The 57085-nt window shown below is 51.6% G+C and carries 58 protein-coding genes (2 of these 58 running past the window's edge); 24 read left to right on the plus strand and 34 right to left on the minus strand.

What is annotated here, in order from left to right; translation table 11 throughout:
• On the minus strand, positions 1–98 hold the 5' end (the start) of the coding sequence (thrS, locus tag OGY06_RS04815; protein ID WP_003832572.1) for a threonine--tRNA ligase. 1831 nt of this gene lie to the left of the window's left edge; the window shows 98 of its 1929 coding nt (coding positions 1–98); it begins with the start codon at positions 96–98; the stop codon falls past the left edge of the window.
• Positions 99–403: 305 nt separating this feature from the next.
• On the opposite strand from thrS, the gene yniD reads away from it, so the two are divergent.
• Positions 404–511 (plus strand): small membrane protein YniD, encoded by a 108-nt coding sequence (gene yniD / locus OGY06_RS04820; RefSeq protein WP_003030590.1) that lies wholly within the window; start codon positions 404–406, stop codon positions 509–511.
• 163 nt (positions 512–674) lie between these two features.
• Here the strand turns inward: yniD and OGY06_RS04825 are convergent, their stop codons facing one another.
• On the minus strand, positions 675–1433 hold the full coding sequence (locus OGY06_RS04825) for a DUF481 domain-containing protein (protein ID WP_003832568.1): 759 nt from the start codon (positions 1431–1433) through the stop codon (positions 675–677).
• A 287-nt stretch (positions 1434–1720) separates the two neighbouring features.
• Between OGY06_RS04825 and pfkB the strand changes: the two genes are divergently transcribed.
• Positions 1721–2650: a 6-phosphofructokinase II gene (pfkB, locus tag OGY06_RS04830; RefSeq protein ID WP_286604849.1), complete on the plus strand. Its 930-nt coding sequence runs from the start codon at positions 1721–1723 to the stop codon at positions 2648–2650.
• A 268-nt stretch (positions 2651–2918) separates the two neighbouring features.
• Positions 2919–3779, plus strand: coding sequence for a fructosamine kinase family protein (locus OGY06_RS04835; protein ID WP_003030598.1), 861 nt, complete (start codon positions 2919–2921; stop codon positions 3777–3779).
• A 64-nt stretch (positions 3780–3843) separates the two neighbouring features.
• On the opposite strand, the gene OGY06_RS04840 is transcribed toward OGY06_RS04835, so the two are convergent.
• The gene (locus tag OGY06_RS04840) at positions 3844–4380 is read right to left on the minus strand and encodes a YniB family protein (RefSeq protein WP_008784573.1); all 537 of its coding nucleotides are present in this window, start codon (positions 4378–4380) and stop codon (positions 3844–3846) included.
• Between the two features lie 166 nt (positions 4381–4546).
• Between OGY06_RS04840 and hxpB the strand changes: the two genes are divergently transcribed.
• The 4 genes from hxpB to tcyP all read left to right on the plus strand — a co-directional run bounded on the left by hxpB (position 4547) and on the right by tcyP (position 8340).
• Positions 4547–5215 (plus strand): hexitol phosphatase HxpB, encoded by a 669-nt coding sequence (gene hxpB, locus OGY06_RS04845; protein ID WP_126956105.1) that lies wholly within the window; start codon positions 4547–4549, stop codon positions 5213–5215.
• Between the two features lie 153 nt (positions 5216–5368).
• A complete protein-coding gene (gene kduD, locus OGY06_RS04850) occupies positions 5369–6130 on the plus strand; it encodes a 2-dehydro-3-deoxy-D-gluconate 5-dehydrogenase KduD (protein WP_286604851.1) in 762 nt (253 codons plus the stop codon).
• An 83-nt stretch (positions 6131–6213) separates the two neighbouring features.
• The gene (locus OGY06_RS04855; protein ID WP_122973937.1) at positions 6214–6813 is read left to right on the plus strand and encodes a metal-dependent hydrolase; all 600 of its coding nucleotides are present in this window, start codon (positions 6214–6216) and stop codon (positions 6811–6813) included.
• Positions 6814–6948: 135 nt separating this feature from the next.
• Entirely contained in the window at positions 6949–8340 is a 1392-nt protein-coding gene (gene tcyP / locus OGY06_RS04860) for a cystine/sulfocysteine:cation symporter (RefSeq protein WP_003832558.1), read from the plus strand.
• A 65-nt stretch (positions 8341–8405) separates the two neighbouring features.
• Here the strand turns inward: tcyP and cedA are convergent, their stop codons facing one another.
• On the minus strand, positions 8406–8669 hold the full coding sequence (gene cedA / locus OGY06_RS04865) for a cell division activator CedA (RefSeq protein ID WP_072025560.1): 264 nt from the start codon (positions 8667–8669) through the stop codon (positions 8406–8408).
• A gap of 192 nt (positions 8670–8861) precedes the next feature.
• Between cedA and katE the strand changes: the two genes are divergently transcribed.
• Positions 8862–11120: a catalase HPII gene (katE, locus tag OGY06_RS04870; RefSeq protein WP_286604853.1), complete on the plus strand. Its 2259-nt coding sequence runs from the start codon at positions 8862–8864 to the stop codon at positions 11118–11120.
• 36 nt (positions 11121–11156) lie between these two features.
• Here katE and chbG read toward each other — a convergent pair whose 3' ends face one another.
• The 7 genes from chbG to osmE form a co-directional block, all read right to left on the minus strand.
• Complete coding sequence (chbG, locus tag OGY06_RS04875) at positions 11157–11915, minus strand: chitin disaccharide deacetylase (RefSeq protein WP_063941492.1); 759 nt, start codon at positions 11913–11915, stop codon at positions 11157–11159.
• 12 nt (positions 11916–11927) lie between these two features.
• Complete coding sequence (locus OGY06_RS04880) at positions 11928–13283, minus strand: 6-phospho-beta-glucosidase (protein WP_032943151.1); 1356 nt, start codon at positions 13281–13283, stop codon at positions 11928–11930.
• A 124-nt stretch (positions 13284–13407) separates the two neighbouring features.
• Positions 13408–14250 carry a transcriptional regulator ChbR gene (gene chbR / locus OGY06_RS04885; RefSeq protein WP_286605208.1) on the minus strand — a complete coding sequence of 281 codons (843 nt, stop codon included), beginning with the start codon at positions 14248–14250 and terminating at the stop codon, positions 13408–13410.
• Between the two features lie 10 nt (positions 14251–14260).
• On the minus strand, positions 14261–14608 hold the full coding sequence (gene chbA / locus OGY06_RS04890; protein ID WP_003832549.1) for a PTS N,N'-diacetylchitobiose transporter subunit IIA: 348 nt from the start codon (positions 14606–14608) through the stop codon (positions 14261–14263).
• Positions 14609–14662: 54 nt separating this feature from the next.
• Positions 14663–16021 (minus strand): PTS N,N'-diacetylchitobiose transporter subunit IIC, encoded by a 1359-nt coding sequence (gene chbC / locus OGY06_RS04895; protein ID WP_200010968.1) that lies wholly within the window; start codon positions 16019–16021, stop codon positions 14663–14665.
• 87 nt (positions 16022–16108) lie between these two features.
• Positions 16109–16429, minus strand: coding sequence for a PTS N,N'-diacetylchitobiose transporter subunit IIB (gene chbB, locus OGY06_RS04900; RefSeq protein WP_003832547.1), 321 nt, complete (start codon positions 16427–16429; stop codon positions 16109–16111).
• A 298-nt stretch (positions 16430–16727) separates the two neighbouring features.
• Complete coding sequence (osmE, locus tag OGY06_RS04905; RefSeq protein WP_003030621.1) at positions 16728–17069, minus strand: osmotically-inducible lipoprotein OsmE; 342 nt, start codon at positions 17067–17069, stop codon at positions 16728–16730.
• 210 nt (positions 17070–17279) lie between these two features.
• Here osmE and nadE point away from each other — a divergent pair, with 210 nt between their 5' ends.
• Positions 17280–18110 carry an NAD(+) synthase gene (gene nadE, locus OGY06_RS04910; RefSeq protein WP_267391772.1) on the plus strand — a complete coding sequence of 277 codons (831 nt, stop codon included), beginning with the start codon at positions 17280–17282 and terminating at the stop codon, positions 18108–18110.
• Between the two features lie 131 nt (positions 18111–18241).
• The gene (cho, locus tag OGY06_RS04915) at positions 18242–19129 is read left to right on the plus strand and encodes an excinuclease Cho (protein WP_286604861.1); all 888 of its coding nucleotides are present in this window, start codon (positions 18242–18244) and stop codon (positions 19127–19129) included.
• Here cho and ves read toward each other — a convergent pair.
• The 7 genes from ves to astC all read right to left on the minus strand — a co-directional run bounded on the left by ves (position 19089) and on the right by astC (position 26877).
• Positions 19089–19664 (minus strand): environmental stress-induced protein Ves, encoded by a 576-nt coding sequence (gene ves / locus OGY06_RS04920; protein WP_003832539.1) that lies wholly within the window; start codon positions 19662–19664, stop codon positions 19089–19091. The genes cho and ves overlap by 41 nt on opposite strands.
• Positions 19665–20017: 353 nt before the next feature.
• On the minus strand, positions 20018–20503 hold the full coding sequence (gene spy, locus OGY06_RS04925) for an ATP-independent periplasmic protein-refolding chaperone Spy (protein WP_149335785.1): 486 nt from the start codon (positions 20501–20503) through the stop codon (positions 20018–20020).
• Positions 20504–20852: 349 nt separating this feature from the next.
• Positions 20853–21818: a succinylglutamate desuccinylase gene (gene astE, locus OGY06_RS04930; RefSeq protein ID WP_063941489.1), complete on the minus strand. Its 966-nt coding sequence runs from the start codon at positions 21816–21818 to the stop codon at positions 20853–20855.
• Positions 21811–23154 carry an N-succinylarginine dihydrolase gene (astB, locus tag OGY06_RS04935; protein WP_286604864.1) on the minus strand — a complete coding sequence of 448 codons (1344 nt, stop codon included), beginning with the start codon at positions 23152–23154 and terminating at the stop codon, positions 21811–21813. The genes astE and astB overlap by 8 nt, the downstream gene beginning before the upstream one ends.
• Positions 23151–24629, minus strand: a complete 1479-nt coding sequence (astD, locus tag OGY06_RS04940) for a succinylglutamate-semialdehyde dehydrogenase (protein ID WP_126318345.1) — start codon at positions 24627–24629, stop codon at positions 23151–23153. Before astD ends, astB begins: the two co-directional genes overlap by 4 nt.
• Complete coding sequence (astA, locus tag OGY06_RS04945) at positions 24626–25660, minus strand: arginine N-succinyltransferase (RefSeq protein ID WP_003832529.1); 1035 nt, start codon at positions 25658–25660, stop codon at positions 24626–24628. Before astA ends, astD begins: the two co-directional genes overlap by 4 nt.
• Positions 25657–26877, minus strand: coding sequence for a succinylornithine/acetylornithine transaminase (astC, locus tag OGY06_RS04950; protein WP_286604866.1), 1221 nt, complete (start codon positions 26875–26877; stop codon positions 25657–25659). The genes astA and astC overlap by 4 nt, the downstream gene beginning before the upstream one ends.
• 443 nt (positions 26878–27320) lie before the next feature.
• Here astC and xthA point away from each other — a divergent pair, with 443 nt between their 5' ends.
• The 7 genes from xthA (at position 27321) to OGY06_RS04985 (ending at position 34452) form a co-directional block, all read left to right on the plus strand.
• On the plus strand, positions 27321–28127 hold the full coding sequence (gene xthA / locus OGY06_RS04955) for an exodeoxyribonuclease III (RefSeq protein WP_003030642.1): 807 nt from the start codon (positions 27321–27323) through the stop codon (positions 28125–28127).
• Positions 28128–28350: 223 nt separating this feature from the next.
• On the plus strand, positions 28351–29007 hold the full coding sequence (locus OGY06_RS04960) for a TVP38/TMEM64 family protein (protein ID WP_170974252.1): 657 nt from the start codon (positions 28351–28353) through the stop codon (positions 29005–29007).
• On the plus strand, positions 29004–29714 hold the full coding sequence (locus tag OGY06_RS04965) for a TVP38/TMEM64 family protein (RefSeq protein ID WP_126956095.1): 711 nt from the start codon (positions 29004–29006) through the stop codon (positions 29712–29714). The genes OGY06_RS04960 and OGY06_RS04965 overlap by 4 nt, the downstream gene beginning before the upstream one ends.
• A gap of 32 nt (positions 29715–29746) precedes the next feature.
• Positions 29747–30916: an ABC transporter substrate-binding protein gene (locus OGY06_RS04970; RefSeq protein WP_003832516.1), complete on the plus strand. Its 1170-nt coding sequence runs from the start codon at positions 29747–29749 to the stop codon at positions 30914–30916.
• Positions 30889–32424 (plus strand): ABC transporter permease family protein, encoded by a 1536-nt coding sequence (locus OGY06_RS04975; protein WP_063941484.1) that lies wholly within the window; start codon positions 30889–30891, stop codon positions 32422–32424. The genes OGY06_RS04970 and OGY06_RS04975 overlap by 28 nt, the downstream gene beginning before the upstream one ends.
• Positions 32424–33056, plus strand: a complete 633-nt coding sequence (locus tag OGY06_RS04980; protein WP_126318357.1) for an ATP-binding cassette domain-containing protein — start codon at positions 32424–32426, stop codon at positions 33054–33056. Before OGY06_RS04975 ends, OGY06_RS04980 begins: the two co-directional genes overlap by 1 nt.
• Before the next feature lie 88 nt (positions 33057–33144).
• Positions 33145–34452: a sulfurtransferase gene (locus OGY06_RS04985; protein WP_063941532.1), complete on the plus strand. Its 1308-nt coding sequence runs from the start codon at positions 33145–33147 to the stop codon at positions 34450–34452.
• 100 nt (positions 34453–34552) lie between these two features.
• Here the strand turns inward: OGY06_RS04985 and OGY06_RS04990 are convergent, their stop codons facing one another.
• The gene (locus OGY06_RS04990) at positions 34553–35176 is read right to left on the minus strand and encodes a CDP-alcohol phosphatidyltransferase family protein (RefSeq protein ID WP_063941483.1); all 624 of its coding nucleotides are present in this window, start codon (positions 35174–35176) and stop codon (positions 34553–34555) included.
• Entirely contained in the window at positions 35169–35738 is a 570-nt protein-coding gene (locus tag OGY06_RS04995; RefSeq protein WP_003832506.1) for a carboxymuconolactone decarboxylase family protein, read from the minus strand. Before OGY06_RS04995 ends, OGY06_RS04990 begins: the two co-directional genes overlap by 8 nt.
• A 79-nt stretch (positions 35739–35817) precedes the next feature.
• Between OGY06_RS04995 and OGY06_RS05000 the strand changes: the two genes are divergently transcribed.
• Positions 35818–36231 carry a pyrimidine (deoxy)nucleoside triphosphate diphosphatase gene (locus OGY06_RS05000; protein ID WP_126956334.1) on the plus strand — a complete coding sequence of 138 codons (414 nt, stop codon included), beginning with the start codon at positions 35818–35820 and terminating at the stop codon, positions 36229–36231.
• On the opposite strand, the gene OGY06_RS05005 is transcribed toward OGY06_RS05000, so the two are convergent.
• Entirely contained in the window at positions 36191–36451 is a 261-nt protein-coding gene (locus tag OGY06_RS05005) for a YnjH family protein (protein WP_170974251.1), read from the minus strand. The two genes, OGY06_RS05000 and OGY06_RS05005, sit on opposite strands and share 41 nt — an antisense overlap.
• 252 nt (positions 36452–36703) lie before the next feature.
• Here OGY06_RS05005 and gdhA point away from each other — a divergent pair, with 252 nt between their 5' ends.
• Positions 36704–38047, plus strand: coding sequence for an NADP-specific glutamate dehydrogenase (gene gdhA / locus OGY06_RS05010; RefSeq protein ID WP_148362077.1), 1344 nt, complete (start codon positions 36704–36706; stop codon positions 38045–38047).
• A gap of 88 nt (positions 38048–38135) precedes the next feature.
• Here gdhA and topB read toward each other — a convergent pair whose 3' ends face one another.
• The 3 genes from topB to OGY06_RS05025 all read right to left on the minus strand — a co-directional run bounded on the left by topB (position 38136) and on the right by OGY06_RS05025 (position 41798).
• Positions 38136–40082 carry a DNA topoisomerase III gene (gene topB / locus OGY06_RS05015; protein ID WP_032934436.1) on the minus strand — a complete coding sequence of 649 codons (1947 nt, stop codon included), beginning with the start codon at positions 40080–40082 and terminating at the stop codon, positions 38136–38138.
• 4 nt (positions 40083–40086) lie between these two features.
• Positions 40087–41130 carry a selenide, water dikinase SelD gene (gene selD, locus OGY06_RS05020; RefSeq protein ID WP_003832497.1) on the minus strand — a complete coding sequence of 348 codons (1044 nt, stop codon included), beginning with the start codon at positions 41128–41130 and terminating at the stop codon, positions 40087–40089.
• A gap of 116 nt (positions 41131–41246) precedes the next feature.
• Positions 41247–41798 (minus strand): NAD(P)H nitroreductase, encoded by a 552-nt coding sequence (locus tag OGY06_RS05025; protein WP_003832496.1) that lies wholly within the window; start codon positions 41796–41798, stop codon positions 41247–41249.
• A 175-nt stretch (positions 41799–41973) separates the two neighbouring features.
• Here OGY06_RS05025 and sppA point away from each other — a divergent pair, with 175 nt between their 5' ends.
• Genes sppA through pncA form a run of 3 tightly spaced genes read left to right on the plus strand, consistent with a single transcriptional unit; the run spans position 41974 to position 45555 of the window.
• Positions 41974–43830: a signal peptide peptidase SppA gene (gene sppA / locus OGY06_RS05030; RefSeq protein ID WP_003832494.1), complete on the plus strand. Its 1857-nt coding sequence runs from the start codon at positions 41974–41976 to the stop codon at positions 43828–43830.
• A 55-nt stretch (positions 43831–43885) separates the two neighbouring features.
• Entirely contained in the window at positions 43886–44902 is a 1017-nt protein-coding gene (gene ansA, locus OGY06_RS05035) for an asparaginase (protein WP_003832492.1), read from the plus strand.
• A 14-nt stretch (positions 44903–44916) separates the two neighbouring features.
• Complete coding sequence (pncA, locus tag OGY06_RS05040) at positions 44917–45555, plus strand: bifunctional nicotinamidase/pyrazinamidase (RefSeq protein ID WP_407210112.1); 639 nt, start codon at positions 44917–44919, stop codon at positions 45553–45555.
• Positions 45556–45592: 37 nt separating this feature from the next.
• On the opposite strand, the gene OGY06_RS05045 is transcribed toward pncA, so the two are convergent.
• The 8 genes from OGY06_RS05045 to OGY06_RS05080 form a co-directional block, all read right to left on the minus strand.
• The gene (locus tag OGY06_RS05045; RefSeq protein WP_257661659.1) at positions 45593–46951 is read right to left on the minus strand and encodes an MFS transporter; all 1359 of its coding nucleotides are present in this window, start codon (positions 46949–46951) and stop codon (positions 45593–45595) included.
• A 140-nt stretch (positions 46952–47091) separates the two neighbouring features.
• Positions 47092–47850: a DeoR/GlpR family DNA-binding transcription regulator gene (locus OGY06_RS05050; RefSeq protein WP_043016634.1), complete on the minus strand. Its 759-nt coding sequence runs from the start codon at positions 47848–47850 to the stop codon at positions 47092–47094.
• A 136-nt stretch (positions 47851–47986) separates the two neighbouring features.
• Entirely contained in the window at positions 47987–48970 is a 984-nt protein-coding gene (ydjG, locus tag OGY06_RS05055; protein ID WP_003832488.1) for an NADH-dependent methylglyoxal reductase, read from the minus strand.
• Between the two features lie 9 nt (positions 48971–48979).
• Entirely contained in the window at positions 48980–49927 is a 948-nt protein-coding gene (locus OGY06_RS05060; RefSeq protein ID WP_126318370.1) for a carbohydrate kinase family protein, read from the minus strand.
• A gap of 4 nt (positions 49928–49931) precedes the next feature.
• Positions 49932–50768, minus strand: a complete 837-nt coding sequence (locus tag OGY06_RS05065) for a ketose-bisphosphate aldolase (RefSeq protein ID WP_286604870.1) — start codon at positions 50766–50768, stop codon at positions 49932–49934.
• Between the two features lie 24 nt (positions 50769–50792).
• A complete protein-coding gene (locus OGY06_RS05070; RefSeq protein WP_003832485.1) occupies positions 50793–51836 on the minus strand; it encodes an NAD(P)-dependent alcohol dehydrogenase in 1044 nt (347 codons plus the stop codon).
• Positions 51837–51853: 17 nt separating this feature from the next.
• Positions 51854–53233: an MFS transporter gene (locus OGY06_RS05075; RefSeq protein WP_286604871.1), complete on the minus strand. Its 1380-nt coding sequence runs from the start codon at positions 53231–53233 to the stop codon at positions 51854–51856.
• Between the two features lie 26 nt (positions 53234–53259).
• Positions 53260–54336 carry a zinc-binding dehydrogenase gene (locus OGY06_RS05080; protein WP_267394101.1) on the minus strand — a complete coding sequence of 359 codons (1077 nt, stop codon included), beginning with the start codon at positions 54334–54336 and terminating at the stop codon, positions 53260–53262.
• Between the two features lie 296 nt (positions 54337–54632).
• On the opposite strand from OGY06_RS05080, the gene chiD reads away from it, so the two are divergent.
• Together chiD and yajD are read left to right on the plus strand one after the other, a co-directional pair.
• Positions 54633–55886, plus strand: coding sequence for a chitinase ChiD (gene chiD / locus OGY06_RS05085; protein WP_126318376.1), 1254 nt, complete (start codon positions 54633–54635; stop codon positions 55884–55886).
• Positions 55887–55978: 92 nt separating this feature from the next.
• The gene (gene yajD, locus OGY06_RS05090) at positions 55979–56323 is read left to right on the plus strand and encodes an HNH nuclease YajD (RefSeq protein ID WP_003832478.1); all 345 of its coding nucleotides are present in this window, start codon (positions 55979–55981) and stop codon (positions 56321–56323) included.
• Between the two features lie 44 nt (positions 56324–56367).
• Here yajD and OGY06_RS05095 read toward each other — a convergent pair whose 3' ends face one another.
• Positions 56368–56643, minus strand: coding sequence for a YeaC family protein (locus tag OGY06_RS05095; RefSeq protein WP_003030693.1), 276 nt, complete (start codon positions 56641–56643; stop codon positions 56368–56370).
• A gap of 42 nt (positions 56644–56685) precedes the next feature.
• A protein-coding gene (gene msrB / locus OGY06_RS05100; protein ID WP_003832475.1) for a peptide-methionine (R)-S-oxide reductase MsrB crosses the window boundary here: on the minus strand, positions 56686–57085 show its 3' portion. It continues 14 nt past the right edge of the window; 400 of the gene's 414 nt are visible here — the last part of the coding sequence; its start codon lies off the right edge, out of view — the gene reads right to left on this strand; the stop codon is at positions 56686–56688.

The raw sequence follows: 57085 nt of genomic DNA on the forward strand, positions 1-57085 counted from the left end.
TTCGCCAGACCTGGACCGATGTCCAGCGCAACATCCATGGGGCTTACAGCGTGGTCGTAATGGCGTTGGCTGCCATCAGGAAGAGTAATAACAGGCATGTTATATCCTTATTTGCAGTGGTGACCCACACGTAAGATCACATACAAAGATTCAATATTTAAAATTATCAAAAAGGTGTGGGCTGATTCCCGCTTCACTCTGCGAAATATGTCACTGGTCGCCTTAAAGACCACACTGGACCTACACCCGCTTTTTGATAACACCGTTTGACAGTGTACACGGCATTACGGGTCGATCAAAGCAACAATCAACGTGCGCTCTATGATGTAAATCAATTCACTGACACCCAACCGTCTTTGTTACACTTGCACAAAGTCATCTAACCTGAGCAGGAAAAAAAACAATGCCCACAAATCGCTTTGCGAAGAAACACTGGAAGATGGTTGTGATTCTGCTCGTTATTTGTGCGGCCATGTTGATGCTGCGCTGGGCTGCGATGATCTGGGGCTAAATGACGCTCACCCACTGTTCCGGTTTCGTTTATTTATCGATTAATCGAATTTGTCTGAAAATAGCGTGTTATGGCCAGGTAAAAAATAAAACGCAAATTAAATATTAAATAACCTTAACTTTAATAGATAAAAACCGGGCCAATTATTTGACCCGATTTGTCATTACATCCGGTAGCCGAGTGAAACAGTAGTACGACGATCGGTATGCTCCGGCGCTGTTGCCGGCGGTTCAGAGTTCCAGGTCACGTTGTAAGCCACCTTTAACCCAAAGTGTTCGTTGATGGCAACGTTGAGGGCTGTTTCAGAGTTGAGTGTGGTATCGTCAGCGCCGAATACCGACACACCCTGAGTAAACTTGGTGTTGTCCGTCATCTGCCATGCATAGGCCCCGGACGCATAGCCCAACGGCTGCGTTTCGGTGGTGCCATCCGTGTGCTCGTCATAGCGCACGCCAGGACCGAATTCGAAACGGAAGCTGTGCACAGGTCCGTTGAGGAACTGGCGACCATAACCCGCGGTCAGCACGTCACGCTCGCGGTAGCCGTTGTAGCGGTCGGTCAACCAGCTTGCCTGTCCAAAGAGATAGTCATAGTCGGTCATGTTGTAACGACTACGGCCACCTACGGCATATTTCTCCGATGAACGCTCATCATTTGAGGAGGTATTGCTGGCATTTCCCCACAGAGACCATGCCGTCGTTTGGCCGTACCAGGTCATGGTGGTATCTGCGGTTAAAGAAGAACTTTTTGTGTTGCCTGACTGGGCGAGATATCCCGCGTTCAGGTTACCTTCAAAGGGTTTTTTCGCGCTGGAAGGGTCATCCATGACAGTAAAAACGGAATCATCGGCTACAGCATGCATTGACGCAAGCAGGCCTCCCGTCAGCAGTAGTGCTGCGGGCACTGTCTTCAAAAGCTTCATTTATTAAGAGTCCGTACAACAAAAAAAGAGACCATTACGGTCTCGGAAACTTTCATATGGATCAATGACAAAAGACCCCTGAAAGGTAACAAATTATAAAAAGACTCGAATAACATAGCAATAAATTCTTATTTCATTTTTTGAATAAGAGCGTTCCTAAACCTTTATTTTATTTATATATCTTTATGACGATAATTTTAAATAAAGATATGAAAAATCATGTTGTTAATTACTTCACTTTCGGGAGGTTAAGTGCCAGACTGAGTTCAGCCTAACAGGAGGTAAAGATGGTACGTATCTATACGTTAACACTTGCGCCCTCTCTCGATAGCGCAACAATCACCCCGCAAATTTACCCGGAAGGTAAGCTTCGTTGTACCTCGCCGGTTTTTGAACCCGGCGGCGGCGGTATCAACGTCGCTCGCGCAATTGCCCATCTTGGCGGAACCGCAACGGCGATTTTCCCCGCGGGGGGTGCAACCGGAGAGCATCTTGTTGCATTGCTCACCGACGAAAATGTTCCCGTATCTACCGTCGAAGCCAAAGACTGGACCCGACAAAATCTTCATGTCCACGTGGAGTCCAGCGGTGAACAATATCGTTTTGTCATGCCAGGCGCTGCGCTGACCGATGACGAGTTCTACCAACTTCAGGATCAGGTGCTGGAAATTGAGTCTGGTGCGCTGCTGGTCATCAGCGGCAGTTTGCCGCCCGGCGTACAGCTTGAGAAGTTGACCCGGCTCATTACCACCGCACAAAAACAGGGGATCCGCTGTATTGTCGACAGCTCAGGCGAAGCACTGACGGCGGCGTTAGCCATCGGCAATATCGAACTGGTCAAACCCAACCTCAAAGAACTGAGTGCGCTGGTAAACCGCGAACTCACTCAACCCGATGATGTGCGCAAGGCCGCGCAGGAAATCGTACAGAGTGGGAAAGCGCACCGCGTTGTGGTCTCGCTTGGGCCGCAAGGGGCGCTGGGCGTAGATCGCGATACCTGCGTTCAGGTGGTTCCGCCACCGGTGAAAAGTCAAAGTACCGTAGGCGCGGGCGACAGTATGGTCGGGGCCATGACGCTTAAACTGGCAGAGAACGCGCCTTTTGAGGATATTGTCCGTTACGGTGTTGCCGCGGGCAGCGCAGCAACGCTGAATCAGGGTACTCGTCTGTGCGCTTTGGACGATACGCAAAAAATATATGCATACCTTGCGCAGTAATGGCACCGTCCCCCTTTTAACAGAAGGGGGATGTTCCGGTAAAACTGTCGGCATGGGTGTTATACGTCTATGCTAAAAAATCACGTGATTACAAAGAAGTGAATCATGTGCAGTCAGGTGTCTCCACAACGGTACGGGGTGAAGAAGAACGACAAACATTAAGTGCCTTTCCAGCGATGACGCGTCCGTGGTGTGCGTCAGTTCGTGTTTTTTAACCGCATTCTTGCGCTAACCTTATGATCTGGCAGACAACATGGGGAGAGACATCATGTGGCAGGCTATCAGTCGTCTTTTAAGCGAGCAATTAGGTGAAGGCGAAATCGAACTGCGTAATGAACTGCCCGGCGGAGAGATCCACGCCGCATGGCATTTACGCTATGCGGGGCGAGATTTTTTCGTCAAATGCGATGAAAGAGAGCTGTTAACCGGCTTTACGGCAGAAGCCGATCAGCTGGAGCTACTTTCCCGCAGTCAAACTGTATCGGTACCGAAAGTCTGGGCAGTAGGCGCAGACAGAGATTACAGCTTTCTGGTGATGGATTTCCTCCCTCCCCGTCCGCTTGATGCACATAACGCATTTATCCTCGGTCAACAGCTTGCGCATTTGCACGAATGGAGCGACCAGCCTCAGTTTGGTCTCGACTTCGATAACGCGCTCTCTACCACGCCGCAGCCAAATACCTGGCAACGTCGCTGGTCAACCTTTTTCGCCGAGCAGCGTATAGGCTGGCAGCTAGAACTCGCCGCTGAAAAAGGCATAGCGTTTGGCAATATTGACGCTATCGTCGAACATGTCCAGCAACGTCTCTCTTCTCATCAGCCGCAGCCGTCTCTCCTGCACGGTGATTTGTGGTCCGGGAACTGCGCCCTCGGTCCTAACGGTCCGTACATCTTTGACCCTGCCTGCTACTGGGGGGACAGAGAGTGTGACCTGGCAATGCTGCCGTTACATACCGATCAGCCGCCGCAAATTTATGACGGTTACCAGTCTGTCTCGCCACTGCCGCTGGACTTTCTCGACAGGCAGCCAATCTACCAGCTCTATACGCTGCTGAATCGGGCAATTCTGTTCGGGGGACAGCATTTAGTTGTGGCGCAGAAAGCGCTGGATAGATTACTGGCGGCTTAACGACGTACCGTGTTGCTTATCAGGCCTGCCGTTTCGCAACGTGGCAGGCCCGATAGAGTGGCACTTACAAAAAGCCCAGCAGTGAGAAGAAGAAGTAGCCGATCACGATAACGATCACCGGCAGAATATAAAGCGGGAAAATTTGTAAGAAGATCGTATGGTGCGGTACCACAATTCGCGACTCAAGTTGCTCGCGGGATAATCCTTCACTGCCCTTTGCCTGTTCCAGAATTAGCTGATCCTCAACGCCTTCGCGTAAGAAACGCGCCTGGCGGCTCATTCTGGCGCCTGAGTCCTGCAACGCCAGGCCGATAAAAATCAGAATGAATATCAGCCAAAAAACGAGATTCAGTCCACTTTGAAAATCAGGCGTTGGTGAGTTATACCAGAACACGTTAAGAAAAGGTGTGTTCACCCGCATCATGTCGATCATCACATGGGCAAAATCGAGCATGACCGCGTTAATCCCTTCCTGCTTTTCGCTGTGCGCGTACATAAACTTCAGTACTGAAACCAGCGTTGAAATCAGCGCGGGAATGAAAACCACCCATCCCACCAGCCTTTTCAAGATGGCAATGCGTCCAGCTTGTTGATACGTCATGAGTTCCCCTTGATTAAGACGTGTCATTTTGGCCTAAGTTTACCCGTTGATTACCGTTTTCGCCTGATCTTTAAAGGCGGTATACTGCTGAATTAGCCGTAATGAACGCTCAGAGTCCGTCCAGGCTGGCTCTAATCCCTTTTATCACCGTAAAGGAGAGGTTGTAATGTCAACCCCGCGTCAAATTCTTGCTGCAATTTTCGATATGGATGGGTTACTGGTCGATTCTGAACCGCTTTGGGATCAGGCTGAACTGGATGTGATAGCAAGTTTAGGCGTTGATATCTCCCGCCGCCATGAACTTCCCGATACCCTTGGCTTACGCATCGACATGGTGGTTGATTTGTGGTTTGCGCAGCAACCCTGGAACGGCCCCTCACGTCAGGAAGTCACCGAGCGCATCATTACCCGGGCCATTGCGTTGGTTGAAGAGACAAAACCGCTGCTGCCAGGCGTTCGTGAAGCTGTAGCACTGTGCAAATCTCAGGGAATCAAAGTAGGACTGGCATCCGCTTCTCCGCTGCATATGCTGGAAAAAGTGCTGACCATGTTTGATCTGCGCGATGACTTCGACGCACTGGCTTCTGCAGAAAAACTGCCTTACAGCAAACCGCACCCACAGGTTTACCTCGATTGTGCGGCAAAACTGGGCATTGACCCGTTAAACTGCGTAGCACTAGAAGACTCAGTGAACGGCATGATTGCCTCGAAAGCTGCTCGTATGCGTTCCATCGTCGTACCAGCGCATGAGAATCAGGACGATCCTCGCTTCGTGCTTGCCGATGTCAAACTAACCTCGCTCACCAAACTTACTGCCGCACATCTGCGCGGCTAATCCTGTAACGGGCAATGATCGTATTGCCCGCTTTTTCATTTTTCATCCTTGCATTTTTAAAACGCCGTTTCATTTTAAATTGTATTTCTGTTTAACCTCTCCTATCCTTGCCCTATAGCGCAAGCGTTAATGACATAAATAGTTGAGGTAAACATGATTCAGGAAGCTTTTCGTCTCGAAGGTAAAGTCGCCATCGTCACTGGATGTGACACCGGCCTCGGGCAGGGTATGGCAGTGGCGCTGGCTGAAGCGGGCTGCGATGTAGTCGGCGTGAATCGTAAAATACCGCATGAAACCTCAGAGAAAATTAACGCCCTCGGTCGACGCTTTATGGCCATTCAGGCCGACCTCAGTCACCAAGATGCCCTCACCAGCATCGTGACAAAAACGGTGTCGGCGTTTGGCCGGGTCGATATTCTGGTCAACAATGCAGGAACTATACGCCGTCAGGATGCGCTGGACTTCAGAGAAAAAGATTGGGATGACGTGATGAATCTGAATCTCAAATCCGTTTTCTTTCTGTCGCAGGCTGTGGCGCGTCAGTTTCTGGTTCAGGGCAATGGCGGAAAAATCATTAACATTGCATCGATGCTCTCTTTTCAGGGCGGTATCCGTGTACCTTCCTATACCGCATCAAAAAGCGGTGTTCTGGGCATCACTCGCCTGCTCGCCAATGAATGGGCGGCCAAAGGAATTAATGTCAATGCTATCGCGCCCGGCTATATGGCGACCAACAACACCCAGCAACTGCGCGCAGACAGCGAGCGCAATAAGGAGATTATCGATCGTATTCCCGCAGGGCGATGGGGCACGCCGGATGATCTAAAAGGTCCGGTCGTGTTCCTCGCAAGTCCCGCCTCTGACTATATTCATGGCTATACGCTGGCCGTGGACGGTGGTTGGCTGGCGCGGTAAAGGCGCACTTGTGACAAAGGGTTACAACGTCACCTCTTCCGCCTACTGTATAAAACCCCTATACTGTATGAATCGACAGTTTATTGGGTTTTATCATGACGGCGGAAGGCCACCTTCTTTTTTCTATTGCCTGTGCGGTATTTGCCAAGAATGCCGAGCTAACGCCCGTTCTTGCGCAGGGTGACTGGTGGCATATTGTTCCTTCAGCCATTTTAACGTGCCTGCTGCCGGATATCGATCATCCCAAATCTCTGCTGGGGCAGCGTCTGAAGTGGATATCAAAACCCATTGCCCGGGCATTTGGTCATCGCGGGTTTACACATAGCCTGCTGGCGGTTTTTGCCCTGCTGGCCACGTTCTACCTGAAAGTCCCGGATACCTGGATAATACCTGCCGATGCCTTACAAGGTATGGTACTCGGCTATCTTAGTCACATTCTGGCCGACATGCTGACCCCAGCAGGCGTTCCCCTGCTTTGGCCCTGCCGCTGGCGTTTTCGTCTGCCTATCCTCGTGCCGCAAAAAGGCAATCAACTGGAGCGGTTTCTGTGCATGGCACTGTTCGCATGGGCAATCTGGATGCCGCAAACCATACAAGAGAACAGCGCGGTACGCTGGTCTTCGCAGATGATTAATACGCTACAAATGCAGTTCAATCGTTTCATAACGCATCAGATTGACTAATAAATCAGCCAAAAAGTCATTTTCGGTATAAACAATTCCATTTGAATATAAGAGGCAAGTCACAGTTCTGCTAATCTTGCGCCAACAGAATCACCTTTAAACGGTGATACGTATAATAAGATCAGGAGAACGGGGATGAACTTTCCATTAATCGCGAACATTATCGTGTTCGTAGTGCTGCTGTTCGTGCTGGCGCAAGCCCGTCACAAACAGTGGAGTCTGGCCAAAAAAGTACTGGTCGGTCTGGTCATGGGTGTCGTGTTCGGCCTTGCCCTGCACACCATTTATGGCTCCGACAGCCAGGTTCTTAAAGATTCCGTACAGTGGTTCAACATTGTCGGCAACGGTTATGTCCAACTGCTGCAGATGATTGTTATGCCGCTGGTATTTGCGTCTATTCTCAGCGCCGTTGCACGTCTGCATAACGCCTCTCAGTTAGGTAAAATCAGCTTCCTGACCATCGGAACGCTGCTGTTTACCACGCTGATTGCCGCGCTGGTAGGGGTTCTGGTGACCAACCTGTTCGGCCTGACCGCCGAAGGTCTGGTGCAAGGTGGTGCCGAAACCGCACGTCTGAACGCGATTGAAACCAACTATGTTGGCAAAGTGGCTGACCTCAGCGTTCCGCAACTGGTGCTGTCGTTTATTCCGAAAAACCCGTTTGCCGATCTGACTGGCGCGAACCCGACGTCGATTATCAGCGTGGTTATCTTCGCCGCATTCCTCGGTGTAGCCGCACTGAAACTGCTGAAAGATGATGCACCAAAAGGCGAGCGCGTTCTGGTCGCTATCGATACCCTGCAAAGCTGGGTGATGAAACTGGTTCGTCTGGTGATGCAGTTGACGCCGTACGGTGTTCTGGCGCTGATGACCAAAGTGGTTGCAGGTTCCAACCTGCAGGACATCATCAAGCTGGGTAGCTTCGTCGTGGCCTCTTATCTCGGTCTGGGCATTATGTTCGTGGTTCACGGGATCCTGCTGGGTATTAACGGCGTTAGCCCGCTGAAATACTTCCGCAAGGTATGGCCAGTGCTGACTTTCGCCTTCACCAGCCGCTCCAGCGCAGCCTCAATTCCGCTGAACGTTGAAGCGCAGACCCGTCGTCTGGGCGTGCCTGAATCCATCGCCTCATTTGCCGCCTCGTTTGGTGCCACGATTGGTCAGAACGGTTGTGCGGGCCTGTACCCGGCAATGCTGGCAGTAATGGTTGCACCGACCGTCGGTATCAACCCACTGGACCCAATGTGGATTGCCACGCTGGTTGGTATCGTGACCGTGAGCTCCGCAGGGGTTGCGGGTGTGGGTGGCGGTGCAACATTTGCCGCGCTGATCGTCCTGCCCGCTATGGGTCTGCCGGTCACGCTGGTTGCGCTGCTGATCTCCGTTGAGCCGCTGATCGATATGGGTCGTACCGCGCTGAACGTAAGCGGTTCCATGACTGCCGGTACGCTGACCAGCCAATGGCTCAAGCAGACTGATAAAACGATTCTGGACAGCGACGATAACGCCGAACTGGCGCATCGCTAAGTCTGTCAGCTAAAAAAAACAAAAAACCGCCGGAGTGTCATGCTCCGGCGGTTTTTTTATATCCATTAATCGCTTAGTTCATTTTCCTGGCGAACCTGATTAGCCCAGCGTTGCGCTGATTCCGGGACCGTAAATGCAGGCGAACGTTGAAACGCCTCCCCCATTAAGACAAAAGCGACATATTTTCCGCGCAGTATCCATACGTCACGAAACGCATCCATTTTAACCGCATGCTCTGGTGGCGCGGGCTCCACGCGGGGAACATAGCTGATAACCGGACGATTTTGTTGGCGAAGAGGTTTCATAATCAGTTGCTTCACTAAAGACAAATTCTAAAAATCAGAAAACCGCTATCTTAGCCGATTTTGCCGCCTTGCGTCCTGCCTTGCGTGCGCTGTTTGCCTGGTTCATCGCGCTTTACGTCATCGGCCTGTACCTGCGCCGCTGAGTGAGTGGTCTATAGTTAAAGCTTTTGACAACAACAACGACCCTTTCAGCAATGAAACCAGGAGACGAGTTTAATGTCACAGAATGATAAGCATCCACTCCATCACTCAGCGCCGGTTCATGATGCCAGCGAATCCCAGCCAGGACTTGACTCACTGGCACCCACAGACGGTTCACATCGGTCAACACCTGAACCCACACCGCCAGGTATGCAGCCCACTACGTCCGGCAGTTTAAAAGCGCCAGATATCAAAAGTGACAAACTCAATGCACTGGACAGTTTTCGTAAAGGAAGCGAAGATTTTGCTCTGACAACTAATCAGGGTGTGCGAATCGCAGACGATCAAAACTCTCTGCGCGCAGGTAATCGCGGGCCAACCCTGCTGGAAGACTTTATCCTGCGGGAAAAGATTACCCATTTTGATCATGAACGCATCCCGGAGCGGATTGTACATGCCCGAGGTTCTGCCGCTCATGGTTACTTTCAGTCCTATGCCAACCTGAGTGCGACGACGAAAGCGGACTTTCTAAGTGATGAAAATAAAATCACCCCGGTTTTTGTCCGATTCTCTACCGTTCAGGGCGGCGCAGGCTCTGCGGATACGGTCAGGGATATACGGGGATTTGCGACCAAGTTTTACACTGAAGAGGGTATTTTCGACCTGGTGGGAAACAATACTCCCATCTTCTTTATTCAGGATGCCCATAAATTCCCGGATTTCGTCCATGCGGTTAAACCGGAGCCGCATTGGGCTATCCCGCAGGGCCAAAGCGCCCATGACACCTTCTGGGATTATGTCTCATTACAGCCTGAAACGTTGCACAACGTCATATGGGCAATGTCCGATCGGGCTATTCCGCGCAGCTATCGCACGATGGAAGGCTTCGGTATTCACACATTTCGGTTGATTAATGCGCAAGGGAAAGCCACCTTTGCCCGTTTCCACTGGAAACCGCTGGCAGGCAAAGCCTCGCTGGTATGGGATGAAGCGCAAAAACTTACCGGTCGGGATCCTGACTTTCATCGCCGCGATCTGTGGGAGGCTATCGAAGCGGGCGATTATCCGGAATATGAACTGGGACTACAGCTGATTCCCGAAGAAGATGAATTTAAGTTCGATTTTGACCTGCTCGACCCGACCAAGCTGATCCCGGAAGAGCTGGTTCCGGTGCAACGCGTCGGTAAAATGGTGCTGAACCGCAATCCTGATAATTTCTTCGCCGAAAATGAACAAGTCGCTTTTCATCCCGGACATATCGTCCCTGGCATCGATTTTACTAACGATCCCCTGCTGCAGGGTCGCTTGTTCTCCTATACCGATACCCAAATCAGTCGCCTGGGCGGGCCCAATTTCCATGAAATCCCGATTAATCGCCCGACCTGTCCGTACCATAATTTCCAGCGTGACGGCATGCATCGAATGGACATCGATACCAATCCAGCCAACTATGAACCGAATTCCATCAATGATAACTGGCCGCGTGAAACGCCGCCGGGGCCAAAACGCGGTGGATTTGAGTCGTATCAGGAACGGATTGAAGGAAACAAAATCCGCGAACGTAGCCCCTCTTTTGGCGAATACTATGCGCACCCTCGCCTGTTCTGGCTAAGTCAGATGCCAATTGAACAGCAGCATATTATCGGCGGATTCAGTTTCGAACTCAGTAAGGTTACGCGCCCCTATATTCGGGAAAGAGTGGTCGAACAGTTAGCTCATATTGATACTGCCCTCGCCGAGGCGGTTGCCGATAATCTCGGTTTTAAGCTAACCAAGGAACAGGCCAGCATTGCGCCACCGCCCAACGTTAACGGTTTGAAAAATGCACCGTCACTCAGTTTATATGCAGGTGCGCAAGGTGAGATTAAGGGCCGCATGGTCGCCATCCTACTTAATGACCAGGTGAAATCGAGCGACCTGCTCGCCATCATGCAAGCCCTACAGGCCAAAGGTGTTCATGCCAAATTGCTCTATTCCCGAATGGGTAAGGTAGTTGCCGATGATGGATCTGCCCTGACGATCGCCGGTACTTTTGCGGGTTCGCCATCCCTGACGGTCGATGCGGTTATCGTTCCATGCGGTAATCTCGCGGACATCATTAAGAACGGTGATGCCCGATATTATTTACTCGAAGCGTATAAGCACTTAAAACCTATCGCCCTGGCCGGCGATGCTCGTCAGTTTAAAGCAACGTTGAATATCAAAAATGAAGGAGAAGAAGGTGTGGTGGAAGCGGACAGTGCAGACGCACAGTTTATGGATACCCTGTTGACGCTGATGACCGCACACCGCGTCTGGTCACGTGCCGGAAAAATAGAAACGATTCCCGCCTAAAAAAATGCGGCGCATTAAGCGCCGCAAACTCAGGAATTACACGTTCAGAAAACTGCCAAGACGATAACCGCGCTCCGCAATTGCATATTTCAGTGACGAAGACGTCAGCACGTCGAGCTCAGTTAAGCGGGGGTAACAGTAGGCACTTTGACGAATAATGTCATCGATAAAGGCCGGATGACACATCACTTCCAGCGAAGACTCTCCCCGGTCGACTGACGCATCCAGCGTCTGTAAAAACAGAGCCTCGGAAATCGCTTCGCCGTAAAACTCGCTGCTGAATCCCTGGGAGGTACGTAACGTTTCCGGAAAATCAGACGCCTGAAACACGCTCTGACGATCGATACGCAATGCAATCCCCTTCTGGGCAGCAAACCCGGCTACGATAGGGAAAATTTGCGGGAACATATGCACATGGTGATGGCTATCCAGATGCGTCGGCTCCCGCCCGAACAGGTCAATAAAACGCTGATACTGCGCGGCCAGTTCCTGAGAAATTTCATCCAGCGGCAAAGTATCCTCCTCTGCCATCTGCCAGATCCATTTCCCCAGTAATCCGTCACGGGTAAGGCCCGGCATTGCCGTCAACGGCCTACCCAGCGTCAGAACAAAATGCATTCCGACGGCGAGTGCAGGTATGTCGCGACTCAGCTGTACCGCATGGTCAATCGCCGCACCGTTAACCAATGCCGTTGTCGAGGTGACAACGCCATTACGACAGGCTTCAACAATGCCGTAGTTTTGTCCTTTACTCAGGCCAAAATCATCCGCATTCACAATCAGTACGCGTTCCATAGCCGACCTCAGTTAGTGTTGTTCGCTTTTGAGTTTCTCAATGCACCCGGCGAAGTTTGGCAACCATTTTTCATGCGCCAGGATTAGCTCACGCGCCAGAATCTCGGCATCGCTGTCAGAATGAACCAGCGGACTCAGGTTTAACGCCAGCAGCACATCATTCAGCTCGCCGCTCAATGCCGCATTGCTCGCCGCAACCTCAAAGCCTTTAATGGTGTAGATAAGGCCAAGCACTTTCTCGTCAAAATGGGTAATACGTGGGTGCGGCGTAGCACCGTTACGTCCCAGCGTGCAGGTCATCTCAACCGCCCAGTCCGCAGGAATGTTATCAACGTGTCCATGATGTGGAATGTTGACGTAGTGCTCGGTCTGTTTGTCGTTGTAGATGGCGTTGATCACTTCACAGGCCGCATCGGAGTAATACGCGCCACCGCGCTGCTCCAGCTCTTTCGGCTTAACGTTTAACTCAGGATTTTTGTAGAGGTCAAACAATTGTTTTTCTACTTTTTGTACTACCTGGGCACGTGCGCCGCCCTTATAGTACTCGCCCATTTCGATCGCCAGCATCTCTTTTGGCTTGAAGTAGTACAGCAAATACGAGCACGGCAGCAGCTTCAGCGAACGAATCAACCCTTCGCTGAACGGCAGGTCGAAAATGTTCTTCACGGTGGAAGCTTTCAGTTGTCCAGAAGCCACGCCGTCCAGCAGTTCATCAAAGCGCGATGTACCGTTCACCAGCACGTCTTTAATAAAGACCATGTGGTTCAGACCGAACAGATCGATGGATAAGTCATCACTCTCTTTCAGCGCCAACACATCGCTAATAAACATTTTCATGCCGACAGGAATATTACACACACCGATGAATTTCTTGAAATTCGTGTGACGATAGACCGCTTCAGTCACCATCCCTGCCGGGTTAGTAAAGTTAATCACCCAGGCATTCGGGCACAGTTCTTCCACATCTTTAATAATATCAAAGATAACCGGAATGGTACGCAGACCTTTGAACAGCCCACCCGCACCGTTGGTTTCCTGTCCCAGATAACCGTGGCTCAGCGGAATGCGTTCATCCTTTTCACGGGCTTTCAGTTGCCCTACGCGCAGTTGGGTGGTAACGAAATCAGCATCTTTCAGTGCTTCACGGCGGTCCAGCGTTTTAAACAACTTCATCGGTACGCCGGCTTTGTCGATCATGCGCTGGCAAAGGTCAAAAATAATGTCCAGCTTCTCTTTTCCACCGTCGACATCAACCAGCCACAACTCAGAAACTGGTAATTCATGATAACGCTTAATAAAGCCTTCAAGTAATTCAGGGGTGTAGCTGCTCCCGCCACCGATAGTGACGACTTTTAATTTCTGGCTCATACTTTCTCCCTTCAGTGTAAAAACACTGACGTGTATTATGCTCAACCCGTTTGTCAGGTATAGCGTGGCTGTCCCGACGCTATTTTGGGCAAGCTATAAAAAATGGGTTATTGGCAAATAATATCTACTGATTAAATTCAGTTAATTTCTTACGGTAGCTATTCGGTGTAAACGACGTCAGCTTTTTAAACGTTTTAATAAACAGGCTTGGACTACTGTAGCCAGACTCGTAAGCAATATCCGTTACAGAATAGTTCGTCATTTCCAGCTGTTTTTTAGCAAAGTTAATGCGGATTTCATTAATAATCTGCATCGGCGTTTTGCTGTAATAACGCTGGGTAGCGCGGGTCAGATACTCCTGGGATTTCGCGGACAGGTGTACCATATTTTCCAGCGCATTCTCGCTAAACTGCCGTTTGTCGTGCATGGTCTCGACGGTGGTTTTAAGCCACTGCGGAATATCATCCAGCGCCTGCTCTTCACGATGATGGCGTAACCGATTTATAATATAGAAGGTGACCACTTCTACAAATTCATCCAGCCCGCTCTCACGAAAGTTCAGTGATGCAATAACCGTTTCAATGTAGGTAAGAAACGAGTTATTTGCCCGGTAGACCTGCGATGCAACGAAACAAAATGGCAGCAGCGGGTGATAGTGCTGTTCAAAAAAACGTTTACTGATGCCGACGTTAAGGATCCTTGTCGCACCAAAATCATAAAAACTCTGGTGGTGCGATCCCAACGGGATAAAGACAAAGTCTCCACGTTCGAGCAGGACGCGTTTACCGTTGATTTCCTGATAATAGCGCCCGGTTAAAACCAGGGTAAATTCATAGTAGTCATGCTGATGCAGCCCGCTGATGCTCTCAGTTTTGTTATAGATGAACACATGGAAATTTTTGCCATTAAACAGCTGCTGTTCATAAACGGTTTTGATTTCCGGTGCGTTAATCTGTAGCTGCATTATGCACTCCTCGCTATTTCAGCTTTTCGTGAAGCTCAATCAGTTCAGTCACCAGCTCACGCGCCAGCATTGATGTCATCAGGTGGTCCTGTGCGTGGACCAGCACCAGGCTAACTTTCATTTTACCTTCGCCCTGATCGCCTTCAATCAATTTCGTTTGCACGAGGTGCGCTTCGTTCAGCGCCAGACGAGACTGGTCCATCATGGTCTTAGCTGACTCGAAATCACCCTGCTTGGCCATTTTGAGTGCGCCGTACGCCAGGCTACGCGCCTGACCGGAGTTGATGATGAGGCCCATCACCACTTCTTCAAGTTCTTCTGCTTCTGACTGCGTGTCGACGATGTTCTCGATATCCAACATACTTTTTTCCTCTGGTTCAGTCCGGCATGACCGTAAAGCCATGCCGGATTAAATTTAGAATTTTAATGCGTTAGCGATATCTTCTTCGCTTTCTTCTTGGTCAATAACGTTCTGCGCTTTGTTGGCTACCACCACGAACGGCAGGTAAACCAGCGTTGCGATACCGAGGTTGAACAGCGCGACCAGCAGAGCAGCGACGCTACCGTTGGTGTTAAAGAACGCGCCCAAACCGGTTGGCATAGTCCACGGTGCAATGTTGGTAATCGGTGGAATAATGCCTGAGTAGTAAGCTGCCAGCGTAATCGCCGCCAGAATCGGTTGCACCAGAATGAACGGGATAAACATCACCGGGTTCATGATGATCGGCAGACCGAACAGGATAGGTTCGTTAATCTGGAACAGACCTGATGGCAGTGCCAGCTTAGCAACCTGACGATAGTCAGGACGACGCGATGCCAGGAAGATAGCGATAATCAGACCCAGCGTTGCCCCACTACCCCCAAGGAAAATATAGGAGTCGAGCATCGGCTTCGCCCAGACGTGGAACGTCTTACCGGCTTCCAGCGCGGCATCTACGGAACCAAACTGTTGGTAGATAGAGATGTTTTCCAGCGCCCATGGCGTCATGATACCGCTGTCCAGCGCAGTCAGCGCCAGTGAACCGTGAATACCGAAGAACCACAGCAGCGGAACAAAAATCACGTAGGCCCAGCCCACCACGCTACCCAACGACGCCAGCGGAGTTGAAATGGAATCCATAATGATCTGGTGGAAGTTCGTACCCCAGGTGTTCAATGCCCAGGCGATGATCCCCATAATGGAGAGGATAAGGAAGCCAGGAATCAGCGCAGAGAAAGAGCGCGATACGGATGTCGGTACGCTATCAGGTAATTTAATGACCCAATTGCGACGAACCACAAAGGTGAACATTTCCGCGACCGCAAGGCCGATAATAATACCGGAAATAATATTGGCACCGCCGAGCCAGTTTGCGCCAACGGCATAGGCTTCACCCACGCTATAAGGCGTTACGGTCATAAACGCGGCGACGGATAATAACCCGGCTGCCAGTGAGTCGACTTTACGTTCTTCTGCCAGCGCCATGCCGATAAAGAACGGTGCCATCAATGACATGATACCCAACGTACCGTTATAGACGTTTCCACCAATGCCTTTCAAGCTATTCAAAGTTTCAATAGTTGAAGCATCAAGTCGAATGCCCATTGAATAAAAAAACGCCCCCTCCCCAAAGCTCAGGAAAACGTTATTGATTAATACAAACATGGCCCCTGCGAGGGTTAACGGCATTAAACGAATAAAACCGTTCTTGATTGCATTAACGTGTGGCTGCTTTCCAATTTTTACAGCAAAAGGAAGGAGTACCTTTTCAAGTGAAGCAATAGCGTTACTCATAGAAAAATACCCTTAAATACCGCAATTAATAATTGCGGTGAATGTTAATGAAATAACTCTTTGACGGGAAAAATTAAAATAAAATAATTAATTTGCTGCGGCTTTTTTAATTGCTGCAACAGCAGCCTTAAGCACGCCTAAACCATCGACTTTGCCATACAGCAGCGAGTCAATCACTTCCACAGGCTTGTTGGGTAACAAACGCTGAATTTCAGGCAACATATAAGCAATTTGTGGACCTAATAACACGACATCGGCGACAGGACCTTTTTCTCCGGCCAGCGTTTCAGGAAATGCTTCAATAATAACCGGTACTTCGTATTTTTCGGCCTGAGCACGCATCTTCGAAACCAACAATGAAGTCGACATGCCCGCAGAACAAAACAGATAAATGTGTTTCTTTTCCATTAAAACGATCCTCATGTGCGATTATCTGTCAACCAGACACTCCGCAAGCCATAACCTGCATCCATGCTCTGGGTAACTTGCGTCAGCTAAATTACTTTTTTAGGTGGCTGAAATGAGTATACGGGATTGCACCGGTCGATGGTATTTCCTTGACCAACTAAATTGTCTCTCCTTGACCTGTCGTTATGACCCCCCTCACATTTCGGGTAAATAATTCGCGGCAATAAATAAGATCGTTCGGCACAAAAAAACCGGCACAATGGCCGGTTCTTCTGAATGCTCAGGCAATAAGCAGTTGTTACTTCTTCGCCGCCTGCGGGTCAGTGTCGTACTCTGCGCAGGTCTGGTAACCGGAGTTAATCACATGTCCGGTGTCGTCTAAAGCAACAAAATAGGTTTCAGCTTTACCATCTCGTTGACCCAGGATGTAGGTCTGGCATGTCCCTCGCGCATGAATCATGCTGACTTCAGAAGAAGGTTTACCGGCAATCTGCGCCACCTGCGCCCGGCTCATCCCTTTCTTCACATCTTTCACCACGGGCTGAACAAATTGGTCTTTAGTACGATCGTAGGCCGTACACCCTGCCAACATAGTCAAAACAGCCGCTGCACTCAGAATTCCTGTTAGGTTCTTGTTCATATTCCGTCCTCTTGTATTTCAGCGTGTTATATAAGCCTGGAGCACAACAACACATTTTTCAAGCAATCAGATGATACTTAGGTCGTTTCGGAAAATTCTATTAAAACAAAATGATGTTAGATCAGGCCTGCATCCCTTGTCGTTTGGGTCCCAACGCGTTAGCTTTAACACATCATTTTTTTGATCATTTCATTTTTCGGAGGGGGTTAAATGACTCTGCAGCAAGAGATAATCCAGGCGCTTGGCGCAAAACCGCAAATTAATGCAGAAGAGGAAATTCGCCGCAGCGTGGATTTCTTGAAATCCTACCTGCAAACGTACCCTTTTCTGAAATCACTGGTATTAGGGATAAGCGGCGGACAGGACTCAACGCTCGCGGGAAAACTTTGCCAGATGGCTATTTCCGAGCTTCGCGAAGAAACGGGGAATGACGCGTTGCAGTTTATTGCCGTACGTCTGCCGTATGGCGTTCAGGCTGATGAACAGGACTGCCAGGATGCCATCGCCTTTATCCAACCTGACCGCGTGCTCACAGTAAATATTAAGGGTGCGGTACTGGCCAGTGAACAGGCCCTGCGTGAAGCGGGTATTGAACTGAGCGATTTTGTCCGTGGCAATGAAAAAGCCCGTGAACGTATGAAGGCCCAGTACAGTATCGCCGGAATGACCAGCGGTGTTGTCGTGGGTACCGATCATGCAGCAGAAGCCATCACCGGATTTTTCACCAAATACGGCGATGGCGGTACTGACATTAACCCTATTTTCCGTCTGAACAAGCGTCAGGGTAAGCAGTTGCTTGCCACGCTGGGTTGCCCGGAGCATTTATATAAGAAAGCGCCAACCGCCGACCTCGAAGACGATCGCCCTTCTCTGCCGGATGAAGCCGCATTAGGCGTCACCTATGACAACATCGACGATTACCTGGAAGGAAAAACGCTGGCTGCCGACGTCGCGAAAAAAATTGAAGGCTGGTATCTGAAGACCGAGCACAAACGTCGCACACCGATTACGGTGTTTGATGACTTCTGGAAAAAAGCGTAATTCTTTTAGTCGCATATTGCCGGATAGCACTGGGATCACCGCTGTCCGGCCCCTCCTCCTGGTCTGATGCCGCTTTTTTAATCGGTTTCAAACTGCTATACTGGATGAATAACCAGCATCCGGAGTGAGAAGTGGTACGGCGTCAATCAGCCCCAAGCCTGACATTTGAGGCAGCGGCAATCTATAAATATCCTGAACACCTGCGTCCATTTTTGAGTGCGCTTCCCACCGCACCAGGCGTCTATCTGTTTCACAGTGAAAGCGACACTATGCCGCTCTACATTGGTAAAAGTGTCAATATTCGCAGCCGCGTGCTGGCACACCTGCTTACCGCGGACGAAGCGGCAATGCTGCGTCAGACCAAACGCATTAGCTGGATTTGTACGGCGGGAGAAATTGGTGCCCTGCTGCTGGAAGCGCGGTTGATCAAAGAACAACAGCCGTTGTTTAACAAACGACTGCGGCGCAATCGTCAGCTTTGCGCCTTGCAGCTTACCGACCGAACTGTTCAGGTTGTCTACGCACGAGATATTGATTTCTCCAATGCACCCAATCTGTTTGGCCTGTTTGCCAATCGTCGCGCAGCGCTACAAGCGTTGCAAAGCCTCGCGGATGAACAACAGCTGTGCTACGGCCTGTTGGGGCTGGAACCCCTGAGTCGCGGGCGCGCCTGTTTTCGCTCCGCGCTTAAACGCTGCGCCGGAGCGTGCTGCGGGAAAGAGAGTCATGAAGCGCATCATTTGCGTCTGTTAGCGGCGCTGGAAAGAGTGAGAGTGATTTGCTGGCCATGGAGCAATGCCATTGCACTGCAGGAAACCGGCGCTGAAATGACACAGTACCATATCATCAACAACTGGCTGTGGCTGGGAGCTGTTTCAACGCTGGATGAAGCGACTACCCTGGCGCGTATGCCAGCAGGGTTTGACCATGATGGCTACAAAATTCTCTGCCGGCCTGTTCTGTCTGGTCAATATGACATTATTGAACTGCATCCGGAGAATGCCCCGGCATCCAGTTAATCTCGCTGAACAGCAATTTTCCCTCGCGTTCCAGCAGTCGTAATGTGTGTTTGCCGTCATGCCAGCTCGCACCCTGGTCGGCCGTCAGCAGTTTATCGCCCAGTTGCCATGCACCACTGATAACAAACACCACGCCGCCGCGTGAACCAAAGGTCGTAAAGGTGCGATCGGCCACTCTGACTTTTGCCTGGCAAACATCTCGTCGGGTCATGATATTAAAATCCATCGACATCTGCCCTTCCGTCAGCTTTGCTTTTACCACCTTGTCACCGGCAAAGGTAAAAGGCTGATGCTGTTTCAGGGTATGCGTAAAGATGTTCGTTTCTTCCAGGGTCACTTCTCCACCTTCCAGCAGAGTAATCACACGTTCTACGCCGGGAAAAAGAGAAAACTCACCGTTTGCTGCAATGGAGGCGATACTCGCCCGCCAGTGAAAATCTCGTGTTGCTGGCGGAAAACAGCAAATCTCACGCGTTTCTCCCGCACCATTCCGCCAGAGGTTAACCGGCATTTTGCGGATATCAAAGTATTCCATCATCCCTCCAGAAAGGAGCAGCATGGCAGCCTGCCGTAAACAGACAGCCATAAATCATCATTATTATGTTCACCCTGCAGATTATTGTTATCGGCAGCAGAGTTGATTTGCCTTAGCGATGAACCCGGCATTTTGCAAAAAAGAATAACGCGCTGATCCAGGTAGAATTTTCGCGGGCTTCAGGAGAATAGCGTGTCGTGCGTCCGGTGCAATAGGCAGAAATGAAAAAACCGCCGATCCTGCCCACATCGTTATACGTGTTGTGGACAAGAGCGGCGGTCTTGAGTTTGGTTTCACACTGTGCGGCAATCAGCGCGACACCGTGTGAATGATTTAGTGTAGACGCTGATCGATTACTCGGCAGCTTCCGGCATTTTACCTTTCTGCGCTGCACGTTCTGTCAGACGCTTCTCAAAATTGGCATTAAACTGCTTTTTCTGTTCCGGGGTCAGAATGTTGTAAATTTTGTTCTGAGTTTCCATATGCGCCAGCATGTTGGCTTTGCGCTGTTCTTCCATGTTCGCAATCTGCGCTTCGGCTTTCGCTTTATCGAAGCTATCGCTGGCGATGATGTCGTGCATTGCACGGCGTTCTTCCAGCGGCGGACGTTTCATCTGATCGCGCTGGCCTTTCATGATTTCGCGGATCTGCTGTTTCTGTGCGTCAGTCAGGTTCAGGTCTTTAAACATCATGTCGTGATGCGGGGCAAATTTGCCGTTGTGATGCATCATCGGTTTAGCATCCGCTGGTGCAGCTGTTGTAGTGTCAGCAGCATGAGCCAGGTTCGCAGCACCCAGCGCCAGAGTAGAGGCAACAAACAGAGCAGTCAGTTTACGCATAATTTCTATCCTTTCTTTCAGTTATTTTTACGACACTCATGCGACTCTTATGCAATGTGATGTCGTGTTGACGAGATTAACTTTACCGGCTTAAGCGTCAATTAATCAGAGCAACGGTAAAACAGTGAAAGTGTAAAAAACAAACTTTCATCAATTATGAAGAAAAAAAGAATAAATTGCGGAGAGTTGCAATAAAAAATTACAACAGGATGATTTTGAACGGATTATGAAGAACTATACCTGAACCCTGTTTATTAAGAAAGCAATTCACCAGGAATAATCCGTAATAAATAAAAACAGCACGCAAAAATAAGCCCTAAAGGATAATCCTGCAGGGCGAATATATTGATCACAACTTTTCGAGCATCAATCCGGCACGTAAACCACAGGCCACGTTAGGGTTGGGAAAGAGAACGTATTCAACATCATGGGTGACGATAAAACGTTCATCTCCGTCCTGCGCCAGCAAGGTGCCTTCTTTAAAGGGGGTAAAGTTTAGCGTCTGGTTATCCATGTGGAGAATGAAATCATTGCTACGACGCGTGATTTGCGACACCACGCGATAACGCAGCGGGGATATTTCTCTCGTCGACACCCGTTCACCCCGCAGCAGTTTCTCCAGTGCGTCTGCCGTTTGTGCAAACTGGGTGAGATCGTTTTGTCCAAACGGCAGCGCTTTACCCAGTTCCAACGTACAGGCCAACGCACCAAAATGTTCCCCGCTAAAATGGGTGAACGTGCCGCCAGGCGTCTGATGGAAAACCAGCGCTTCCAGTCCCGCGTCTCCCAGCCATTCAAGGAAATCCTCGTCCCAGGCAACGTTGCGTTGTGGCAATACGCCAAAGCGCAGATGCTGTGAACCGCGAATCGCGGTGTGCAGATCCAGATGCCAGCGCACAGGCTCCTTTGCGCGCGAATAAAAATCTTCCAGACACAGCTCAAGCCCATGGGCTCGGTGCGTTTCTTCACTTGCGGTAAAAATCTGCCACCGACCGCCAAACATACGATTCAGGTCGCTATGACAATATCGTTTTCCCGCAGCCAGCGCCTGCGGGTTTCCCAGAATCACCAGCAGCCGCCATGTCAGTGTCAGCTCGCCGCTAAACAGCCTGGAAAGCAATGAATCGAGTATCTCTACCGGCGCGGTTTCATTGCCATGGATCCCCGCAGACAGCACCAGAGAATGTTCAACGGGTGCAAGCGGCGTCAGTTCCAGAATTCCGTGACCGATCCACTGCCAGTCAAAACCATGAGTGGTTCCTTGCGTTTTCTCTGGAGTGGCGCCTGCGAGCGTGATCGCCAGAAAGTTATCCATGGCGCATCCCCTCCTGCTGGAAAGGATACACTGAGCCGAGGTTGAGCAATTGCGTCAGCGTATCCAGCGCTTCACGCCCCTCGCGCAACAGCTGTGGGTCGGCAAGGTCGGCAGCGGTAAGACGATCGCGATAGTAACGGTCAACCCAGTTATTCAACGTGTTAAACAGCGTGTCGTTCATGATAACCGCCGGATTCACCGCCTGCTGTTCCTGCGGAGTGAGCACCACTCTCAGGCGCAAGCATGCCGGACCACCGCCGTTGGACATACTTTCACGCAGATCGAATACCCGCAGGTCATCGATCGGATTGTCTTCCTCGAGAAGCCGGTTCAAATACCGCCACACGCCAGCATGCTCCCGACACTCCTGCGGCAGGACCAGCATCATCGAACCGTCACTACGACTCAGCAACTGACTGTTAAACAGATAAGTGGTCACGGCATCCTGCACCGACACTTCCGCTGTCGGGACTTCCAGCGGGGTAAAACCTGCCACCTGGCTGCGCAACTGCTCTAACAATGCCTGCTGTCTGACAAACGCCTGCTGATGACAAAACAGCACCTGGCGATTCGACACCGCAATCACATCGTTATGGAACACGCCAAGATCGATAACGTCCGGATTTTGCTGAGCAAAAATGCGCTGATGTGGGTTGACCTGATTCAGTCGCGCGACCGCCTCGCTGGCCTCACGGGATTGCCTTGCCGGATAGCGCTTCGGTTGGGATGCATTGCCTTCTTCACGACCGTAAACAAACAGCTGTACGCCGGGGTCACCGTAATCTCCACCCAGGCGGTTATGGTTTGCCGCCCCTTCATCGCCAAATAGCGCAACCTGGGGTAACGCACCGTGGACCGCAAAGCTATTCTCATCACGGAAAATCGCCCGTAACAATGCTTCGGTAGTAGGCGCTTCCAGTGAACGGTGGAACTTATTATTCAGATTCGCCACCGTCAGATGCACTTTCCTGTCCAGCGAGTCTGCCGAAGGGCAAACCGTTGCCGCATTCGCTACCCACATAGGCGATGCGGAACTGGCACTGGAGAGCCAGTGAGGCGCCTGACGCGCCACTTTATCCAGCACCTGTTCGTCACTGCCGCTAAAACCCAACTGACGCAGAACCGGAATATAAGGCCGCTCGTGGGGCGGGATCACCGCCTGAGGAAATCCCGCATCCGCCAGCGCTTTCATCTTTAGCAGACCTTGCTTTGCCGCCAGACGCGGGTTCGACACCTGAAAACGATGTTTGGTTGAGGCCTCATTACCAAATGACAATCCAGCATAGTGGTGAGTTAGCCCCACCAGACCATCAAAATTTACCTCACGGGCTTTCATAGCTTATCCTCGCGAGAAAAATCCAGTCCGGGGCTAAGCGCCGTTGGCAGCGTTAAGGCCGGGGATTCCAGACTTGCCATCGGCCAGGCGCAATAATCTGCGGCATACCACGCGCTGGCGCGATGGTTCCCGGAAGCGCCTACACCGCCAAACGGTGCGGTACTCGCAGCGCCGGTTAACGGCTTATTCCAGTTGACGATCCCTGCCCGCGCCTCCAACAGTAGCTGTTCGAACTGGCCGCGATCGGGCGAAACTAACCCACACGACAATCCAAAGCGAGTGTTGTTCGCCATACGAATCGCATCATCAAAGCTGTCATAACGCCAGACGCCGAGCAGCGGACCGAAAACCTCCTCATCAGGTACGTTCCCCGCCCCGGTCAGTTCGATGATTCCAGGGGTCAGCAGTGACGTTCCGGCATTTACCAGACGTGGCGCTAACAGCGTACGGCCGCCCAACGACGCCAGACGCTGCCAGGCATCATAGACGTGTTGCGCTGCTTGTTCGGAAATTAGTCCACCCATAAATGGCTGCGGTTGTGCATCCCAGTTGCCGGGCATTAAACGCTGACTAACCTCCACCAGACGCGTCAGGAACGCATCACCCTGCGCGCCTTTTTTTACGAGCAGGCGGCGGGCACAGGTACAGCGCTGTCCGGCGGTGACAAATGCGGACTGAATGGTCAGATGCACTGCGGCATCAATATCTTCCGGATTCTCAATAATCAGCGGGTTGTTGCCCCCCATCTCCAGGGCAAGGATTTTTTCCGGCTGGCCGGATAACTGCTTATGCAGCTGATAACCGGTATTCGCACTGCCGGTAAACAGCAGGCCATCGAGGTCTTCCAGCGCACTCAGCGCCTGCCCCGTTTCACGTCCGCCCTGCACCAGATTCAGCACGCCCGGCGGCAACCCCGCCTGCTCCCACAGTTTTGTTACTGCTTCACCGGTCCACGGCGTCAACTCGCTGGGTTTGAAAATCAACGTATTGCCTGCCAGCAATGCCGGAACAATATGACCATTGGGTAAATGACCGGGGAAGTTATACGGACCAAAAACCGCCAGCACGCCGTGTGGGCGATGGCGCAACGTTGCCGCACCATCCGGTAGTTCACTGTGCTGCTCACCGGTACGGGCATGGTAAGCTTTGACGGAGATGGCGATTTTATTGATCATCGCCGTCAGTTCAGTCGCGGCTTCCCAATGAGGTTTTCCGGTTTCCTTGGCGATAATCTGAGTTAGCTCGGCTTTATTGCTTTCCAGCAATAAAGCAAACTTTTCAACAATAGTCTGGCGTGCGCTGAAAGGCTGTTTAGCCCAACCGGCAAAGGCTGCGCGTGCGGCCTGGCACGCTTGCGTCACCTGCGTTGCATCTGCATCATTACCGTGCCACAGCACATCACCGCTTACCGGGTTGGTTTTCACCCGACGCTCGCCCAGCCCCGTCACCCAGTCACCGTTTATCCATAGTGTCATGCTGTTTTCTCCTCTGCACAAAGACGTACAAAACGTACATGGTCGCCAGCGTGGCATTTCAGGGCGTCCAGTTGCGCCGCCGTCAGCACCAGACGTTGGGTATCCGGGTCTGCGCGAACCAGCATGACGCGGAAGTTTTGATAGTTTTCATTGGCAACCAGACAGGCCGGATATTCGCCGGTTGCTGGCTGACCTTCCGCCACTTCCACCAGCCTGCTTTTACGAATAGCCCGAACCCGGTCAATATCGCATTCCAGCGTTGGCCCGCCGTCGAAAATATCGACATAGTTGCGGTAGCGAAATCCTTCTTTCTCCAGCACCGCCCGCGCCGGGGCAGTTTGCGGATGCACCTGACCAATCACGCCTTGCGCTTCATCAGACAGAAAATGGGTATAAATAGGATGCTTGGGCATCAGTTCAGCAATAAAGGCTTTCTGTCCTGTCCCGCAGAGAAAATCCGCCCGGCTGAACTCCATTGAGAAAAAGCGTTTACCGAGGCTTTGCCAGAACGGCGAGTAACCGTGCTCATCAATCACGCCGCGCATTTCGGCCACGACTTTCTCATTAAATCGGTCGCGAAAGGCCGCCATAAACATAAAGCGCGATTTTGACAGCAAATAGCCGTTGCCTTCTTTTCGCCAGTCCGGATCGAGAAACAGAGTACAAAGCTCGCTGCTACCTGTGTGATCGTTACTCAGAAACAACGTCGGCAGCGCGTTATAGACATTCAGCTCTTTCGAGGCGTGGACCAGGGTACCAACCCGGTAGTTGTACCAGGGATCGTTAAGCCCTACCGCCACCTCAATGGCGCAAATCCCGGCCACGGTTCCGCTGGTACTGTCTTCAAGCACAAACACATATCCCTGCTCACTTTTTGGCAACTCACCGCGCCAGGTTTGGAGTGAACGTTCGATACGCGCCATCAGCGTAGCTTCATTCGCCGGTAGCGAGGTCAACCCGCCGCCGGTCTTACTGGCAAGCTGCATCAACGCGGTGATATCCGCGCGTTCAATGGGACGAATCACCATCATGATGAACCCCCTGCTTTAATGCGTTCGCAGGCCAGCGCAAAGCGATCCAGTCCGGTGGCGACTTCTTCTTCGCTGACGTTGAGCGCTGGCGCAAAACGCACCACGTTAGCGCCAGCGATCAGTACCATCACCCCGGCAACAGCCGCTTCTTGCGAGATGAGTTTCGCTTTCCCGGCAAATTCCGCGTTCAGCACGCAGCCGATCAGCAGTCCGAGTCCACGAATTTCACTAAACAGTCCAAAACGTTCGTTAATGGCGTTTATACGCTCCACAAACCAGTCGTGGCGCTGTTTTACTCCGTTGAGCACTTCTGGTGTATTCACAATTTCCAGCAATTTACCTGCCACCGCCGTCGCCAGCGGGTTTCCGCCGTACGTTGTACCATGTGTACCAACCGTCATCACACTGGCGCAACGCTCTGTCGCCAGCAGTGCGCCGATGGGGAAACCCCCGCCCAGCGCTTTTGCTGTCGTCAGCAGATTCGGCGTCACGCCGTAGTGCATATAGGCATACAGCTCCCCGGTACGGCCAACGCCGGTCTGAACTTCATCAAAAATCAGCAGCGCATTATGGCGATCGCATAACTCACGTAGCCCCTGCAAAAAGGCTTTTGTTGCCGGTACCACACCGCCTTCACCCTGCACAGGCTCCACGATAACCGCACAAGTAGTGTCATCAATGAGTTGGCTGGCAGAATCGAGATCGTTGTATACGGCATGACGGATATCCGGCGGCAGCGGCGCGAAATCCTGTGAGTAGGCAGGTTGTCCTCCGGCGCTGACGGTAAACAGCGTGCGGCCATGGAAAGCATTTTTAAACGCTACAATCCCGCTCTTCTGGCTGCCAAAACGATCGTGGGCATATTTACGCGCCAGTTTTAGTGCCGCTTCGTTGGCTTCTGCGCCGGAGTTACAGAAGAAAATGCGCTCGGCGAAGGTGGCGTCAATCAGCTTTTTCGCCAGACGCAGTACCGGCTCGTTGGTGTAGCCATTTCCCGTATGCCAGAATTTGCTCGCCTGGTCGTTTAATGCCTCGCGCAATGCCGGGTGGGCGTGACCCAGCGCGTTAACCGCAATGCCTCCCGCGAAATCGATATACTCTTTACCCTGTTGATCCCACAGACGTGAACCTTCACCCCGCACCGGAATAAAAGGGGCCGGAGCATATACGGGCATCATCCATTCATCAAATTTTTCACGCGTAATTGACAGAGACATAGCGACCTCAACGGTAAATAAAAGGTTATTTATATGTTAATAAATATAGTGTTTGCGGTGTAAATGTAGATTGCAGGGTTCGTGCCAGCCAGCGAAAAAGTGCATAAACGGAGGTCGATGACGGAATATCAACAGGTTACAACGTGGCGATATTCACTGCATGTGCATATAAAGTGAATATGTTTGCGCATCAGGCGACCAAACAGAGGAAAAAACGCAGTTTTATTCAGTCGCCAAATATAATTCTGGAATTGTGATCGTATACGAAATTTTTCGGAAATTATTGCTCCATTCCGACGCGCTTCGCGCCAAAACGGTGCAGTTTTTGCTCCATCGTTAACACCATTAGCAATCATTGTTGGAATCAGGTGACAAGAAGCAGTCAGCCTGCAGAAATTCTGCTACCATCCTTGCACTATTCATCTTGCAAAGTGGCAGCGACTATGAAATTTGTCTCTTTTAATATCAACGGCCTGCGTGCCCGTCCCCATCAACTGGCAGCCATTGTCGAAAAACACCAACCGGATGTTATTGGCTTACAGGAGACAAAAGTCCACGACGATATGTTCCCTCTCGAAGAGGTAGCAAAGCTCGGTTACAACGTCTTTTATCACGGCCAGAAAGGTCATTACGGCGTGGCGTTGTTAACGAAAGAAACGCCAATTGCGGTACGTCGTGGCTTCCCGGGCGATGACGAAGAAGCGCAGCGTCGTATCATCATGGCAGAAATTCCGTCCCCTCTGGGCAGCATCACGGTGATCAACGGCTATTTCCCGCAGGGCGAAAGCCGTGACCATGAAACCAAATTCCCGGCCAAAGCCGCGTTTTATCAGAACCTGCAAAACTATCTGGAGACTGAACTGAAGCGCGACAATCCGGTATTGATCATGGGCGATATGAATATTAGCCCAACCGATCTCGATATCGGCATTGGCGAAGAAAACCGTAAACGCTGGCTGCGTACCGGTAAATGTTCCTTCCTGCCGGAGGAGCGTGAGTGGATGGAACGCCTGCTGGGCTGGGGTCTGGTGGATACTTATCGTCACGCAAATCCTGAAAAGAATGACCAGTTCTCGTGGTTCGACTATCGCTCAAAAGGCTTTGACGATAACCGTGGCCTGCGTATCGATCTGCTGCTGGCGAGCAACCCATTGGCGGAACGCTGCGAAGAAACCGGCATCGACTATGAAATTCGCAGCATGGAAAAACCGTCCGACCATGCGCCTGTATGGGCTAAATTCCGCGTCTGACCTTCTGCGTCTTTTTACTCTCCAGGCCCGGTCTGGAGAGTCTGTTTATTCTGTGCAAAATCAATAAAGTGACGGTAATACATTGTTACGGCCGGGAATTTATTATATCTTCGCGCGCGCTTTTCGCTGACGAAAATGCTCCGTTGCACTCGGTTTTACAGGAGAACCCCCATGAAAAAGAAGTTCGCATAAAGCAGAATACCGGCTGCTGATTGTCGCGGTCCTGTTCTGCGTTCTGGCGGGAGTTTTCCATCATTATGGTCTGACCGACCTGATAACCAATTTCCATCATTTACAAGACGTCATCCGCCAAAGCGGTATGTTCGGCTATACGCTTTATATCCTGCTTTTTATTGTTGCTGCGCTGTGTCTGATTCCAGGCAGCATCCTGGTGATCGTCGGCGGTGTGCTGTTTGGCCCCGTGGCTGGGACGCTTATCTCGTTAGTGGCTGCAACCGTGGCCTCAGCGCTGTCGTTTTTGCTGGCTCGCTGGCTTGGACGGGATCTACTACTGAAATACGTTGGGCACACGGCGACGTTTCAGGCTATCGAAAAAGGCATTGCCCATAGCGGAGTAGACTTTCTGATCCTGACCCGGCTCGTGCCGCTGTTCCCCTATAATATTCAAAATTACGCCTATGGGCTGACGGCCATTCCGTTCTGGTCATTTACCGTAATATCGGCACTTACCACCTTACCCGGCATCTTTATCTATACGCTGATGTCGCATGAACTCGCCAGCGAAGGCATTACCCTGGTATTCATCGGTAAGCTCAGCGTGGCAGGGCTGGCGTTATTCGCCCTCGTTCAGGCAGCCAAAGCCTGGGCCCGATATAAGCATATCGATCCGTCAGCCAACCATGAGTGTACAGGTAAATGATAAAACGGAATAAAGCGCGGCTGGCTCGCTATTACCGGGTGGGTTTGATTGCTCTGCTACTGCTCGGGCTAATGGCATGGGCATGGATACCTGGCGTGAGTGATTTTCTCCACGGCGGCCTGGCAGCATTTACCACACTCGATCAGCATGCTCTGGAAAACTTTATTCGTTCTTATGGAACCCAGGCGGCGGTGGTGTCGTTCTTCCTGATGATCTTACAGGCCATCGTTGCACCGCTTCCTGCGTTTGTGATCACGTTTGCCAATGCCTCGCTGTTTGGCGCATTTTGGGGCGGCGTACTATCCTGGAGCAGCGCAATGGCAGGTGCGGCGCTGTGCTTTTTTATTGCCCGCATTTTAGGTCGCGGTGCGGTAGAAAAGCTGACCGGAAAAACGGTGCTGAACAATATGGACGCTTTTTTCGAGCGCTATGGTAAGCACACTATTCTGGTCTGCCGCCTGTTACCTTTTGTGCCGTTCGACCCGGTAAGCTACGCGGCAGGCCTGACCTCAATTCGTTTTCGCCATTTTTTCATCGCCACCGGCATCGGACAGTTACCCGCCACTATCGTCTACTCATGGGCGGGAAGCCTGTTAACCGGCGGCACATTTTGGTTTGTGACGGGTCTGTTTGTCCTGTTTGCCCTAAGCGTGGTGATATCGGTGGCGAGAAGCCTTTATCTTGAGCGCCAACGGAAAAAAAGCTGAGACCTTCCCCCATTTTTAACCATGGAGATATTATGCGTTACTGCTTATTGTGTCTGAGTTTGTTGCTCTGCCCGCTGGCGACGTTTGCCCAGGACGCCAGCTGGCAACAAATCAAAAATGACGCCCGTGGTCAAACGGTGTGGTTCAACGCCTGGGGTGGCGACAATGCAGTTAACCAGTATCTCGACTGGGTTAGCGGCGAGATGAAAACGCACTACGACATTAACCTGAAAATCGTGCGCCTGGCAGACGCTGCCGATGCCGTAAAACGCATCCAGACGGAAGCGGCATCCGGGCGAAAAACCGGCGGCTCTGTCGATTTACTGTGGGTTAACGGCGAAAACTTCCGTACGCTAAAAGAAGCCGGGCTACTACAAACCCAGTGGGCGCAAACGCTGCCTAACTGGCGCTATGTTGATACACAAAAACCGGTGACCGAAGATTTCTCCGTTCAAACAGAGGGGGCTGAATCACCGTGGGGCGGTGCCCAACTCACTTTTATTGCCCGGCGCGATCTTACCGCGCAGCCGCCACAATCTCCGCAGGCACTGTTTAAATTCGCGCAGGCGCACCCTGGCACGGTGACCTATCCACGCCCACCCGACTTTACTGGAACGGCTTTTCTTGAGCAGTTGCTAATTTCGCTCACCACCAAACCACAGGCATTGAAAGTTGCGCCAGATACAGCGACATTCGCCGAAGTTACCGCGCCATTGTGGCAGTATCTTGATACTTTGCATCCTGTACTTTGGCGTGAAGGCAAAGATTTTCCGCCCACGCCAGCACGAATGGATGCACTGCTCAATAGCGGTACCCTGCGTTTATCATTGACCTTTAACCCGGCCCACGCGCAGCAAAAAGTGGCGAGCGGCGAATTGCCTAAAAGCAGTTACAGTTTTGGTTTCTCACAGGGCATGCTCGGCAACGTGCACTTTGTTGCCATTCCGGCGAATGCCCACGCCAGTGCCGGAGCAAAAGTCGTGGCAAACTTCCTGCTTTCTCCTGAAGCACAACTGCGCAAAGCTGACCCGGCTGTCTGGGGAGATCCTTCGGTGCTTGATCCACAAAAATTGCCTGACGAACAGCGTGATGCGCTGCTGGCGCGGATCCCACAGGGGCTCCCTGCCGTGTTGCCAGAACCGCATGCAGCCTGGGTAAACGCTCTGGAACAAGAATGGTTACGCCGCTACGGTACGCATTAATTCTGCTACTCTGGGCCATCATGGCGGCAGTTTATCTGCCGTTGGCGCCAGCGGCATGGTCTCTGATAACACCGGCGCTTAGTACCACACACTGGCTGGCGCTCTTTGCCGATCCTCAACTCCCGCAGGCGTTACTGGCAACACTGGTTTCCGTCGGCCTCGCGGCTGGGGGCGCGCTGATCATCGCGCTGCTGGCGATCCTCGCCTTGTGGCCCGGCGCAGGCTGGGTACGTCTGTATACGCGTCTTCCGTGGCTGCTGGCAATTCCGCACGTTGCCTTCGCCACCAGCGTGCTGTTGGTTTTTGCTGAAGGCGGCATACTTTGGCAATGGCTCCCGTTCCTCAGCCCACAGCCGGACCGCTACGGCATTGGACTTGGCGTAACGCTGGCGGTGAAAGAGAGCGCTTTTTTGTTATGGATTCTCTCGGCCCTACTGAGTGAGAAACAACTTTCTCAGCAGGTTATCGTATTGGATTCGCTTGGTTACAGCCGACTGCAATGCCTGAACTGGCTGGTTCTGCCCGCTATCGGCCCGGCATTAGGTAAAGCTATGCTGGCGATTGTTGCCTGGTCACTCTCCGTTGTTGATGTGGCAATCGTTCTTGGCCCCGGCAATCCGCCAACGCTTGCCGTATTGAGCTGGCAGTGGCTCAGTCAGGGCGACGTAGAACAGCAGGCGAAAGGCGCACTTGCCAGTCTGTTACTGGTGCTGTTGCTCCTTGTTATCGCGCTGGTGGGTTATCTGCTCTGGCGTGCCTGGCGACATACTATTCCGGCAGTAAACGGTGAACGCCAGCATTTTTCATCTATGACAATCGCACGCCCGCTGGTACAGATTTTGCCCGTCAGCGGTGTGGTATGCGCGCTGGTACTGGCGCTTATCGCCAGCTATTCCTCGCTAAACAACGAGGCGCTCAACAATAGCCTGCAACTGGGGCTCCTTTCCAGCGTGCTGGCGCTACTGATACTTTTTGCCTGGCTGGAATGGGGTCCACAAACCGGACACCGCTGGGTCTGGCTACCGCTCATTTTGCCTGCGCTACCGCTGGTAACCGGACAATATCTGCTGGCGTTAGATGCCGAACAAGATGGACTGATGACGACCATTATCTGGGGCCACCTGCTGTGGGTGATGCCATGGATGCTATTTGTGCTTAAACCGGCTTGGCAGCGCATTGACCCACGATTAATTTTGATTGCGCAAACCCTGGGCTGGACGCGGGGGCGGATATTCTGGCTGGTGAAATGCCCGCAGCTGGCGCGCCCGGCATTGATTGCCTTCGCGGTTGGCTTCTCAGTTAGTATCGCCCAGTATATGCCAACGCTGTGGCTAGGTGCCGGACGCTATCCCACGTTCACCACCGAAGCGGTGGCATTAAGCAGCGGCGGTAGCAGTGCGATTCTGGCAACACAAGCGTTGTGGCAACTGCTTTTACCACTGCTCGTTTTCGCACTTGCAGCCTTTCTCGCCGCGTGGATCGGCCGCTTTCGACAAGGACTCCGCTAATGCTTACCGTACGAGGCGTTTCGTTGTACCAGGGCGTGAAAGCGCTGGTGAAAGACGTTAATTTTCAGGTTAACAAAAGTGACATCGTCACAATTATGGGACCTTCCGGCAGCGGGAAATCTTCGCTGTTTTCATGGATGATCGGGGCGTTGTCTCCCCAGTTTCAGGCCTCAGGCGAACTGTGGCTTAATGAACGACGCATCGATACGTTACCTACCGCGCAGCGCCAGATTGGTATTTTGTTCCAGGATGCGCTGCTGTTTGACCATTTCAGCGTTGGGCAGAATTTACTGCTGGCCTTACCCGCCAGCCTGCAAGGTCCCGCCAGACGCCATGAGATTGAATGCGCTCTCGCACGCGCTGACCTGGCAGGTTTTTATTCGCGCGATCCGGCGTCACTCTCCGGCGGACAACGCTCGCGTGTCGCCCTGCTCCGTGCACTACTGGCGCAGCCCCAGGCACTGTTACTCGATGAACCCTTTAGCAGGCTGGATGCGTCGCTACGCGATAACTTTCGCCAATGGGTCTTCACCGAGGTGCGTAAGCTGGGGATCCCGGTGGTACAGGTGACCCATGACGCGCAGGACGTGCCGCCTGCAGGCCGCGTATTTCAGATGGAAAACTGGGCGTGAATGTGGCGATATGCTGCGTTAACGCAAGGTTTTTACGGAACTGGCGGCACAGAATGTCGTCTTCTTTTTTTCAATGTCGGGCTATTCGATGAAACGTGTTTCTCAAATGACCGCGCTGGCACTGGCTTTAGGGCTCGCTTGCGCTTCTTCCTGGGCTGCTGAAACAGCACAGGCGCTCACCCTCAACCAGTTACAGCAAAAGCAAGGCGCGGCGATCGATACCCGTCAGAGCGCTTTTTACAACGGTTGGCCACAATCGCTCAATGGTCCTTCAGGACACGAACCTTCCGCACTGAATCTGTCTGCCGCCTGGCTCGACAAGATGAATGATGAACAACTCAGCGCCTGGGTTAAGTCACATCAACTTAAGACCGACGCTCCGGTGGCGCTGTATGGCCGTGATAACGACATGCAGGCCGTTAAATCCCGTCTGCAAAAAGTTGGCTTTAACCATATCTCAACCCTCAGCGATGCGCTGACAGATCCTGCGCGTCTGCAACGTCTGCCGCACTTCGAACAGTTGGTTTACCCACAGTGGCTGCACGAACTTCAGCAGGGTAAAGACGTGACTGCCAAACCAGCGGGTAACTGGAAAGTGATTGAAGCCGCCTGGGGCGCGCCGAAGTTGTATCTGCTCAGCCACATCCCCGGCGCGGGTTACATTGATACCAATGAAGTTGAAAGCGAACCGCTGTGGAATAAGGTTTCCGATGAGCAGCTTAAAGCGATGCTGGCGAAACACGGTATCCGCCACGACACCACGGTAATTTTATACGGCCGCGATGTCTATGCCGCCGCACGCGTGGCACAAATTATGTTGTACGCAGGCGTGAAAGACGTTCGTCTGCTCGACGGCGGTTGGCAAACCTGGTCCGACTCAGGTTTACCGGTCGAACGCGGCACTCCGCCAACGGTGAAACCAGAACCTGATTTCGGCGTGAAAATCCCTGCCCAGCCGCAGCTGATGCTCGATACGGAACAGGCTCGCGGTCTGCTGCATCGCCAGGATGCGTCTTTAGTAAGCATTCGTTCATGGCCAGAATTTGTCGGTACTACCAGCGGCTACAGCTACATTAAGCCAAAAGGTGAGATCGCAGGCGCACGTTGGGGCCACGCGGGCAGCGACTCCACCCACATGGAAGATTTCCATAACCCGGATGGCACCATGCGCAGCGCGGATGACATCGCCGCGATGTGGAAGCAATGGAATATCCTGCCGAATCAACAGGTCTCTTTCTATTGCGGTACCGGCTGGCGTGCTTCAGAAACGTTTATGTATGCCCGCGCGATGGGCTGGAAAAACGTCTCTGTTTACGATGGTGGCTGGTACGAGTGGAGCAGCAATCCGAAAAACCCGGTCGCCAGCGGTGAACGGGGTCCGGACGCCAGCAAGTAAGACTGGCATTATTGCCGGATGCGGTGAGAACGCTTTACCCAGCCTGGATAAACCATCATTGGAGGCCGGATAAGCGAAGCGCATCCGGCAACGTAATATCTTACGCCTGACGCTGAACCGCTTTCAGCGTCAGATATCCGCTCCAGATCCGGGTGAACGTTGTCATCCAGCACAGCGCGCCAAAGACCCACGCCAGCACGGCAAAATAGTCCGGGAACAGACACCCCAACACAAACAGCAAAATCGTCTCAGTTCCTTCGGTTAATCCACCCAGATAATAAAACGATTTATGCGCGTAACCGGGGTTATCAATCTGATGTTTTGCTGCCAGTGCGGCGAAAGCCAGAAAGCTGCTACCGGTGCCAATAAACGCGAACAACAGCCAACTGCCTGCCAGCGCATTCTGCGCCGGAGCGGCAAGAATAAAACCAAACGGCACAAGGGCGTAAAACAAAAAATCGAGCGAGATATCGAGAAATCCGCCGGCGTCGGATAGTCCTCTGCGCCGCGCCAGCGCCCCATCCAGTCCGTCAAACAACCGATTGAGTACAATGGCCACCAGCGCCGCCAGATACCAGCCTAACGCCAGAAATGGCAACGCCAGCACGCCAATGGCAAATCCGACCAGCGTAAGTCCGTCCGGGGTAATCGCCGGTTTATCGATAATACCTACGCACCGATGCAACAGCGGTTTTAATCGTGGATGAAGATGGCGGTCAAGCATGCGGGCGTCCTTTAAAACTGTCACACAGTCCCTGCGAGGGAATATCGAGAGCGGCATTAAAACGCGCCGAGAGATTTTGAAACGCAATCAGCGCGGTCATTTCCGTAATGGCAACATCGGTAAAATGCTGCTTCATCTGAGCTTTCAGCGCATCGTCAACCTGTGGAGGCGTTGCGGTAACCGCATCGGCATAGGCCAGTGCTACGCGTTCTTCAGCGCTAAACAGCGTCGAATCTTGCCAGTTGACAACCTGCATGACTTTATCCAGCGCGCCACAGCGTTCTGCCAGCCGTAAACTATTCGCATCAACACAGAAAGCACAGTGGCAGACCTGAGAAACGCGGGTCATCAACAGCGCGCGCATCACCGGCGTTAAGCGCGCCTTTTTACGCTCCAGAAACCCGACAAACAGCGCCACCAGCCAGAACAGAAACGGCATCCGCCCCCACCAGCGCGTGGGATGCAGCACATCGCCATAATGTTTTTTCTGCGTGGCAACGAGCGGTTTTAAACTGGAAGGGATACGCGTTAACGGCTTTACCCACGACTGAGGTTCGTTCAACGGTGACTCCTGAATACTTTAGATAAAACAAAGATAACGATAGTATGTCATTTTCTGCTGTTAGATCTTGATGAATATGATGAAAACCCTCGACGTGGTCGCCGCTATCATTGAACGTGATGGCAAAATTTTACTGGCTCAGCGTCCGCTTCATGCGGATCAGTCAGGCATGTGGGAGTTTGCCGGGGGTAAGGTTGAGCCGGGCGAAAGTCAGCCCGAGGCGCTGATCCGTGAATTGCGTGAAGAGTTGGGCATTGAGGCGGTCGTGGGGCGCTACATTGCCAGTCATCAACGCGAGGTTTCAGGCCGATTGATTCACCTACACGCCTGGCATGTGCCGTCTTTTCAGGGGGAATTGAGAGCATTTGAACATCAGGATATCGTCTGGTGCTCACCTGAAGAGGCGCTGCGTTATCCACTGGCGCCCGCCGATATCCCGTTGTTAGAGGCGTTTATCCTTTTACGCGCCGCCAGACCAGCGGATTCGTGCTGATCGTTTTATCATCGCGCTGGCACTGCAACAGAACGCCATCGGCTTTAATCACCGCCCCTTCAGAGTAGTTTTGATCCTGATAAATACAGCACTGACTACAGGGCTGTGCCCGTTGACCGCTGGAACTGAACACTTCCGGCGGTACATTCACCTGCACATCCGGGCGATAAAGCTGATTTGCCAGCGTCGCGCTGGACACCAGAACCAACGCTCCTGCCATGATTAAACGGCGCATTGTGTTTCCTTTTTAACTGACATTTATGCTCAGTATAACGGTATAAATCGGCAGAAACTTTAGTCCCTTCCATCATCGTTTTTGGTTATGACCCACGGCGCAATATTAATTTACTTAGCGGGGTTAATTTTTTCTTGCGTCACGTCACACTGCTGATGGTATAGTCAAAAACTGCACAACACATAACATAAATATCAAAAATATAACCATATCAATACATAAGAGGTTCTTATATCTATGGATCAGACATGTTCTCTGGAGTCATTTCTCAACCATGTGCAAAAGCGCGACCCGAATCAGACCGAGTTCGCGCAAGCCGTTCGTGAGGTAATGACGACGCTGTGGCCCTTTCTTGAGCAGAACCCGCGTTATCGTCAGATGTCGTTGCTGGAACGTCTGGTTGAACCGGAGCGCGTGATCCAGTTCCGCGTAGTTTGGCTGGACGATCGCAATCAGGTGCAGGTCAACCGCGCGTGGCGCGTACAGTTTAGCTCTGCCATTGGCCCGTACAAAGGCGGTATGCGTTTCCACCCTTCCGTGAACCTGTCTATCCTGAAATTCCTGGGTTTCGAGCAGACCTTTAAGAACGCCCTCACCACGCTGCCAATGGGCGGTGGTAAAGGCGGGAGCGATTTCGATCCGAAAGGTAAAAGCGAAGGCGAAATCATGCGTTTCTGCCAGGCACTGATGACCGAACTGTTCCGCCATTTAGGTCCTGATACCGACGTCCCGGCGGGCGATATCGGCGTGGGTGGTCGTGAAGTCGGCTTTATGGCCGGGATGATGAAAAAACTGTCCAACAACAGCGCCTGCGTCTTTACCGGTAAAGGTCTCTCTTTTGGCGGCAGCCTGATCCGCCCGGAAGCCACCGGCTACGGTCTGGTGTACTTCACCGAAGCAATGCTCAAACGCCATGGTCTGGGCTTTGAAGGCATGCGCGTGGCGGTTTCTGGCTCCGGCAACGTGGCGCAATTCGCCATTGAGAAAGCCATGGAGTTTGGCGCGCGGGTAGTTACCGCCTCTGATTCCAGCGGTACCGTGGTTGACGAAAGCGGATTTACTAAAGAAAAACTGGCGCGTCTGTGTGCGATCAAAGACAGCCGTGACGGTCGCGTGGCGGATTACGCCCGTGAGTTTGGTCTGACCTATCTGGAAGGCAAACAACCGTGGTCGGTTCCGGTCGACATCGCCCTGCCGTGCGCCACTCAGAACGAACTGGATGTCGATGCAGCGCGCGTACTGATCGCCAACGGCGTGAAAGCTGTCGCCGAAGGGGCAAACATGCCGACCACTATCGAGGCCACAGATCTGTTCCTCGAAGCGGGCGTACTGTTCGCACCGGGTAAAGCCGCAAACGCCGGTGGCGTAGCGACATCCGGTCTGGAAATGGCGCAAAACGCCGCTCGTCTGGGCTGGAAAGCGGAGAAAGTGGATGCGCGCCTGCACCACATCATGCTGGATATTCACCATGCCTGCGTTGAATACGGCGGCGAAAGCAAGCATACCAACTACGTACGTGGCGCCAACATCGCGGGCTTCGTGAAGGTTGCCGACGCGATGCTGGGTCAGGGCGTGATTTAATATTGTCTCTGCCGGCCAGTAGGCCGGATAAGGCACGGGTGCCGCATCCGGCTAAGCCTGATGCGCTATGCTTATCAGGCCTACAAACTTACAGGCCCGCCTCTTCAGAAGGCGGGCTTTTTTTCGCCGGACGTTTACGCGGCGCGCTTTTTTTCTTATCGCTACCACTACCGCCAGGTGCAGCAATTCCACGAAAGCGTCGTACCGGTGTGCTGCGCGCCTGATCGATAAGCTGATACAGCGTCCCCACCAGCGGCTGCATGAAATCCTGATAGCGACACTGCTTTTCGCTGATTTGGGTCAGGATAGATTCCCAGTGCGCTGTCATGTCCGGGCGCGTCGCCATTTCTGGCAACGAGTGGAACAGCGCTTTTCCCGCGTCAGTCGAATGGATATAACGTCCTTTTTTCACCAGGAATCCACGCTTAAACAGCAGCTCGATAATTCCGGCACGCGTCGCTTCCGTACCTAAACCATCCGTTGCGCGCAGGATCTTTTTCAGATCTTTATCCTGCACGAATCGCGCAATCCCGGTCATCGCTGACAGCAGAGTTGCATCAGTAAAGTGCCGCGGGGGCTGGGTCTGACGTTCAACTACTTCGCCTTTTTCGCACAGCAGTTCGTCATCTTTTGCCACCACCGGCAGCGGCGTCCCGTCATTATCTTCGTCGCGCTCTTTGTTGCCGAGCAGCGTGCGCCATCCGGCTTCCGCAAGAAAACGCGCTTTAGCGACAAACTTACCTTTGGCGATATCCAGCTCAATAACGCACTTCCTGAATACCGCATCTGCGCAAAATTGCATCAGATACTGACGGGCAATCAGGTTGTAAATTTTCGCTTCGTTGTCATTCAGGTTGATGGACGAACTGCGCGCGGTAGGAATGATGGCGTGGTGCGCATCCACTTTTTTGTCGTCCCAACAGCGATTTCGCGTATCGGGATTGACCGCCGGCTGCGGGAGCAGATCCGGCGCATGGACGCTAATCGCGTTCAGTACCGCGTGACGCCCGGCAAAGTGTTCTTCCGGCAGATAACGGCTATCCGAACGCGGATAGGTAATCAACTTATGGGTTTCATACAGTTTCTGGCAGATATCCAGAACGTTTTGCGCACTTAAACCGAAGCGCTTCGCCGCTTCAATCTGCAACGCAGACAGCGAGAACGGCAACGGCGCGGATTCTGATTCCCGTTTATCGTTATAGCTGGTGACTATCGCCGGTTGACCGTTAATGCGGTTCACCACGTGTTCAGCCAGCGTGCGATTCAGCAAGCGCCCTTCTTCATCCTGATACGGCTCACACGCTTCGCTCGGCTGCCAGATAGCGGTAAACCGCTCATCGGCAGGCGTTACGATATGCGCTTTCACTTCGAAGAAGTCTTTGGCGACGAAGTTCTCTATCTCTTCATCGCGACGCACAACCAGCCCGAGCACCGGTGTTTGTACGCGCCCGACCGAAAGTACGCCCTGATAGCCCGCGTTACGTCCAAGAATGGTGTAAGCGCGCGTCATATTGATACCGTACAACCAGTCCGCACGCGCTCGCGCCAGTGCCGACACGCACAGCGGGATAAACTCACTGTTGGCGCGCAGCCGCTCAATAGCCCGCTCAACGGCCTGCGGGTTGAGGTCGTTAATCAGGCAACGCTGCACCTTCTGACGCTTTTCAGGTGCCAGTTGCAGGTAATCCAGCACTTCATCCACCAGCAGTTGCCCTTCACGATCGGGGTCACCGGCGTGAATAACTTCGCTGGCTTCATGCAAAAAGCGCTTAATGACGTTGAGCTGTTTGGTCACCGAGGGGCGCGGTTGCAGTTGCCACTTTTCCGGGACAATCGGCAGATCGACCAGACTCCAGCGAGCATAACGACTGTCGTAGGCATCCGGCTGCGCCTGTTCAAGCAGGTGACCAATACACCAGGTCACCACTTGTCCATTTCCGCATTCGATAAAACCATCGCCTTTGCGATGCGGCTTCGGCAGCACATCGGCGATAGCACGCGCCAGACTTGGTTTTTCGGCAATAAACAACCGCATCGAGTTAACGAATCTCAACCATGGCGCGACCGCCACGAGCTTCCACTAACTCACCAATGGCGGTGAGATCGATACCGAACTGCGCCGCTGCCGCTTTCACTTCGGCTTCAGCCTCCGGCGTTACCGCCAGCAACAGGCCACCGGAAGTTTGCGGATCGCACAGCAGATCGCGTACCGATTGCGGCATTTCACCCATCAGGTGTCCGTAGCTGGCAAAGTTACGTTGGGTTCCACCCGGCACCGCGCCCTGCGCGATGTATTCTTCAACGCCTGGCAGCTTAGGAATATCCTGGTAGACGATCTGCGCCTGAACGCCTGCACCCTGACACATCTCACTCAGATGCCCCAGCAGACCAAAACCGGTAACATCGGTCATGGCTTTCACGCCATCAATATCGGCGAATGCCGCACCGGCAATGTTCATCCGGCACATCACTTCTGTCGCCAGTCCTTTGTGTTCTTCTTTCAGCAGTGATTTTTTCTCAGCAGTTGTCAGAACGCCAATACCCAGAGGCTTGGTCAGGAACAACTTACACCCTGCTTCAGCGGTGCTGTTTTTCTTCACGCGTTCGGTCGGCACAACGCCGGTTACCGCAAGGCCGAAGATTGGCTCTGGGGCATCGATAGAGTGACCGCCCGCCAGCGCAATACCCGCCTGACGGCAGGCAAAGCGTCCGCCTTCGGTTACTTCGCGGGCGATTTCCGGTGCCAGCTTATCCAGCGGCCAGCCCAGAATAGCAATTGCCATAATCGGTTTGCCGCCCATAGCGAAAATATCGCTGATGGCGTTAGTCGCGGCGATGCGGCCAAAATCAAACGGATTATCGACAATCGGCATAAAGAAATCGGTGGTGCTGATAACGCTGGTGCCGTTTCCCAGATCGTATACGGCCGCGTCGTCGCGGGTTTCATTACCCACCAGTAAGTTCGGATCAACAAACTTCGCCTGCTCGCTGTGCAGGATGGTTTCCAGCACTTTTGGGGAAATTTTACAACCGCAACCGGCTCCGTGGCTGTATTGCGTTAAACGAATAGCTTGCTCGCTCATGGACATCTCCTGTCATTGCAATCCGGATATGGTAGCGCTCATTCCATGATGTGGTAAGAGTGACTGTCTGAATTCGGGTGTCTTTGCTCAGAATCCAGACAGTTTTGCCGTTGATATCAGAAATAACGGACGAATGCGCTCGGATCGGCAAGGTTAATCGTCGTGGATGCTTTTAGCTGCGGTGTGCCCAGATAGAGGAAACCGACGATTTTATCTTGCGGGCGACAGTCGAATGCTTCGCGAACGACCGCACTTTCGGTTAATGCACCACTGCGCCAGATACCGCCAAAGCCCTGGGCAATTGCAGCCATCTGCATAGCCATCACCGCACAACCGGCAGACATTTCTTGTTCCCACAGAGGAACCTTGTCGTTTTCTTCACATTTCGCCACCACGGTAATAATTAGCGGCGCGCGAAACGGTGCGCTGCGGGCTTTGTCCTGGGCTTTCTCGTCACTGCCTGCGGCAATCGCCCCTTTTTCAAGCACCGCGCTAAAACGCTCACGCCCTTCGCCCTCAATGACAAAGAATTGCCACGGTTGCAGCGTTTTGTGGTCTGGCGCGCGCATACCCGCCCGCAGAATGTTTTGCAGTTGCTCTCCTGTCGGGGCCGGCTCGACGAGACGAGAGGCGCTACGACGGGTAATCAGTAATTCGAGTGCATCCATTTGCTTAACTCCAACAATGAGATTTGTTCACAAAATTAACACGTGAGCGGATTTTGTTACAGCACAGGCGGTGATTCCTGCTGACAAGTGCCTGTCGGGTCATTACGATAGCCTCATCTTATCGCCTTTCTCCGGAATTTCGGGGTGGCGTGTTGTTAATCGGTAGGGAGAATACATGCGAACCCTGTGGCGATTTATTGCCGGATTTTTTAAATGGACATGGCGATTACTGAATTTCGTCCGTGAATTTGTGCTTAACCTGTTCTTCATCTTGTTGGTGCTGGTGGGTGTGGGCATCTGGATGCAGGTCAGCAGCAGCAATACCAGTGAACACGCTGAGCGAGGCGCACTGCTGCTGGATATCTCGGGGGTGATTGTCGATAAGCCTTCGAGCACCAGTCGTTTAAGCGTTATTGGTCGTCAGCTGTTTGGCGCCAGTTCCGATCGTCTGCAGGAAAACTCCCTGTTCGATATCGTGAATACTATTCGCCAGGCAAAAGATGATCGCAACATCACCGGCATTGTGATGGATCTGAAAAATTTTGCCGGGGCCGACCAGCCTTCCATGCAGTATATCGGTAAAGCGCTGCGGGAATTCCGCGACAGCGGCAAACCGGTCTTTGCCGTGGGCGATAACTTCAGCCAGGGGCAGTACTACCTCGCCAGTTTCGCCAATAAAATTTATCTCTCTCCGCAGGGTTCCGTTGATCTGCACGGCTTTGCCACCAACGGTTTGTACTACAAGTCCCTGCTCGACAAGCTGAAAGTTTCCACACACGTATTCCGTGTCGGGACTTATAAGTCTGCCGTAGAACCGTTCATTCGTGATGATATGTCTCCTGCCGCGCGAGAGGCCGACAGCCGCTGGATCGGCGAGCTGTGGCAGAACTATCTCGACACGGTCGCTGCCAACCGCCAGATCCCTGCTCAGCAGGTGTTCCCGGGCGCACAGGCCATGCTGGACGGTTTGACAAAAGTCGATGGCGATACCGCGAAATATGCGCTCGACAACAAACTGGTGGATGCACTCGCTTCCAGCGCTGAAGTCGAAAAAATGCTGACCAAACAGTTTGGCTGGAGCAAAACGGATAAAAATTATCGCGCCGTCAGCTATTACGATTACTCGCTGAAAACGCCAGCGGATACTGGGGACAGCATTGGCGTCGTCTTCGCGAATGGCGCAATTATGGACGGTGAAGAAACCCCTGGGAATGTGGGCGGGGACACGACTGCCGCGCAGATCCGCGAAGCGCGTCTTGATCCGAAAGTGAAAGCAATTGTCCTGCGCGTGAACAGCCCTGGTGGCAGCGTCAGCGCTTCCGAAGTCATTCGCGCTGAGCTGGCTGCGGCAAAAGCGGCAGGCAAGCCGGTTGTCGTGTCCATGGGCGGCATGGCGGCATCCGGCGGGTACTGGATCTCCACCCCAGCAAGCTACATTGTGGCAAACCCCAGCACGCTGACCGGTTCAATTGGGATCTTTGGCGTGATCAACACTGTGGAAAACAGTCTGGATTCCATTGGTGTACACACCGACGGCGTGGCGACATCCCCACTGGCGGATATCTCCATTACCAAGGCGTTACCACCTGAAGTGCAGCAAATGATGCAACTGAGCATCGAGAACGGCTATAAGCGCTTTATCACGCTGGTCGCAGATGCGCGTAAGACAACGCCTGAGCAGATTGACAAAATCGCGCAGGGCCACGTCTGGACCGGCCAGGATGCGAAAGCCAACGGTCTGGTAGACAGTCTGGGTGATTTTGATGACGCCGTGGCGAAAGCGGCTGAGCTGGCCAAACTGAAGCAATGGCACATTGAATATTATCAGGACGAACCGACATTCGTTGATATGGTGATGGACAGCATGTCCGGTTCCGTTCGTGCCATGCTGCCTGAAGCGATCCAGGCGATGCTCCCGGCGCCGCTCGCTTCTGCGGCGAGTACGGTTAAAGCAGAAAGCGAAAAGCTGGCCGCGTTTAACGATCCGCAAAACCGCTATGCGTTTTGCCTGACCTGCGCCAACGTTCGCTAACTATTGACCCCTCTTCGGGATGAAGAGGGGTTTTCTTTGAGACAGAAGAAAAGTCATGCAAAAGAAATCGATTTACGTTGCCTATACCGGCGGTACCATTGGTATGCAGCGCTCAGAACAGGGTTATATTCCTGTTTCCGGTCATCTCCAGCGTCAGCTGGCACTGATGCCTGAATTCCACCGCCCAGAGATGCCAGACTTCACCATCCATGAATACGTTCCGCTGATGGATTCCTCCGACATGACGCCAGAAGACTGGCAGCATATTGCGGAAGACATTAAAGCGCACTACGACGATTACGATGGTTTTGTCATTCTGCACGGCACTGACACCATGGCGTTTACGGCTTCGGCACTCTCATTTATGCTGGAGAATCTGGGCAAGCCAGTCATTGTGACAGGGTCACAAATCCCATTAGCAGAGCTACGTTCTGACGGACAAATCAATTTGCTGAATGCGTTGTACGTTGCAGCAAATTATCCGATCAATGAAGTTACCCTGTTTTTCAACAATCGATTGTTTCGCGGCAACCGGACCACTAAAGCGCATGCTGATGGTTTTGACGCGTTTGCCTCACCCAACCTTGCACCACTGCTGGAAGCCGGGATCCACATTCGCCGGCTGGGAACACCGCCCGCACCTCACGGCACAGGTGAGTTGATTGTGCATCCTATCACTCCGCAACCGATTGGCGTGGTCACTATTTATCCTGGGATCTCCGCTGATGTAGTACGCAACTTCCTGCGCCAGCCGGTAAAAGCATTAATTTTGCGCTCCTACGGCGTGGGCAATGCGCCGCAGAATAAAGAGTTCCTGAAAGAACTTGAAGATGCGAGCTCGCGTGGCATTGTGGTGGTGAACCTTACGCAGTGTATGTCCGGCAAGGTGAACATGGGGGGCTACGCGACAGGGAATGCGCTGGCACATGCTGGCGTGATTGGCGGCGCGGATATGACCGTCGAAGCCACTCTCACCAAACTGCACTATTTGCTGAGTCAGGGACTGGATACGCAGACAATTCGTGAAGCAATGACGCAAAATCTGCGTGGTGAGCTCACACCTGACGATTAAAGGAGTCTATGCCCATGGCCCGAGCCTTACTGTTGGTCGATTTACAAAATGACTTTTGTGCCGGTGGTGCCCTCGCGGTCCCACAAGGTGACAGCACAATCGATATCGCCAACCGCCTGATTGACTGGTGTGCCATACGCGGCGACACGGTCGTTGCCAGTCTGGACTGGCACCCGGCGAATCATGGTAGTTTTGCCAGCCAGCATCAGGTCGAGTCCTACAGCCAGGGACAACTCGATGGCCTGCCGCAGACGTTCTGGCCCGATCATTGCGTACAAAACAGCGAAGGTGCTGCCCTGCATCCGCTGCTGAACCAGCGTGCGATAACTCAAACGTTCACTAAAGGTGAGAACCCGCTGGTCGACAGCTACAGTGCGTTTTTTGATAATGGTCGTCGTCAGGCTACCGCGCTGAATGCATGGCTACTCGAACACCGCATCGCCGAGCTCATCATCATGGGTCTGGCTACCGACTATTGCGTTAAATTCACCGTTCTGGATGCGCTCGATCTTGGCTACACCGTCAGCGTTATAACCGACGGCTGCCGTGGCGTTAATATTCAACCCCAGGACAGTGCAAACGCCTTTATGGAAATGGCAACTGCGGGCGCAACGCTGTATACGTTGGACGACTGGCTGGAAACCCAGCCGTAAGCGATGCCGACAGGGTCTCTCCTGTCGGCGCGTTATCTCAGGCCAGCGCTGAAATCTCTTCCAGTGATACTTTGCGCGTTTCGATGCCGAAACAAAAAAGAATCAGCGCACATAGCACCAACATTACTCCTAGCACGATAAAGACCGTAACCGAGCCATAGCGGGTCAACAAAATAGCGACGCCATAAGGCGTAAACACAGCGACAATCCTCCCCACAGCATTCACAAAACCCGATCCTCTCAATCTAAGATGCGTGGGCCATAGTTCCGGGACATAAACTGCAGAGGCAAAGCAGACATACATATACAGAAAAAAAATCATCACCAGCCCGTAGCTCAGAATTGCCCACTCTTCAGTTTGAAGCGAATAGAAATACCCAAGCAAGGCGATAATAATCAACAAGAATGAGCCAAACAATCGCCGAGGAAAGTGATCGATAATTAACGCGGCAATAAATATCCCAACCGGCGCGCCAATCATAATTATCGCGGTCATAAATATGGATTTCGTTACATCGATTCCCGAATTAACAAATATCGTCGGGATCCATACCGTAATGGTATAGAGCGAAATATTCATTGCGATAAGCACCGTGATCGCCACCAGTGTACAGCGTAACATTGGCCCCTTAAACAAGAGCCAAAATGAACCACTTATCGTGCTTAAATCCGCCGACGAGCATTCGCTCCGGCAGGATGGTAAAGTGATGTTTTTTTCTTTCTCAATTTGCGATTCCACCTGCATAAGATGTTTTTCAGCTTCGCTTCTCTGCCCTTTGCCAGCCAGCCAACGCGGGGATTCAATATAGTATTTTCCCGACAGATACCAGGCCAACAGCATTGCCATGCCGCCGAGCAGAAACATCACCCGCCAGCTTAAAAGTGCAATAATCACGACGCCAATTGCCGCAGATAGCATTGGTGCCCAGTTGCCGACAAATGACAGACGGGCAGACCATTTCCCACGAACCGCGGGTGGAATGAATTCTGTAAATGAGGCATAGCCCACCATAATTAGCGCCCCCATTCCAATCCCCATCAGACAGCGGAAGAAAATAAGCCAGTACATGTTGGGCACAAACGTTGCAGCGCAGGCTGAGGCCCCGACGATTAACAAATTGACGCGGAACGCTTTGCGTCGACCGAGGTAATCACCAATAAAGCCACCGGCTAGCGAACCGATAAAGTAACCAAACATCAGCGCTGAGGTAAACGCGGCATTTAGATAATTGTTTGACCAGCCTGTGCTGACTAGTTTTGCTAATATCACATTCCCGGAATAGCTGAGAAAACCAGTGATTAACAAACTAAAACTAATAATTCCAAAAATACGAAAATGAAATCGAGATAAAGGTAAGCGATCTAATCTTGCGCCGATAGGGTCACATTGTTCCATCTGGATGCCTCAAATTCAGCTAAATAGAAAGTATGACGATCGCGGCAGAAAAATTTTGCCGCGCCATCCATCATCATTAGATTCTTATGGCATTTACCAGGTGCAAACTTAAAATAATATCGACACAACCCTCGTTATAGCTAATAAACGAGTTGAATATTATTCTCTTGGCAAAATGCAATCCACTCTGCACCCGGTGCCTTATTGGTTATTAGGTAATTAATATGGCTAAAGTCCACGAGCTGAACGAAAGCTTTACGGTCAAACTTTGAGTGATCAACTAACAGGGCCACCTCAGTCGCCTGGCGGATCATGGTTTTTTTGATTTCCGCTTCCGCTTCATTAGAATCAAGCGCCCCACTCTGCATATCCAAACCTTTGCAGCTCATCACCATGATATCAACATGATAACGGCTGATAATCTCCTTGGTGATTCTTCCCTGCAGCGACAGCGTATTCTTATTCAGCTCACCGCCGGTAGAAACCACGTTAATTTCTGACTGCGCCAACTCATGAAATGCTTCAGCCGAATTGGTAAGCAACGTCAGATCGTTTCTTTCCTTCAACAGCTTTAATAATTCCATCGCGGTACTGCTGGAGTCGGCAGCCATTGTGGTCTTATTTTTAATAAACGGTAATGCATTACGGGCAATGATCTGCTTTTCTTCGAAGAAAGATTTTGCACGCTTATAAAAATGAATATTGTCGGACAACGCGGTGGTATTGAGCACTGCACCGCCATATGTTCGGGTCAAAAAACCTTCATCTTCCAGTTTTTCAAGATCGCGGCGAATCGTTTCCTCAGTCACCTGAAAGATTGAACTTAAATTAGATACCGCCACTTTCTTATCGTTAGCCACCATTTGCTTAATGGCTTGAATCCTGTCTTTTGCCGCCACGATGACACCTCTGTTTCCTGCAAAGTAATAATAAGACCCTAGTATCTCACAGGCTATGTTTATTTTCAAAAGAACATGTCTGAATCACAGATTTCAATACTTTTTTACGCAGAAACAGAGGTCAATTCTATCCGACTTAATTTATATCCAACGCTTCCGCCATTCGCCTCATCAATAATGAATCATCATCTGTCAGGGGAATGGTTAACGCCTCGACGTTCTCGCGAACCTGTTCAGGTGCGGTTGCACCACTCAGTAAGGTGATCAAATCGCTTTGCTTTAAAATCCACGCCAGAGCTAATGCGGGGATTGTGCAGCGGTATTTTTCACACAGTGGCTGCCACTGCTCTAGCATATCAATCACCCGCAGCATATTTTCCCGCTGAAACCAAACCTTGTTAGCCCGTGCGCCGCCAGGAACATAATCTCGGGCGATAGTACCGGTCAACAACCCCTGCTCAAGCGGTGAATATACCTGCACGATGATGCCATTCTGCTGGCATAGCGGCAGCAGATCAGCTTCCAGCGCCCGGTCAAGAATGCTGTACTTGGCCTGGATGATATCCAGCTCACCGTGTTTGAGATACTCTTTGATATGCCCGGCATCGACGTTCGCCGCACCAATCGAACGGATTTTCCCCTCTTTTTTCAGTGCATTCAGCGTGTCTACGGTTTCCGCAATCGGCGTAAAACAGGGTTCAACCGACTGCCAGTGGGTCATATAGATATCAATACTGTCGATACCCAATCTTTGCAGGCTGGCATCAACCTCCTCACGAATAGACTCAGGCGTGAGGTTTTTATACAGCTGGCGATCGCCCACTTTGTTAAACAGGCTGCCTGTTCGCTCCCAGACGATGCCGCATTTGGTTTCAACAACTACCTCGCTGCGCTGCAGCTTTTTCAGCGCCTGACCGACAATCACTTCACTGTTGCCAAAGTTGTAGCCTGGCGCGGTATCAATCAGATTAATACCGCAGCGATGCGCCTCAACAATGGTATCAATACAAATCTGCAAATCGAGATCGCCATTCCATGCCGGACCGCCGCCAATGGCCCATGTACCTAATCCCATGCGGGAAAGCGTAATATCCGTACTGCCTAAAGGAATCATTTTCATCTGCCGCTATTACCCTTCGTATTCGTCAAGAAGTTGTTCAACCAGCTTTCTGTTCTTCACACCTGTCGTCGCGCCCACGCTCAGTACCGATATTGCCGCCGTTGCATTAGCAAACAGCGCGCAGTCGCGAAGCGGCTTACCTTCAAGCAGCGCGGAGATAAATCCTGAAGCAAAGTTATCCCCCGCGCCGATGGTGTCGATGGCGGTAATCCCCGACACGGCCGGGACTACCATTTTCATATCGACACGTTTGATAAAGCAGCCTCTTTTGCCGGTCTTAATCACGACGGTTTTCACACCACAGTTCAGGAAACTGTCGGCAATCTCATCCAGCGTATCTTTCCCGGTGAGCAGTTTTGCCTCTTCAAAATTGGGAAACAGATAATCCACGTAGCTCAGCGCTTCACGGATGTCGTCCAGCGTTTCATTCAGTCGCGGTTTAATCATATCCGCGCAGATAATGAGCTTATGCGCTTTCGCCTGTGTGAAAATTGCCGTCAGTGCATCACCATCCAACAACGGGCTATTAAAAATACTCGCTAGCGACAGCAGCTTTGCCTGAGAAAAACGGTCGAAATCAACATCGTTTATATTCAGTTTCCATAAACTGCCGTTACGGTTAGTCACAAAGGTGCGTTCGCCATCAGCGGTGACTAAACCTACGTTAATGGAAGTATCAATATCAGCATCCTGCTTCAGGCTTTTAATATCAATATTCTCCCGATGGCAGTGGTCGACAATAAAATAACCGGCTGCATCATTACCTATCCGACTCATTAACGCCGTGCGATGGCCAAGGCGAGAAATAATCGTCGCCTCATTAATAGCGTCACCTCCCGTGGTCATTGCTATTCGTTCTAATGGATAAGAGTCAACATCAAAGATATTTTTACTCACTGGTTGCAAGGGAATATCAACAATTGCCGCCCCTATACAAATAACCTCGATATTATCCATATTGTCATTCCGCTTTACCGTCAGAGCCAAACAGTTTGATTTTCTCCAGCGCGCGCTCTTTTACCGCTTTGCGAACTTCACGCTCAACGTGCAGGAACGGCTGATTCTGGTTCTCCTGCACCGCCGCCATTGCCGCCTGGCACAGTTCGGTATGAATATTGATTTTCGAAATACCTAATGAAATGGCTTTTTTGATATCCGCATCGCTAATGCCGGACGCGCCGTGCAGCACCAGCGGAACGGATACCGCCTCGCGCACGCGTTTGACCACATCGAAATTCAGTTTCGGCTCAGAGGTATAAACGCCGTGCTGGTTACCAATCGCCACCGCCAGAGAATCGCAGCCGGTACGCTCGACAAATTCCGCCGCCTGACTCGGGTCGGTATAGTGATAGCCCGCCAGCGCTTCTTCATAAACCGTTTCATTCCCCACGTGGCCCAGCTCCGCCTCAACCGGAATACCCAACGGATGGAAGAAGTCCACCGCCTCTTTAGTCAGGCGAATATTCTCTTCGAAATCAAAAGCGGAGGCATCGCGCATCAGTGAATTCATGCCGTGAGTCCAGGCGTTATGAATAATTTCCATGCTGCGCCCGTGATCCCAATGGGTAATAACCGGCACCGAGGCTTTTTTCGCTATCGAAACCATCATATGTGAAAAATCTTCAAACGAGGTATTACCCACAAAACCGGTGCCGAATGAGATAATCACCGGCGATTTAGACTCTTCCGCCGCATCCATCACCCCCATTAACATTTCCGCATTCCACACGTTAAAGTGGGCAATCGCATAATGTTTATTCTGGGCATCATTTTCCCAATATTTAATATCTGCCAGCATAGTTGTTTCTCCCTCTTCAATAAATTAATGGTTAACTTTAATAACGCCTTTGATAATTTCACGTTTGTTGTTAACTGACTCATCAAACGCGCGCTGAACATCTTCATAATCATAAATATGCGTCACCATCGACTTGACATCGAAACGCCCGGAGGAAATGGCTTCAATAGTGACCGGATAGCGGTTGGCGTAACGGAAAACAGTCTGAATGGAGACTTCACGGTTAATTTTGAGGAAATTAATTGCCGAATCACCAGGAACCGTCCCAACGATCATGATTTTCCCACCGCGCATCACCAGGTACGGAGCCTGCTTAACGGTGATTGCCGAGCCGGCAGTTTCAAAAACAATGTCAGCCCCCATATCGCCGGAAAACTGCTGACAGCGGGCAACGGTGTCCTCTTTCGCCCCGTTGATCACAGTCGTCGCGCCAAGCTGCTCGGCCATGGCCAGACGCTTTTCCAGGACATCAACAACGGCGATGTCGGTAGCACCCAAACATTTACAGGCTTGCAGGGTCATTAAACCAATACAGCCCGCCCCCAAAATGACGATTTTCTTGCCCGGTTTAACGTCCGCCAGCATTGCGGCATGCATCCCTACCGCCGCAGGCTCTACCAGCGCGCCTTCCATGGTGTCCATGTTATCGGGCAGCTTGTAAGTGAAGCTCTCCGGATGGCACAGATAGTGGGTTAGCGCGCCGCGATAATTAGGCTGCGTGGCCATAAAGTCGACATCAGGACAGATGTTGTATTTGCCCTCCAGACAGTAGCGGCAGTGACCGCACGGCACGCCGGGTTCAATGTTCACCCGGTCGCCCGGTTTAAATTTACTGACGCGATTTCCTACCGCCACCACCGTACCGGCACATTCATGTCCGAGGCCAATTTCCTGGTTCGGGTCTTTTGGCGGAATGAAGGGACCTGATTCGAAACCGTGAACATCTGAACCGCAAATACCTACGTATTCAATTTTGATCAGTACTTCATGCTCTTTGGGTACCGGGATATCGGCGGCAATAATTTTCATCGTGCCCGGCGTTTTTAATATCGCTTTTGAATTTTTCATTTTATTTCCCATCAATATTATTTGCTGGTAACTGCATCAATACCGAGACTTTCGACAGAGACGCCTTTGGTTTCAATTCCGATGGTAGCAATGGCGACAGCGACAATAATGGAGACCGCACCCAGCAGTACAAATACACCCGTCACTCCATAACCGTTAAGCAATACCGCGACCGCATAAGGCGCGGCGATACCGCTGATTCGCCCTACCCCATTCGCCAGACCAGAACCGCGAAGTTTCGCTTCGGTCGGCCATATTTCCGGAACATAGACTGCCGAGGCGTAACAAACGTACATATAGACAAAAGTAATCAGGAAGAAACCAATTAGCGTAATCAGTAGCATGCTGGTTTGCAGTGAATAGATATATCCCAGCACGGCAATTAACACTAATAATCCCACACCCATTGTCTTTCTGGGAATTTTATCCATTGCCAGCATGGCGATAAAAATCCCAAACGGCGCGCCGAACATACTCATGGTATTTAAGACAATGGAGTCTTTCAGATTAATACCCTGAGTCATAAATATTGTCGGTAGCCAATTAATTAAGGTGTACTGGACGACGTTCATGGCAATCAGGACAAAGGAACCTAAAATAACGCGCTTGAGTAACACACCCGTTAATAAGGCCGAGTAAGGAACTGTGCGCGGGGCTTTGCCGTCATCTTCAAATACCACAGGCGGCAGTGGCTTGCCGGTCTGCTGAACAACCCCTTCTTCAATGGCCCGCATCACCTTTTCAGCTTCGGCGTAGCGTCCGCGGGATTCCAGCCAACGAGGCGACTCTGGGAAACTACACCAGGCAATAACTGTCGCCACAAGCGACAGTACGGCCGGGATCAGCAACTGCACGCGCCAGTTCCATTCGGCGCTGATTAACGGCGTCAATCCCATCGCGATCAGCGAACAGAGCGGATAAGACCAGTTACCGATAAACGAGACCCGGCTTGACCAGGTGCCGCGATTTCTGCCTGGCATATATTCGGTGAACCCGGCAAACAGAGTCACCAACAGCGCGCCTAATCCAACTCCCATTACAAAACGGCAGGCGATCAGGAAAGTCATATTGGGTGAAAACGCGCCAACGATCATAGAAATAATATGAATCGCTTCATACAAAATAAATGCGTTTTTACGTCCGGTTTTATCGCCGATAATTCCCCCACCGAGCGCGCCGAGAAACATTCCCGCCGTCGTAATGGCAGAAAACGTGGCGGTGGTGGAATTATCGGTCCAACCTAGCTCTTTTAACTGCGCGAGAATTAATCCGCCAACGGCATTACTCCAACAAACCAGTAATCCAAAGGCAACCATCGCAAACATCGACGTGTGCCAACGGCAGTCAGGTAGCCTGTCCAGCCTGGCGCCGCAGTGCGGTTTTGCTATTTGTTCCATGCGATAACGTCCTTTTAATAAACATGTTATTCATCAAAGTCGTAAGTCATGATGACTTTAATCGCGGTTTTATCGACCATGGCGTCAAACCCTTCGCGCCATTGCGACAGGCCGATACGGTGAGTGATCATCGGTTTAACGTTGATTGCGCCGCTGGCCAGCAGGCGTATAGCATTGCGCCAGGATGTGGAATCGTAGGCCATATGGCCAATGATGCTTTTATTCCACGCGGTGATATCGTTGATGGAGAAATCGAGAGGTTTAAAGCCCATACCGACGCGAACGACTTCACCATTCGGGCGCAGCATTTCGATCGATTGTTTTAGGGCGATATTGGCACCAGAGCATTCGATGACCAGCCCCAGATTGTCTTTACCGCAGATTTCCTGGCAGCGTGCAACCACATCTTCGGTCGAACCGTTAACGACAGCTGTCGCACCCAGCTCTTTGGCGATCGGGAAGCGTACGGCAACATCCTCTTCCAGCCCGACCATCACAATATTAACGGCCCCCATAATGCGCGCCATTTGAACGGAAAAGAGTCCTAATGGACCGGTACCAAAGACCACCACATCCTGGCCTGGAAGAAATTTGGATTGCTGAGCGATAGATTTGTAGGCATTGCATATAGGATCCAGTACAGCCGCCTCTTCATAATCTACCTCTGCCGGGATTTCCCACAGAGCATGGCGGTGAATTTTGAGTATTTCCCCAGGGACCAGACAATATTTAGAAAACCCACCGCCCCAGGTATTGTTGTCCAGACCTAAATTCACCTTTTCTGTACAACAAAGAAAATCGCCCTGTTCACAGGCCGGACAAACGCCGCAAACGTGCCCGCTGTTGTCAGACACAACTCGCTGTCCCACCTTCCAGTCCTTAACCTTGTCGCCAACCTGCACAATTTGACCCGCAAATTCATGACCACGAATCGAATTAAACTGCTCGGATCCACTGTCGACATTGTAGTGTTTCATGTCAGCGCCGCAGATAGCAGCAGCCTTAATTTCAATCACAACGTCATCCGGACCACATACCGGTTCCGGAACATCAATCATCTTATAGCCGCCAAAGGCCTTGCCAAATCTTGCCAGTGCTTTCATGGAATTTTCCTTTGTGTTTAGTTTTGCATCAGTGACCATCATACTTATCCATATAATTTTTGAGGTCAACACCAAATCTTTAAAACACAGATTTTGATCTGTATTTCACAACCAAGATCACAAATAAATGCAAAGTTGAACTGAAACCCAAGTGAACGTGGCTGCCGCTTCGCTAAAATGGCGTGAACCCCTTCGCATTTTTCCTGTTATGAAACTGTTAACCTGTGGGTGCTGTTTTTTTCGCCACGCCATTTCCGTGGCGTGTTTGCTTGTTTAAATGTCAAAGAGGAACACCGATGAAACTATTGCCTTTGTTGGCAGCACTACCCCTGCTCTGCGCCAGCGTTGTTTCCGCCAGTTCACTGATGTCAGTTGGCTACTTTAATGGTGGCGGCGACGTCACTGCCGGTCCCGGTGGCGACATCAATAAACTGGATGTTCGCCAGATAACCCATCTCAACTATTCGTTTGGCCTTGTCTATAACAACGAAAAAGACGAGACCAATGACGCCTTAAAAGACGCCAGCAAACTGCATCAGATTTGGCTTTCACAGAAAGTGCAGGATGATTTGCTGAAAATTCCACAGCTGCGTAAACAAAATCCAAACCTGAAAGTTTTGCTTTCCGTCGGCGGTTGGGGAGCGCGTGGATTCTCTGGCGCGGCAGCAACGAAGGAAACACGCGCAGTGTTTATTCAGTCTGCGCAGGAGATAATTGCGAAATATGGTCTGGATGGCATCGATCTCGACTGGGAATATCCGGTTAACGGCGCCTGGGGACTGGTCGAAAGCCAACCGGCTGACCGCGCTAACTTCACCGCGCTATTAACAGAGCTGCGCGCCGCATTGGGGCATAAAAAACTGCTGACCATCGCCGTGGGCGCAAATGCAGAAAGTCCGAAAAGCTGGGTGGATGTCAAAGCCATTGCACCATCGCTCGACTACATCAACCTGATGACCTACGACATGGCTTACGGCACCCAATATTTCAACTCGAACCTGTATGATTCGACGCAATGGCCGACGGTCGCCGCAGCGGATAAGTACAGCGCCGATTTTGTGGTCAATAACTATCTCGCCGCCGGTCTGAAACCGAGTCAAATGAATCTGGGCATTGGCTTTTATGGCCGCGTACCAAAACGCGCCGTTGAGCCAGGTATTGACTGGAGCAAACCTGACGCGCAGAAAAACCCGGCTACCCAGCCCTATTTCGAGTCAGCTCAAATTGAGTTGTTCAAATCACTGGGCATCGACCTGAGCAAAGATACCTACGTGAAGTACAACGATATTGTGGCGAAGTTGATTAACGATCCGCAAAAACGCTTTAGCCAACATTGGGATGATGAAGCGAAAGTGCCGTGGCTGTCGGTACAGTCTGCGGATGGAAAAAAACTCTTTGCCCTCTCCTATGAAAACCCGCGTTCAGTGGCGATCAAAGCCGACTACATCAAAAGCAAAGGGTTGGCAGGCGCCATGTTCTGGGAGTACGGCGCAGATGACAATAATCAGTTGGCGAAGCAGTTAGCCGATTCGTTAGGCATCAAACACTGATCCCAACACCTGACACAATAGGTTATGATTAACGCATTCCGCTGCGCCAGCTTTTGGCGCAGCTCTTCATTTCTACTGGAGGCATGAGCTTTATGGCTTTTATCCCTAAAAATTACGCCCGTCTGGAAGTCGGTTACCGGGAAAAGGCGCTTAAACTCTTTCCCTGGGTCTGCGGACGTTGTTCCCGTGAGTTCGTGTATTCAAATTTGCGCGAGTTGACGGTACACCATATCGATCACGATCACTCGAATAACCCGGAAGATGGTAGCAACTGGGAAATGTTGTGCCTATACTGCCACGATCACGAACATTCCAAATATACGGAAGCGGACCAGTATGGTTCAACGGTGGTTGCAGGAGAAGATGCGCAAAAGGCCGTAGGCGAAGCGAAATACAACCCATTCGCCGATCTGAAGGCGATGATGAACAAGAAATAATATCAACTGCAGGCCCGACACAGATGTTTGCCGGGCCTGGGTAATCAGGATTTAAACGTCGCAATCGGTTCTGGCGTAATACCAAACTCAACCTTCAACTGCTGCTTGCTCTTCATAACCATCTCACCATTGGTATCAATCGTCATATGCTGTGCGTCAATATTGTTTCGCGCCTGCCATAACATCACCAGCTGTAAGCTATTCTCTTTTTGTTCTGCCGTTAGCGCTACGCCATCCGGCCATTTCCCTAGCTCAACGGCAGTCGATAAGCGCTGATAAACTTCCGGCGTCATGCTGTTGATCATCTCATCAAGATTCATGTTAAATCCACTCTCCGTAGAATAATTTGCTGAATCGTTTCTTCAACCCTTGGTTTGCTCACCGTTTTCACCATCGGTGAAGTTCAAAGACGCTGAGTTAACGCAGTACCGTTCACCGGTAGGTTTCGGACCATCCGGGAAGACGTGTCCCAGGTGCGCATCACAGTTTCCGCAGCGGATTTCAATGCGCTGCATGCCGTGTGACGTATCTTTTATGTAACGGATAGCCTCATCGCTGACAGGCTCGTAAAAGCTGGGCCAGCCGCAGCCAGAGTCATATTTTGTCTCGGAACGAAATAGCGGATTGTCGCAGATCAAACAGTGGTAGATGCCGTCACGCTTGTTATGTAGCAAACGTCCGGTAAATGGCGGTTCTGTCCCATGATTCTGCGTTACGTAGAACTGCATTTCGGTTAAATTTTTTTTCAGTTCTTCTGGAGAA

Source organism: Citrobacter sp. Cpo147 (assembly GCF_030332405.1).
Lineage (GTDB): Bacteria > Pseudomonadota > Gammaproteobacteria > Enterobacterales > Enterobacteriaceae > Citrobacter > Citrobacter portucalensis.

Coding starts and splice junctions, on each gene's coding strand:
- OGY06_RS05065 (WP_286604870.1), bottom strand. CDS start 50,768: ATGCTGGCAGATATTAAATATTGGGAAAATGATGCCCAGAATAAACAT.
- osmE (WP_003030621.1), bottom strand. CDS start 17,069: ATGAACAAGAACCTAACAGGAATTCTGAGTGCAGCGGCTGTTTTGACT.
- ves (WP_003832539.1), bottom strand. CDS start 19,664: ATGGAATACTTTGATATCCGCAAAATGCCGGTTAACCTCTGGCGGAAT.
- xthA (WP_003030642.1), top strand. CDS start 27,321: ATGAAATTTGTCTCTTTTAATATCAACGGCCTGCGTGCCCGTCCCCAT.
- ansA (WP_003832492.1), top strand. CDS start 43,886: ATGCAAAAGAAATCGATTTACGTTGCCTATACCGGCGGTACCATTGGT.
- astA (WP_003832529.1), bottom strand. CDS start 25,660: ATGATGGTGATTCGTCCCATTGAACGCGCGGATATCACCGCGTTGATG.
- yajD (WP_003832478.1), top strand. CDS start 55,979: ATGGCTTTTATCCCTAAAAATTACGCCCGTCTGGAAGTCGGTTACCGG.
- OGY06_RS05000 (WP_126956334.1), top strand. CDS start 35,818: ATGAAAACCCTCGACGTGGTCGCCGCTATCATTGAACGTGATGGCAAA.
- spy (WP_149335785.1), bottom strand. CDS start 20,503: ATGCGTAAACTGACTGCTCTGTTTGTTGCCTCTACTCTGGCGCTGGGT.
- OGY06_RS04970 (WP_003832516.1), top strand. CDS start 29,747: ATGCGTTACTGCTTATTGTGTCTGAGTTTGTTGCTCTGCCCGCTGGCG.
- tcyP (WP_003832558.1), top strand. CDS start 6,949: ATGAACTTTCCATTAATCGCGAACATTATCGTGTTCGTAGTGCTGCTG.
- chbA (WP_003832549.1), bottom strand. CDS start 14,608: ATGTTGGATATCGAGAACATCGTCGACACGCAGTCAGAAGCAGAAGAA.
- OGY06_RS05005 (WP_170974251.1), bottom strand. CDS start 36,451: ATGGCAGGAGCGTTGGTTCTGGTGTCCAGCGCGACGCTGGCAAATCAG.
- astC (WP_286604866.1), bottom strand. CDS start 26,877: ATGTCTCTGTCAATTACGCGTGAAAAATTTGATGAATGGATGATGCCC.
- OGY06_RS05075 (WP_286604871.1), bottom strand. CDS start 53,233: ATGGAACAAATAGCAAAACCGCACTGCGGCGCCAGGCTGGACAGGCTA.
- pncA (WP_407210112.1), top strand. CDS start 44,917: ATGGCCCGAGCCTTACTGTTGGTCGATTTACAAAATGACTTTTGTGCC.
- OGY06_RS05025 (WP_003832496.1), bottom strand. CDS start 41,798: ATGGATGCACTCGAATTACTGATTACCCGTCGTAGCGCCTCTCGTCTC.
- OGY06_RS04985 (WP_063941532.1), top strand. CDS start 33,145: ATGAAACGTGTTTCTCAAATGACCGCGCTGGCACTGGCTTTAGGGCTC.
- topB (WP_032934436.1), bottom strand. CDS start 40,082: ATGCGGTTGTTTATTGCCGAAAAACCAAGTCTGGCGCGTGCTATCGCC.
- OGY06_RS04880 (WP_032943151.1), bottom strand. CDS start 13,283: ATGAGCCAGAAATTAAAAGTCGTCACTATCGGTGGCGGGAGCAGCTAC.
- OGY06_RS05060 (WP_126318370.1), bottom strand. CDS start 49,927: ATGGATAATATCGAGGTTATTTGTATAGGGGCGGCAATTGTTGATATT.
- astB (WP_286604864.1), bottom strand. CDS start 23,154: ATGAAAGCCCGTGAGGTAAATTTTGATGGTCTGGTGGGGCTAACTCAC.
- OGY06_RS05070 (WP_003832485.1), bottom strand. CDS start 51,836: ATGAAAAATTCAAAAGCGATATTAAAAACGCCGGGCACGATGAAAATT.
- OGY06_RS05080 (WP_267394101.1), bottom strand. CDS start 54,336: ATGAAAGCACTGGCAAGATTTGGCAAGGCCTTTGGCGGCTATAAGATG.
- pfkB (WP_286604849.1), top strand. CDS start 1,721: ATGGTACGTATCTATACGTTAACACTTGCGCCCTCTCTCGATAGCGCA.
- OGY06_RS04835 (WP_003030598.1), top strand. CDS start 2,919: ATGTGGCAGGCTATCAGTCGTCTTTTAAGCGAGCAATTAGGTGAAGGC.
- gdhA (WP_148362077.1), top strand. CDS start 36,704: ATGGATCAGACATGTTCTCTGGAGTCATTTCTCAACCATGTGCAAAAG.
- OGY06_RS05095 (WP_003030693.1), bottom strand. CDS start 56,643: ATGAATCTTGATGAGATGATCAACAGCATGACGCCGGAAGTTTATCAG.
- astE (WP_063941489.1), bottom strand. CDS start 21,818: ATGGATAACTTTCTGGCGATCACGCTCGCAGGCGCCACTCCAGAGAAA.
- nadE (WP_267391772.1), top strand. CDS start 17,280: ATGACTCTGCAGCAAGAGATAATCCAGGCGCTTGGCGCAAAACCGCAA.
- kduD (WP_286604851.1), top strand. CDS start 5,369: ATGATTCAGGAAGCTTTTCGTCTCGAAGGTAAAGTCGCCATCGTCACT.
- OGY06_RS04965 (WP_126956095.1), top strand. CDS start 29,004: ATGATAAAACGGAATAAAGCGCGGCTGGCTCGCTATTACCGGGTGGGT.
- OGY06_RS04840 (WP_008784573.1), bottom strand. CDS start 4,380: ATGACGTATCAACAAGCTGGACGCATTGCCATCTTGAAAAGGCTGGTG.
- chbB (WP_003832547.1), bottom strand. CDS start 16,429: ATGGAAAAGAAACACATTTATCTGTTTTGTTCTGCGGGCATGTCGACT.
- selD (WP_003832497.1), bottom strand. CDS start 41,130: ATGAGCGAGCAAGCTATTCGTTTAACGCAATACAGCCACGGAGCCGGT.
- chiD (WP_126318376.1), top strand. CDS start 54,633: ATGAAACTATTGCCTTTGTTGGCAGCACTACCCCTGCTCTGCGCCAGC.
- OGY06_RS04990 (WP_063941483.1), bottom strand. CDS start 35,176: ATGCTTGACCGCCATCTTCATCCACGATTAAAACCGCTGTTGCATCGG.
- astD (WP_126318345.1), bottom strand. CDS start 24,629: ATGACACTATGGATAAACGGTGACTGGGTGACGGGGCTGGGCGAGCGT.
- OGY06_RS04825 (WP_003832568.1), bottom strand. CDS start 1,433: ATGAAGCTTTTGAAGACAGTGCCCGCAGCACTACTGCTGACGGGAGGC.
- hxpB (WP_126956105.1), top strand. CDS start 4,547: ATGTCAACCCCGCGTCAAATTCTTGCTGCAATTTTCGATATGGATGGG.
- OGY06_RS04980 (WP_126318357.1), top strand. CDS start 32,424: ATGCTTACCGTACGAGGCGTTTCGTTGTACCAGGGCGTGAAAGCGCTG.
- sppA (WP_003832494.1), top strand. CDS start 41,974: ATGCGAACCCTGTGGCGATTTATTGCCGGATTTTTTAAATGGACATGG.
- ydjG (WP_003832488.1), bottom strand. CDS start 48,970: ATGAAAATGATTCCTTTAGGCAGTACGGATATTACGCTTTCCCGCATG.
- chbG (WP_063941492.1), bottom strand. CDS start 11,915: ATGGAACGCGTACTGATTGTGAATGCGGATGATTTTGGCCTGAGTAAA.
- chbC (WP_200010968.1), bottom strand. CDS start 16,021: ATGAGTAACGCTATTGCTTCACTTGAAAAGGTACTCCTTCCTTTTGCT.
- yniD (WP_003030590.1), top strand. CDS start 404: ATGCCCACAAATCGCTTTGCGAAGAAACACTGGAAGATGGTTGTGATT.
- OGY06_RS05045 (WP_257661659.1), bottom strand. CDS start 46,951: ATGGAACAATGTGACCCTATCGGCGCAAGATTAGATCGCTTACCTTTA.
- OGY06_RS04975 (WP_063941484.1), top strand. CDS start 30,889: ATGGTTACGCCGCTACGGTACGCATTAATTCTGCTACTCTGGGCCATC.
- katE (WP_286604853.1), top strand. CDS start 8,862: ATGTCACAGAATGATAAGCATCCACTCCATCACTCAGCGCCGGTTCAT.